This window comes from Paenibacillus jiangxiensis (genome assembly GCF_046098255.1).
GTDB classification, from domain to species: domain Bacteria; phylum Bacillota; class Bacilli; order Paenibacillales; family Paenibacillaceae; genus Paenibacillus; species Paenibacillus jiagnxiensis.
In genome coordinates, this window is record NZ_JBJURI010000003.1 from 230,686 (window position 1) to 288,071 (window position 57,386).

Sequence of the window (57,386 nt, forward strand, 5' to 3'; positions counted from 1 at the left end):
CCGGTTCTTCTCCTGCAGGGTTTTTAATAGAGGTAATATCCGTCAGGGCAATTTCCTCTTTCCCTACAGTCGCATACTGTTTTCCATCCCGTATTACAATGGAATCAACAATTCCGCTTTGTACAGTGCCTTCCGGCTTTTCGCCAGTGATGGGATCCGTCTTGCCTTCACTGATCCAGGTAATTTCCTTGCCGATCATGGCGGAAGATGCACTGAGCGACTCACTCATCGCCGTCAGCTGGGAGGAAATATTCGTCAGCTGTTCCACGGATGTGAATTGCGCCATCTGTGCAATAAACTCCTTATCCTCCATCGGCTGCATCGGGTCCTGGTTTTGCAGCTGGGTAATCAGCAGCTTCAGAAATTCGTCTTTGCCAAGCGAGCTTGTGCCGGTACTGTCGCTTTTTGTTTTGCTTGCAGCCCTATTCACGTTTTGCTCGGCGTAGTTCGGCCAAACATTCGGAGTTGATGCTATGCTGTCCGCTGCCATTCGTTGTTCACCCCCATTTTTATGCCTGTGCGGTAAACGAGCTTTGGCCTATACCGTCCAGACGCTGTTCCTTCGTCCAGGTACGAAGCTCTTCCGCCATTTCCGCCGCTTTCAAGGCATCCTCGTTATCTTCTTTACCGCGTGTTCTGGAACGACGCTCCTGCTGCTGCTGATTGGCTCCGGATCCCTGGCCCTGCTGATATAAATGGGAGGACAAGGACTCATTGTGGGTAACTTCGACCTTGTTTACCTGGATGCCCTGGTTATGTAAGCTGGCACGCAGATGAGACATCTGCTGTTCAAGCAGATCCTTTGCCCCGCCATGCTCTGTCATAAACTGGGCGACAAGCTGACCGTTCGACATGCTCAGTTTGACTTCAAGCTGGCCCAAATGCTCCGGACGCAGCATGATGGTCGCTTCGGACATTCCGTTTTGCTTGATAATATCCAGCTTTTGCACGACGAATTCCGTCATTTCCTTGGCAAAGTGCCTCATATGCACCACAGGTCTCTCATGTAATGCTGGCGCTGTACCGTTATTTTGCAGTGTCAATTGTCCGGCAGTAGTTACGGTGTTTACCGGGAAATTATCGGAAGCCGTATCGGCCGGTCCTGAAACTGCTGCGTCATTCGCCTGCCCGGCTTGGGCATTGCCATTGCCTCCGTCGCCGCTTTGTCCCGTCTGCTGCCCGGCTTGCTGAATCTTCTGTTGGAACAAAGGTACAGAATCGGATGCATCTGCTGCCAGCGATTGTGCTGCTCCATTCTTGGACGTTTGCGTTGGATCAATAACCGACTGCAAGGACTGCAAAAGCTTCGTTACCTGTGCTTTATCCTTATCCGCAGCTGAAGCATCCAATAGCTGAGCCAAGCTGTCCTGCAGGGCAAAACGAATGGTTGCCGGGTTCTCGGCCAGACCAGCCGTGGTGCCGATGTCAGAGCTCCCATCTGAACTACCCTTGGTTCCGTTCAGAAATTGCTGCACCTCGGCCAACCATGCCTGAAGAGCAGATAAGAGCTCCGGATTGCTTTCCAACAGATCATCCAGTTGATCAGGGTCTTGGATCAGGTCAGGCAGAATGTCAAGCAGTTCTTTTCCTGCTCCTTCTTCAAGCCCTCCGCCGTTACCTGCCAGCATCTGAAGGGGCGAAATCGCAAGATCTGGCGCCACAGCTGCATTTTGCTCTGCTCCCATGACCTGCACAAGGGCCTGGTTAAATCCCGGGTTCCCTTGAGCCGAAGAAGCTGATGATGAGCCTGCTGTTGCCCCAGTCTGAGCCGCAGGAGGAGCACTCGAACTAATTGGTATCGTAGACATTTGTTTTCACCCCCTTTCCAGACCTCAATGAACGCGTAAGACATCAATTGCTGGCCAGCAGCTTGTTCAAAATTTTGGCCGTCTGTGCCGAATTGCTCTTCGACATCTCTCCCAGCAGGCTGGAACGGGTAGCGTCATCCACCGTACGCAAAATATTTAACGCTTTTTCCGGACTGATCTTGTAAGTCTCCAATATGAGCTTGGCCCCTTCTGCCGGATTCATGGATGCAAAGGTGCTGCCGAGCGCTTTGTCATCGATGGCCCCTGCAGCTGCCGGCGCGGACTGCTCATCCTTTTGCAGCCGGGCCTGAAGCGCAGCTACCTTCAGATCGCTGGAATTGGTTGCATTCTTCAAGTCCATCGTGATTTCAGCAGCCTTCTGCGGGTCCATTTTGGCGAGAATTTTCGACTGGTTCTCCGGTGCCATATATGTAAGCAGCTGCACGATCTCCGGATTGGTCAGATTCGACAAAATGGGAGCAGCCTTGCTCGGGCTCATCGTCTCATACATCGAGGACAGGTTCTTGATCTGTTTCAAATACGGATCCTGATCCGTACCGGAATTCGCAGCGGCCGCAGCGGCGGCTGCCGCTTCCTGCTCAGCTTTTGTATTCTGAAGCTGTGCCTCAAGCTCCTGAACCTTCTTGTCCTGCTCGGCTTTCGCTGCGGCGGTTTGCTTCAATTCCGCCTCCTGGCGGGACAATTCACTTTTCAGCTTTTCAATTGTGGCCCCGGAGCTTTCGGCTTGAGCTTTCTTGTCCGCAGCCTTTTGCTCTTCAGGCGTCAGATCGGGAGCGGGAACCCAATTCTTTACCAGCGGAATTTTATCGGCTGTCTTTAGCAGACCATTCTTAAAGTCTGTATTAAACAATGTAAGCAGAACGACGACAAGCACAATGGTAAAAACGATCGGAATCAGAAAGAATAACAATCGTTCAACCCCGCTTGGCGATTCCTTTTCGAGCTCCATTTCATTTTGTGGCATTTTCTTCCTCCTCAAGCAGAACCATCATCCCAGAGCGTTCTAGCGGGCTCTCATTGCATAGCGAACGGAAGCCAGCTCATCCAGCTCGTTCTGTTCATGGAGCAGCAGTTCCTTTTGAAACCTTGCCTTTGCCTTCTCCCTTGCCTTAAGCCAAACTTGCTCATCCATCATTTTATCGGTCAAAATGCTCTGTTTGCTTTGCACATTCATCTGTGCATGCTCGACATCTTTGTTTTTTCGTTCAATGCATTGCTCCAGATGCCCGATATAAACCTGTAATTGCTGGATGGAGGAAAGCGGGACACAGGCTTCCGCTGCGCTCTGGATGGCTTGTGATACCCGCTCCTTTTCGGAGATGAGCTGCTGAAGCGTTTGTTCTTCGGATTGCAGCTTGCCTAATGCACTTGACAGCATCCATTCAGCCTGCGACTTTTCATTTGACTTTAAATCAACGACTTTCTGAAATGAATACTGGAACTTCATCTTTCAGGGTCAACTCCTCATAAACTCGGAAATCAATCGTTCCTGCACTTCCTGCAATTCAACTTTTTCATCTGTCCTTTGCCGGGTGAAATCCCACACATCCTTGATCCGGTCGATCGATTCATCAATTTCGGCGTTCGTACCGCGCTGGTAGGCACCGATGTTGATCAAATCCTCCGAATCTTTGTACACGGCCATCAGTCTTTTAACATTTTCGGATGCTTCAATTTGCTCCCTGGGCGCAATATCTTTCATGACCCGGCTGATGCTGGCCAGCACATCGATGGCGGGAAAATGGCCCTTGTTGGCAATGGAGCGGTTCAGTACAATATGACCGTCCAAAATACCGCGCACCGCGTCCGCGATCGGTTCATTCATATCGTCCCCGTCCACCAGCACGGTGTAAAAAGCGGTAATGGAGCCCGCGGGGCCGGTCCCCGCTCTCTCCAGAAGCTTGGGCAGGCTTGCGAATACGGACGGTGTATAGCCCCGCATCGCAGGCGGTTCGCCTACAGCCAACCCGACTTCACGCTGCGCCATTGCATAACGGGTAACGGAGTCCATCATCAGCATCACATTCAGTCCCCGATCCCTGAAATATTCCGCGACCGTAGTGGCGATCAGCGCCGCCTTGATGCGAATCAGCGCAGGCTGATCGGAAGTGGCCACAATGACGACAGACCTTTCCAGACCTTCAGGACCGAGGTCCCGTTCAATGAAATCCAGCACCTCACGCCCCCGTTCGCCGACAAGCGCAATGACATTGACATCAGCAGCTGTATTGCGCGCGATCATACCCATCAGCGTGCTCTTTCCAACCCCGGACCCTGCAAAAATACCTACACGCTGTCCCTTACCCACTGTCAGCAGACCATCAATCGCTCTAACACCGATGCTGATCGGCTCCTGAACTCGCGGCCGGTTCAACGGATTCGGAGGGGTGTTGAATGTTGAATATCTGGCCATGCGCGAAGGAATCAGGGACCCGTCCAAGGGCTGGCCCAGACCGTCCAGAACCTTGCCCAGCAGCTCAGAACCCACCTGAATATTCAAAGGTTTTCCCGTCCCTACGACATCACAGCCGGGACCGATGGAGTGCAGCTCGCCAAGCGGCATCAGCAGCACTTTATTATCCCTGAAGCCGACAACCTCGGCCTGCAGCGGCTGAGCGCTTTTTCCCGGGTAAATGTAGCAGACATCACCGATGCTTGCGTCAGGACCTTCCGACTCCACCATCAGACCTATGACCTGAGTGACTTTCCCATTTACCCTGACTGGGTCCAAACTTCTCAAATGGTCCAGATAACGACTGGAATCAAACCCCTTCATGCCTTTGCTCCTCGTTATCTAATGCTACCCGCAGCAATTCCTTCTTGATTTCTGCAAGCTGTGTATCAATGCGGGCGTCCACGCTTCCGAATGCAGAACGAATGACCACTCCCCTGTCTTTTACCGTTCCATCGGGGATAATTTGCAGCTCGGCCTGCGAATCCACCACCAAGGAGAGCTCCTCGCGCGCGGCGTTCACGAAAGCGAAGTGAGCGGGCGCAACACATAGGGTAATCGTCCCTTGCTCCCGTTTACGAGCCAGATTTTTGCGGATAAGCTCGAGCATGTAATCCGGCTCGATGCTGAGCTGCCTGTCAATGACCTTTTCCGCAATTCCGCAGCTGATCTCCACCAGAAAAGGTTCTGCTTCCAGAATGAGCTGCTCTTTCACCCCATAGGCATGAAGGAGCACCTCTTGTGCTTCTTCCATCATCTTATCCGATCTGGCCTGCCATTCCGCTTCAGCAAGCCGCTGCCCTTCCTCATACCCCTGCTGAAAGCCTTCTGCCTTAACAGCCTCCGTCAGATGTTCATCCTGCTCGCGTTTTTCCTGCCACCAGGCATTGATTTGTTCCTGGGCCTCCTGAAGAAGGCGCTCCGCTTCCTCCGCTGCATCTCTGACCTGCTTTTCGGCAAATTCCTTGGCATCCGAAAGGATCTCTTCTCTCAGCTTTTCGGTTTCCCGGTCGATTTGCGGTTCAAGGTGCTCCACATAGGCTGTTTCTTCCTCCTCATGAGCAGCTTCCGTTGACTGATAAACCTGCGCTAGCTCAAGCTTCTTCAATGTTTCGACAGGGATATACTGGAATGACTTGATCACATTAGACAATGATGTCATCTCCTCCGCCGCGGGCAATTATAATTTCTCCGGCTTCTTCAAGTCTCCGGATTATGGCCACGATACGTGTCTGAGCCTCTTCCACATCACGCAGCCGGACAGGGCCCATAAATTCCATTTCTTCCTTGAAGGTTTCCGCCATTCGTTTCGACATATTGCGGAAAATGGCGTCACGTACTTCTTCGCTTGATACTTTGAGCGCAAGCTGCAGATCGGCATTGTCCACATCGCGCACAATACGCTGAATGGAACGGTTGTCCACATTGACGATATCCTCGAATACGAACATCCGCTTTTTGATTTCTTCGGCAAGTTCGGGATCCTGTATTTCCAGGGAGTCCAGAATGGTTCTCTCGGTCCCGCGGTCCACCCCGTTCAGAATTTGCACGATGGACTCGATGCCGCCAGCATTCGTGTAATCCTGGGTTACTGTAGAAGAAAGCTTTTGTTCCAGCACTCTTTCAACCTGGGCAATAACCTCCGGCGAAGTGCTGTCCATCACCGCCACTCTTCTTGCCACATCCGCCTGTTTCTCCTGCGGGAGAGAAGAGAGGATGGCAGCAGCCTGCTCAAACTGCAGATAAGAGAGCACCAGAGCAATGGTCTGTGGGTTTTCATTCTGGATAAAGTTCAGAATCTGATTCGGATCGGCCTTTCTGGCAAAATCGAACGGTCTGACTTGCAGCGTCGCTGTCAGCCTGTTGATCACTTCAACTGCTTTTTGCGAACCGAGCGCCTTCTCCAGAATCTCGCGGGCATAGTTGATGCCGCCTTGCGAAATATACTCCTGAGCCAAACAAATCTGGTGAAACTCCGTCATAATTGCGTCCTTTTCGGAAGCTGCTACCGTCCTCACATTGGCAATTTCCAAGGTCAACTGTTCTATTTCATCATCTCTTAAGTGTTTGAATATTTGCGCGGATACCTCCGGCCCAAGCGTGATCAGCAGAATCGCCGCTTTCTGCCTTCCGGATAATCCATGTCCGCTTGACTTCGCCAATGCATTCACCTCTTCTATTCGTCAGCCAACCATGTACGCAGCAGGTTGACGAAATCGTCAGGCTTCTTCTTGGCCAGACTTTCAAGCTGTTTGCGTACTTGATCTTCACTTGTCACACTTTCCAGACTGATTGATGGGAATTCCGTCGGCGGAGGCAGGATCAGGTCATCTTCATACTCTTCCTCTGCCTGTTTGCGTCGGTTCCGCACAATCAGAATGATGGCGGTGGCCACCAGTGCAAGCGCAGCAGCTCCGATCCCCCATACCCATGGGTTGGAAAGCGACATCCATGTCGCAGGCTGTTGTGCAGGCGATGCTGTCTGACTAATGACTTTAACTTTGGCCGCCAGCTGCTGCTGTGTGAATTGCGTTCCAGAATTCGCCAATGAGGCGCCGACAATATTCGTAAGAACCGTTTCCATGTCAGCAATTTGAGCCTGCGATAAAGCCGTTTGTCCCGAACCTGTTTCAACTGCAACGTTAATGGTTAAATCTTTTACAGTATAAGGGCTGGAGATAATGTCTCTGGCGATTCTGTTGACTTCATAGTTGATCGTGCTGGACGTTTTCTCGGATTCGCTCGTGCCCGCGGCAGACCCGCCCGGATAACCCGGAACGTCCTGCTGGCCCGTACCGGCAACTCCTCCCGTCTGGCCGCTTGAGCCTGACGTCGTTTCCGAGGTTTGCTGCGTACTGATTTCGATGCCTTTCATCCGGTCCTGATCAACCGGCGTGACCAGCTGCTCCTTTGAAGTGACCTTGTCGAAATTAAGCTGGGAAGCTACCAGCACATGAATCCGGTCAGCACCTACATATTGGGATAAAAATTGTTCAACTTTTGTTCTGACATCACTTTCAAATTTTTTCTGCAATGCCATATTTTCCTGAACACCGTTGGAAATGCCGCCCTGACCGCCTTTCACCGTCGGTATCAGCTCATATTCGTTATTCGTGATGGTGATATTTTCAACCGGCAGATTCGGAACTGCCGTTTTCACCAAATTAAAGTAACCGTCTATCGCTTCCTGAGAAGGCCGGAACCCCGGCTCAAACTGCATGACAATGGAGGCCGACGCTTTGTCTTCCTCTTCCAGACCCGCAAATATATTCTCCTTTGGGAGATTGATAACGGCTTTAGCGCTCTTGACACCTTCCATCTGTTCCAGCAGCTTCTGTACTTCCCCGTTCAATGCGTTGTTGTACTTCACATTGAATTCGTTCTCGGTCATGCCGATAGCATTTGAGGACTGGTCGAAAGCCCCCAGGCCAATCGACCCATTCTGAATAAGCCCCTGTGATCCGACGGCAACTTTGGCTTCCGCCGCAGAAGCGCTCGGAATGGAAATATCCGTCCCGCTGGCACTCAATTGATAAGGGACGCCAGACGATTTCAAATATTCAATAACAGCCGCAGCATCATTGCTGTTCAAGTCCCGGAAAGCGACCTCGTATTCCGTTTTTGTGAACTGCATGGTCAGTACCGCGGCAGCAAGCACGATAAATGCGAATGTCGAAATGAGCAGTATTTTTTGTTTTTTGCTGAAATTGGTCCAATATCCGACAATCCTGTCGCGATACTGGGCTATTCTCTCGTTCACTGTGTCACCCCATCCGAAACTTTGCTAATTCTGTGATTAAAGCTGCGTACGCATAATCTCTTGGTAGGCTTCTATCGCTTTGTTCCGTATTTGGGTAGTGAACTGCAATGACAGCAAAGCCTCTTGAGAAGCAATCATTACCTGGTCAACATCCACCTGGCCTGTCAGGAATTTATTGGACATTTCCTGTGAATTGATTTCCTGCTGGTTCACCTGATTCAGCGCATCCGCCAAGTAGTCGCCAAACTGGCGCAGCGATTTCGCAGGAGTCGCCTCTGTCTTCGAAGTGTTCATGGATGCCGTCTGCTGGACCGATGGGGACTGAATGTTGAACATTGTGTTTTGAATCATTTATTTCTCTCCTCCATTAATAAAGCGATCTTAGCGATCATTTTCCTATCTCTAACGCTTTGCTGATCATGGCCTTTGAAGCGTTCAGCGCCGTGACGTTCGCCTCGTAGGACCTTGACGCGGAGATCATATCCACCATTTCCTTCGCAATATCCACATTCGGCATATATACATAACCGTTAGCATCCGCATCCGGATGCTCGGGGTTGTAGACAGGCTTGAGCGGCGACGTGTCTTCCTGAATCTCTGCAACCTTGACCCCCGATGCTGTTGTACCTCCGTTCATCTGCGCATTCAACATATCGGAAAATCTGGGTCGATTAGGTTCAAGAACCACCATTTTTCTGCGATACGGAACCGCTTGCCCATTGACTACCTGCGCCCGGGTGGTTTCTGCATTCGCAATATTGCTCGAAATGACATCCATCCGCAAACGCTGTGCAGTTAGGGCTGAAGAACTAATACTAAAACTGTTGCTGATTTTCATTTTGTTCTCTCCCTTCCATATCAGAAAATGTCTTCTTATGTACAAAAAAAGCATTTTCAACAAATTGCGATATTTCCGTTTCTCTTAGATGCCATATTTTTCGTTTTTACACACGTCTCTTTAGGACTTAAGTAGATACATTTACCATGTTTTTGTATATTCTAAGTTTCGTAGAACTTGGGACTAATTACAATAAGAAAAAAGCCCTATCTTTTCGAAAAAAGTGGGCTTTTAGAGGATATTTTGTTAAATTTTGTTCTTTTTTAGGGAAAGTGATCGATTTTTTTTATCGCATAACACCTTTACAAGCTCATTTTTCCTACCAGAGAATCGGGTCATTACTCTCGTTTTTGCTGACCAACGCAATTTCGTTATCCCGCAAAATCCGGCTGGTCGGTCCCAAACAAAGCATGAAAACCATTTGCTTTACAGGATATACTGACTTAAGTCCCGGTCCTCCGCAATATTCCCCAGCTTTTCCTTCACATATTCCGGGGTTATAACCATTCGGTCCAGCGTCAATTCCGGCGCTTCAAAGGAAAGGTCTTCAAGCAGCTTCTCCAGAATGGTATGCAGTCTGCGGGCACCGATGTTCTCGGTGTTTTTATTGACAGTTTCCGCAATTTTCGCAATTTCTCTGATCGCAGCTTCAGAGAATTCAATTTCAATATCCTCCGTACGCAGCAAATCCACATACTGCTTCGTCAATGCATTCTGCGGTTCCGTCAGGATGGAGACAAACTCCTCCAGCGTCAGACTGCTCAGTTCAACCCGGATCGGGAAGCGACCTTGCAGCTCAGGAATAAGATCCGAAGGTTTGGCCACATGAAAGGCGCCTGCGGCGATAAACAGAATATAGTCCGTTTTTACCGGGCCATACTTCGTCATGATCGTCGAGCCTTCTACAATCGGAAGAATATCACGCTGTACCCCTTCACGTGACACATCCGGACCGCTTCCTTTGCCTTGGGTTGCGATTTTGTCGATTTCGTCAATAAATATAATTCCTGATTGTTCGGCACGGGTAACAGACTCCTGAATGACATCGTCCATATCGATCAGCTTGGCTGCTTCTTCCTGAATCAGCACCTTGCGCGCCTCCTTAATAGTCAGCTTGCGCTTCTTCATTCTTTTCGGCAGCAGGCTGCCAAACATCTCCTGCATGTTCATGCCCATCTGCTCATTGCCTTGACCGGCGAACATATCAAACATATTGGGAGCGGTATCTTCAACCTCGATTTCAATCACTTCATTCTCCAGATTCCCGGAAAGCAAATCAAACTTCACCTTGCGCCGTTTCTCCAGCACCGTTCCATCCTGCTGCTCCGGCTCCTCATCCTGGGACTGGCCGGCATTACCCCCAAACAGCATTTCGAAAGGATTGCGCTGGCTCTTGCCGCTGCGGCTGCCTGGCACAAGGATTTGCACAATTCGATCATTGGCCAGCTCTTCCGCCCTATCCTTCACCTTTTCGGTACGTTCTGCTCTAACCATGCGTATGGAGGTTTCGATCAGATCCCGCACCATGGATTCCACGTCACGTCCCACATAACCGACCTCTGTAAACTTCGTGGCTTCCACCTTGACAAAAGGGGCTCCGACCAGCCGGGCGAGCCTGCGGGCGATCTCTGTCTTGCCGACGCCTGTCGGCCCGATCATCAGGATATTTTTGGGCACAATCTCATCCCGGATATCCTCAGCCAACTTGCTGCGGCGGTAGCGGTTGCGCAGCGCCACGGCTACCGACTTTTTGGCCTGCTTTTGCCCAACGATATATTTATCCAATTCAGCGACAATCTGTTTCGGTGTTAAAGCTTGATTATTCATATCCATTCCTCCAGCCCCTGAGTACTCAAAGCCAATATCTATATTAAAGCTCTTCCACAATGATATTGCTGTTCGTGTACACACAAATTTCTGAAGCCACCTGAAGCGCTTCCCGCGCCATATCCGCAGCTTCAAGGCCACTTCCATGACGCTTCAAAGCACGGGCGGCGGCCAGCGCAAAATTGCCCCCTGACCCAATAGCTAACACATCGTCGTCAGGCTCTATAATTTCTCCGCCGCCCGAAATAAGCAGCATTCCGCTTTTATCCATAACAATCATAAGAGCTTCAAGTTTGCGCAGAATGCGGTCCTGCCGCCAGTCCTTGGCCAGTTCAACGGCAGCTCTCTGCAAATTCCCGTGGTGCTCCTCCAGCTTGCCCTCGAATTTTTCAAAAAGGGTGATGGCGTCGGCGACCGAACCAGCGAAACCGGCGACCACCTGTCCCCGGTATAATCTTCTTACCTTTTTGGCTGTCTGCTTCATCACTACGTTGTTGCCGAATGTCACTTGACCGTCTCCGGCAATCGCACCCTTGCCGTTATGGCGAACCGCACAAATCGTAGTCGCATGAAATGACATGTCCATATGGCGCCCTCCTTTATGGCTGAGGCCGCTGCACAATTCATGCAGCAGCCCCGTATATTTTAGGATTATAGAATTTATATATTGTCAGCAAAGCTGAACCATTCTATAATCGCAAGAAAAACTTCCCCTAACTGTGGTCTATCTTCTTTTAAACGTATGTCTTTACGCTTCCTGGCCAGCAGGCACGACGTATGCGTCCCGGATATAGCTTCTGATGCTGTTCAGCGCACGCTGGGCCAGAGCTTCGTTTTTGTCTTTCTTGTTGCGGATGCGGGCTTCCAGCTTTGGAAATAGGCCGAAGTTGGCGTTCATCGGCTGGAAGTGCTTGAAATCAGCTGTCGTAATATAACGGGCCATGCTTCCAAGGGTCGTGTCCGCTGGGAAAACAAGCAGCTCTTGTCCCTGTGCCGCCCGGGCGGCATTGATTCCGGCCAGCAGGCCGGAGGCTGCGGACTCCACATAACCCTCAACGCCTGTCATCTGGCCGGCAAAGAACAGCCCGCTGCGTCCCTTAAACTCGTAGGTGGCATCCAACTGCTTGGGGGAATTGATAAAGGTATTGCGGTGCATAACCCCGTAACGCACAAATTCGGCATTCTCAAGGCCCGGAATCATGGAAAACACACGCTTCTGCTCCCCCCATTTGAGATGGGTTTGGAAGCCTACCAGATTGTAAAGTGTTCCTGCCGCATTATCCTGGCGCAGCTGTACAACCGCGTGGGGTAGTGTGCCTGTATGCGGATTGACGAGGCCGACTGGCTTCATCGGCCCGAACAGAGCCGTTTGCTTCCCGCGCTTCATCATCACTTCAATCGGCATGCAGCCCTCAAAATAAATCTCTTTCTCAAACTCTTTCACCTGCGCCACTTCCGCCGTGATCAGCGCATCATAAAAAGCGTTAAACTCCTCTTCATTCATCGGGCAGTTGAGATAAGCCGCCTCTCCCTTATCATAACGGGAGGCAAGGTATACCTTGCTCATATCAATGGAGTCCTTCTCTACAATCGGGGCAGCAGCGTCGTAGAAATAAAAATACTCTTCCCCCATCATTGCTTTGATCTGCTCGGAAAGAGCTGGCGAAGTCAAAGGTCCTGTCGCCACAACGACGATCCCTTCCTGCGGGATTTCCTGGAGCTCCTCGTTCACGACCTCAATCAGCGGGTGATGGTGAAGCGTGCGCGTAACCTCCCCGGAAAAGCCGTCACGGTCCACTGCAAGGGCTCCTCCGGCAGGGACAGCATTGCGGTCAGCCGCTCCCAGAATGAGCGAGTTCAGCATTCTCATCTCTTCCTTCAGCACACCGACCGCATTGGTCAGGCCGTTGGCCCGCAGCGAATTGCTGCAGACCAGTTCGGCGAATTTATCTGTATGATGCGCCGGTGTTTTGACCACCGGACGCATTTCGTATAATCGGACAGGCACGCCCCGGCTTGCGATTTGCCAGGCAGCTTCGCTTCCGGCCAAACCTGCACCTATGACGGTTACCTTTTGTACATCCACCACTTCAATATCCCCCTGCTTTGTTGTCTTCCATTTTCCTGGGCTGATTATATCGTCTCTTCTACAGCATCGTCGTTCTCTTCAACCATTTCCGTGTGATCGCAGGACGTGCATTGCAGCTTCGTTCCCTGTTTGTTCCGTTTCTCCACCATCAGACTGCCGCAATTCGGGCAAGGCTTGACAGAAGGCTTATCCCAGGACACAAAGTCACATTCCGGATAACGGGTGCACCCATAGAAAATGCGCCCCTTCTTGCTGCGCCGTTCAACAACACTGCCTTCCTTGCAGGTCGGGCATGTTACACCGATATCTTTTACGATCGGCTTCGTGTTTCGGCAATCCGGGAACCCTGAGCAAGCAAGAAACTTCCCGAATCTCCCGAGCTTGTATACCATGGGCTTGCCGCATTTATCGCATACCTCATCAGACACTTCGTCCTCGATTTCAATCTCCTTCATTTCTTCCTCGGCTACCTCCAGCCGCTTCTCAAAGGATTCATAGAAATCGTTGAGCACCTTGACCCAGTCCTCTTCCCCTTCCTCCACATGGTCCAGATCCTCCTCCATATTGGCGGTGAATTCCACGTTCAGAATTTCGGGGAAAAACTGCTCCATTTGCTCAATGACCAGTTCTCCGAGCTCGGTAGGCATAAATTTCTTCTCTTCTATAGCCACGTAACCCCGCTTTTGAATGGTTTCAAGCGTCGGGGCATATGTGCTCGGACGTCCGATCCCAAGCTCTTCAAGCGTCTTTACGAGCCGTGCTTCCGTATACCGGGGCGGAGGCTGCGTAAAATGCTGCTTCGGCTCAATCTCTTCCGTCTTCAGCTTATCCCCTTCCGCAAGCGGCGGCAGCAGCTTCTCCTCTTCGGTGTTCCCGTCATCATTGCCTTCGACGTATACCTTCATAAATCCGGGAAACCGCACTTTGGAGCCCGCTGCACGAAATACGGTCGAGCCTGCCTCGATATCTACAGAAAGAGTATCCATAATGGCCGATGACATTTGGCTTGCCATGAATCTTTCCCATATCAGCTTGTATAAGCGCAGTTGGTCCCTGCTTAAATACGGCTTCATCGAGTCTGGGTCACGCAGCGTGGAGGTCGGGCGAATGGCTTCATGGGCGTCCTGCGCATTGGCTGCTTTTTTCGAATATTGGCGAGGGCTCTCAGGAACATAAGACTCTCCGAATTTGCCCGTAATGTATTCTTTGGCCTCATCCTGCGCCGAAGCGGCGATACGTGTCGAGTCGGTACGCATGTAGGTAATGAGACCGACCGTGCCTTCCTTGCCGAGCTCAACGCCTTCATACAGCTGCTGGGCGACGGACATTGTTTTGGAGGCGCGGAAATTCAGTTTGCGTGCCGCCTCCTGCTGCAGCGAGCTGGTTGTAAAGGGCGGCGACGGGTTGCGGAGCCGCTCTTTCTCTTTCACGCTAATGACCGAGAAGGAAGCATTTCCGATGGCTGCCAATACCTCTTTGACATCCGCCTCGCTCGCAAGCTCCTTTTTCTCCCCGTTCAGCCTGTGGAATTTGGCCTCGAAGCTGCTGTCGTTCACAGACAAGCGGGCTGTGATCGTCCAGTACTCCTCCGGTACAAACTCGCTGATTTCATTTTCCCGGTCCAGGATGATCTTGACCGCAACGGACTGCACGCGTCCGGCTGACAGACCCTTCTTCACTTTTTTCCACAGCAGCGGGCTGATTTTATAACCGACGAGACGGTCCAAAATCCGCCGTGCCTGCTGGGCGTTCACCAGGTCCATATTGATTTTGCGAGGTGTTTTAAACGCATCCTTGACCGCCTGCTTTGTTATTTCATTAAATACGACACGGCAGTCTGCCTTGTCATCCAGCTCCAGCGCATGCGCCAAATGCCAGGCAATGGCCTCTCCTTCGCGGTCAGGGTCAGCTGCCAGATAGACTTTTTTCACTTTTTTACTGGCATCCTTTAATTCCTTCAAAATAGAGCCTTTACCGCGTATGGTTATATATTTCGGATTGAAGTCGTTCTCCACTTCAACCCCGATCTGGCTTTTAGGCAAATCCCGGACATGCCCCATTGAAGCTTTGACGATATATTTGCTGCCTAAATACTTGCCGATCGTTTTCGCCTTGGAAGGCGATTCCACAATGACGAGTGAATCCGCCACAAACCATCCTCCTCTCAATTACTGGTCTTGCTTTTTCATTTAGGCGTTATTCAGCAGTGCCTATCCATGTATAGTTAATATCGTTATGGCTGATTAAATTAACTCATATTTCAGACCCGGAAGCTGAGTGACCCTTTTTTTTATGATTAACGATAACAGAACTGAGTGCAAAAGTCCAAAATCCCAGCCGGTCGCCGTCAGCAGCTCATCCACCGTAAAGGTCGCCTGCTCCAGAAGTTCAATAATCCGTTCTTCATCAGAAGAATAGATCTGCCGCAAAAGACCGCCCGGATTCCCTGCATCAGACGCAGATGTCAGATCTGACTCCACAACGGCAGCAGTCCACATGCCATACTCCTCGATGATATCGGAAGCTTCAGTAACCAGCTTAGCTCCTTGCTTGATTAAATTCAAGGTGCCCCGGCTTTTCGGCGATGTAACAGGCCCAGGCACCGCGAAAACATCCCTGCCCGCCTCCAGGGCAGCATCGGCTGTAATCAGCGAACCGCTGCGAATATCAGCTTCCACAACGAGTGTTCCCCGGGTCAGTCCGGCAATGATGCGATTGCGCTGTGGAAACAAGCCGGGATGCGATTTCGTCCCAGGGGGATACTCGGAGACGACGAGCCCCTTGCGGATAATCTCTTTATATAATGATGTATTTTCCAGAGGATATGCAACGTCGATCGCCGTGCCCAGCACAGCAAGTGTGCTGCCGCCGCAGCGAAGCGCGGCTTCATGGCAGATGCTGTCGATCCCTCTCGCCATCCCGCTGACAATCGTATACCCGTTCGCACACAGCTCCTCCGCCAGCATCTCCGCCATTTTCCGGCCGTAGGCAGTAGGCACGCGAGTACCCACCATAGCTACCGATACGGAATCCAGCAATGATCTGTCGCCAAGGAAATACACAACCCATGCCGGATCGGAAGTTTCCTTCATTAATACAGGATAATCATCATCCAGATAAGTAATAACACCAATACCCTCCTGCTGAACCTTCAACCACTGCTGTGTGACCCAATCCTTTGTAAACAGGGCTGAGGATTGCCGTGCCAACTCCGCCGACAGTCCGATCCCCGCCCACTCCGTCTCCCTGAAATCAAACAGATCATACAGCCTGATTCCGCTGGAAAAAATGCGGCTGACCGTTCTGCGGCCCACCCCCTGCAGCATGGTTAGCCCGACTAACACCTGACGTTCATCCATTTTCCGTTTCCTCCCTAAAAGGGAAGGCTGTGCCCTCCCTATTTTGTGACAGAGATCATTTTTTTGCAAGCGTTTCCTCTCCAAAAAAATGAAAACGCCAAAAAAGCAACCTTTTCATTCCCGCATGCGGAAACAAAAAGGTTGCTTACCTTTACTACATTATATACCAGTAAAAACCGGATTGTTCAAGTCTATTAATGTGTCGTGCAGAGGTTGAGAATACCCCGCTCTTCCAATACGCTGACCAGAGTTGAGCCCATTTCGGAAGGAGTTGGAGCGACTTTAATGCCGCATGATTCCAGTTTCTCGATCTTTTCCTTCGCTGTACCCTTGCCGCCGGAAATAATCGCACCCGCGTGGCCCATCCGTTTGCCCGGAGGAGCAGTTACGCCGCCGATAAAGCCGACAACAGGCTTGGTCATATTTTCTTTGATCCATTCTGCCGCTTCTTCTTCCGCCGTTCCGCCGATTTCACCGATCATAATGACAGCATGTGTCTGCGGATCTTCGTTAAAGCGGCGCAAAATGTCAATAAATTCAGACCCTTTTACCGGGTCCCCACCAATGCCTACAGCAGAGGATTGGCCGATACCGCGTGTAGTCAGCTGATGTACAGCCTCATAAGTAAGGGTGCCGCTGCGGGAGACGACGCCCACATGGCCAGGCATGTGAATATACCCGGGCATAATGCCGATTTTGCACTCGCCAGGTGTGATAACCCCAGGACAGTTGGGTCCGATCAGGACGGTCTTCTTGCCTTCCATAAACCGCTTTACCTTGATCATATCCATTACCGGAATTCCCTCGGTGATACAGATCACAAGCTCCATCTCCGCGTCTACCGCTTCCATGATGGAATCCGCCGCGAAAGCCGGCGGTACATAAATAACGCTGGCAGTAGCTCCAGTCTTCGCTTTGGCCTCTTCAACCGTGTTGAAGACAGGCAGCTTTACTGTGCTGCCGTTCTCCAGCGTAATCTCCACTTCCGTGCCGCCTTTGCCCGGCGAGGTGCCGCCGACCATCTGTGTTCCATAATCAAGGGCTCCCTTAGCATGAAACAATGCCGTTTTCCCTGTAATCCCTTGCGTAATGACTTTTGTATTTTTGTCGACCAAAATACTCACGCTGCTCACATCCCCTATCTATTATTCTTTCATCCGGAATGCAAAAATGTATATAGCTTACTTCACGAGCGAAACAATCTTCTGTGCCCCGTCCGCCATCGAATCCGCAGAAACGATATTCAGGCCGGATTCGGACAAAATCTGTTTGCCGAGTTCCACATTGGTGCCTTCCAGACGCACAACCAGCGGCTGGTTCAGGCCAACCTGCTTCGCCGCTTCCACGACACCATTTGCAATGATATCACACTGCATAATGCCCCCGAAGATGTTGACGAAGATGCCTTCCACCTTAGGATCGGACAAAATAATTTTGAACGCTTCCGTAACCTTCTCCGTTGTAGCACCGCCCCCTACATCAAGGAAGTTGGCCGGATCGCCGCCGTAATATTTGATAATGTCCATCGTCGCCATAGCGAGGCCTGCACCGTTGACCATACAGCCGATGTTGCCGTCAAGGGCGATGTAGCTCAGATCGAATTTGGAAGCTTCAATTTCCTTCTCATCTTCCTCGTCCAGATCGCGCAGCGCCTGAATGTCCTTATGGCGGAACAGCGCGTTGGAGTCAAAGTTCAGCTTGGCGTCCAGCGCCATAACGTTGCCGTCGCCGGTTACCACCAGCGGATTGATCTCGGCAATGGAGCAGTCCTTGTCGACAAATGCCGCATACAATCCCATCATAAACTGGGCAGCCTTGTTCACCAGCTCATTCGGAATATTGATGCTGTAAGCCAGCTTCCGGGCCTGGAACGTCTGCAAGCCGATGGCCGGATCGATGACTTCCTTGAAAATTTTCTCCGGAGTGGCTGCCGCCACCTCTTCGATTTCCGTACCGCCTTCCTCGGATGCCATCATGACGACACGTCCGGTAGCCCGGTCAACCACAACACCTACGTAGTATTCCTTACGGATGTCACAGCCTTCTTCAATCAAGAGGCGCTTAACCTCTTTCCCTTCCGGGCCTGTCTGATGAGTAACCAGTACTTTTCCGAGAATTTCGGAAGCATAGGTCTGCACCTCATCAAGGCTTTTCGCCACCTTCACGCCGCCGGCTTTACCGCGTCCGCCGGCATGGATTTGTGCCTTCACTACTGTAACAGCGCTTCCAAGGGATTTGGCGGCCTCTACCGCTTCTTCCACCGTATAGGCGACTTTGCCGTTCGGAACCACTACCCCATACTGTTTTAAAACTTCTTTACCTTGATATTCATGGATATTCATTCTCGAATCCTCCTATCAACATGACTGCAGCAAGGCGGTTTACAAGGAAATCTGATATAAACCCACATCATTGTAACATGTTTTTAAAACGCTTTCCTTAAAAATAGACAGATGAAATGCAAGCATTTTTATATCAGTATCATTCCTAAAAGCGAATATTTGGATAAATATGTAAAACAGATCATAACCCCTTACAGTTTCATTTTATTCAAACTTCCCTGGTATTTTACCTGTTTCATGAAATTTTTTCGTTCGGGACGGAATTTTTCTGATGCTTACATGTTCTCGTTGAAAAAATTCAATATTAACATTAAAGGTATTATTCAATTGATCGGAGGAGTGCTTGTTATGAAAATGGATAGCAAATTCAGCTATGTGCCGTTGTTTCTGCAATGGGTACTCAATGTCCTTTTAACTCTGCTGGCTCTCATCCTCTCCATCTTTCTCGTAAAAGAGACCTTTACCATTTACCAGATTATTTTCAACTCTGACGGAGCCGCGACGATCAAGCTGCTGGAAAGCATACTTAACTTTTTCCTGTATTTCGAATTTATAGCCTTGATCATTAAATATTTTGAAGCCCGCTTTCATTTTCCGCTTCGTTATTTTATCTATATCGGTATTACAGCCATCGTACGGCTCATTATTGTGGACCATAAAAATCCGACGGACACCGTTCTATACTCAGGGGCCATCCTGATCATGGTGGTCACATTATTTATTGCAGATCTCCGCAAAAAAGGCGGGAGCTGACGAGTAACTTACCCAAACACAAAAAAGTCCCGGTTCATCCGGGACTGATCAAATCAGATACCTCTCACAGAGATTACTTGTTGCAGTTGTCCTTATTGTATTGGTGCACTCTGTTCAGCAGATGGTTGAACTGCTCCAGCAGTGATCTGAACTCCTCGGTGTCTTTGCAAATTTTACCACCGATTGAATTAGGGATGCTCAACGCCTCATGTCTTAATTGGCTGCCAGCATCCGTCAAGGTAATCAGCACCTTGCGTTCATCCTGGGCTGACCGTTCACGATGAATAAGACCTGCTGTCTGAAGTCTCTTCAATAGCGGAGTCAAGGTACCCGAATCCAGATACAGCGCCTCCCCCAGCTCCTTCACCGTACACTGTCCTCTTTCCCATAGAACGATAAGCACCAGATATTGCGAATAAGTAACGCCCAACTGCTCGAGATAAGGCTGGTACAGCTTCGTGATCTCACGTGAGCAGGCATATATGGTAAAACAAAGCTGATTCTCTAATTTCAAAACTTGATCTGCAGTGTTGCTTTCCATGTCTGTCATTCACCTACTTTCGTCATTATTTTATCACAAAATTAAAAAAAGAAGCATATAAATTTCAAAAAATATATTTACAACATATTTTTATTGTGTTAATTTAAGTTGTGTAAAATATATTTGAGAGGTAGTTGATTTGAAATGATGACAATCCAACAAAAAATGTATGAAACCACTGTAAAAGCTGTAGGCGGCCGTGAAGGCTACGTAGAATCTTCTTCCCCTGAGCTCCGGCTTGATGTTCGTACTCCAAAAGAAATGGGCGGTGCAGGCGGAAACGGTACCAACCCTGAGCAGCTGTTCGCCGCAGGCTACGGCGCATGCTTCGACAGCGCCCTTAATCTGGTAGCACGCACACAGCGGATCAAGCACGAAGGCACAGAAATTAACACTACCGTCTCTTTTGGCAAAGTTGAAGACGGAGGCTTCGGCATCGCCGTGAAGATGGATGTGCTAGTGAAGGGTGTCGACCATGAAACTGCTTCCAAACTGGTCGAAGAAGCCCACCAGGTGTGCCCTTATTCCCGCGCGACACGTGGTAATATTGTGGTTGAATTTAACGTTCTTTAATCCCGGTTCCACACACAAGCTAAAAAAATTCCTGAATGTGCCGTACTGCCCCCTCACTCCACAATTCAGGCAGCGCGACCTCAGTTCATTTATATATAATGGACAAAGAACCCTCATATCCGTTGGATGGAGGGTTCTTTGTCCATTGGCTATATTTAGTTATTGAATATTTCGCTGTCATTTCCTCAAGCGTCTTGCCATCTGATGAATAGACACTGCCCACCAGACCCTCAATATCCGGGAAGGAATAACCGCCAATCACCTTTCCGTCAGCAAGCATGATATACAATCTTGTTTTGGCATTATATTGTTTTTCCAAGGGATGATTTGCGACAACGAATCCATATACGGAGATTTTTCGGCCAAAATAACGCTCGGGCTTAGCTCCCTGCTTAGACCAAATTTGCTGATAAGGAGTTGTATCCGGTCCATAAAGCATGCTTTTACTGAACCTATACTGATCCAGCAGTCCTAAAAGAGAAATCACTCTATACTCCTGGCCTTCTACGAATTCTTTTGCTGTTTTTTCGTCTCCGGTCACTTCTCTTTGGTTGCAGCCGAGCATAAAGAGAGCCAGTGCAATAAGCACAAAAAAGCCGATGTACCGCCTCATTTCAGTCTCCTTTGTGGACAATTCATTGCGCCAAATATCCCTGTTAACTGCTTTCTGCTATATTAGTCACTGATCAGTCACTACACTAATAAAAAAGCCACTTATCATAATAGTGGCTCTAAAATACAAACTATTTAGCTTTTCGATTCTCCCTTATGTATTTCTTTATATAGCTTGTTGGGGTTAATATTTCTACGTTGTTATAAGTTCTCAACTTGAGCAAGCCATTGCTGAAATCGTTTGTTATTAAGTATGATGCCCTTGCCGCTACCGCCAACTCAATAAACGGCTGATCCCCTTTATCCGATGATATCCTTTCAAGTTTCGGAGGGTTGGATATATAAACAGATCTTTCAATGATGTTATATAATGTTTCAAAAAAGACAGCACATTCAAAGACATTCTGCTGATCTATAGTACGGGCAAAGATTTTATATAGTTCATTCTTTGTAATCTCAGAGAAAGCAAATCTAATCTGCTCGTTTTCCTCCAGGTCAATTATCCGTTCGTCGTCTTTAAAATAATCAGAGAATATTGCATTAACGAAAACATTTGTATCTACAACGACCAAATCCATGCTTTAATCACGACTAGCTCTAATTTTCTTTAATTCATTTCTCACCTCATCAATAGTAATTCCATTTTTCTTCATTGAGTTTTCAGCAATTTGCTTCATTTGTCTCCAACCAGTAACCTTAGCGCTTTTATTAGCTACTGTAGTCATCTTTTTCACTCCTTTTTTCCCAGCCATTTCTATCACTCCCTATCAATTAAGATAAGGAAAATGTATGATAGATTATTCAGGAATATTCTAGAAACTCATAGAGTAACTTTTGAATGTTCGCTCAAAGTCCCCCTAGGAATATTATACCAGATGGGATTATACTGTTTCTATAGTAAATAAACCTCTCGATGATATTTAGACTCTTTGCCGCTTGCGATGCTACGATCATAGTTTGCCCCACTAATCTTCAGGGACCTCTTTCAAAATCACAGAAGGGAATAGGTATAGAGGGGACAAAAATTACATTTTATGTATCAAACACGGTCAACCTTTCGGCAGTCTACGTACTCCGCTAGGCCTACAGGCATAATCTCCAGATCCCCGGCGTATACCACGCCTACATCTTTTTCCCTGTTTGAATACCAAACTGTCCTCGTCTGTTTCCCGTAAATCAAACATCCTTCACAAGTAGTCCCAGCTGGTGTTTATATTTTCACATATAGTTATTCTATTTACACAAAATTCTTGACGCTACGCTCTCAAGCTTAGTAATAGCACTTAAGGAATCCGCCATATTTTATTATAAGCTAGTAAAGCCATATTCTTTGACCTTTCTTCAATGTCACTAACAGTCCATTGATCATAATTCTCATATAACTCTAGAAATTTTTTCACAGTAAACAATCTGGACTTTTTATAGAATTGTAGTTTCTTTTTAAAAGAAACATCACCAATATCAGAATTTAAATCTTTGTCTAAAGGAATTAAATTACCAATATTCCCTACCTTTTCATTCATTTCAGACTCACTCATTATATGTTCTATTGAAAAAATATTAGTCTGCAATTCATCTGTGTCAAGATAGTGTTGCTCAAATTCTTTTAATATATATTGTATTAATTTTTTATCTCCAGTCATTTTCTGAGTAAAATACAGTGCTGTAAATCCTTTCTCAAAAATATCATAAGAAGGTAAAGATTCTTTATAATAAGCAATGATTTCTTTTATTACTTTTCCTACCTCTTGCTTATTAGCAGCACTTCTGATTTGCCTTGCAAATGTAGAATATTTACTTTCAATGTTTGAAGCTCTAGATGACGCAATTGCAGTAAACAGAAAGTGAAATTTCTCCATTGCGGACATAACTTTTTTTAAGTCTTCAAATTTTATCAACTTCTGCATTCTTTTATCTAGCAACGCCATTAATAAAGGCCGTGGTTGTGACACTTCAAAAATTCTTAAAGCGAGAATAGTTTTATAAATAAACTTTTCTTCAGTTAATTTCCAATCATTTTCTTGCGGATTAGATAACTTTACATACATTTTTGCAGCGGAATTTAACTCTTTAAGAAATTTTTTATATGATTCAACATTGTTAGGCACCCTTTTTTTGAAATCGTCATATAAACCAGCTTCTCTAGTAAAAGAAAATTTGGATAGCCAGTAGTGTCTGTAAAATTGGGGCATACTTATTTTATTTTCTTTGCTATATAATATATTTCTTGTATCCTTCCATGTTTCCTTCGCAAAGTCTCCGGCTGCTGTTGTACGTACATTTTTAAAGATAAGATTCTTTATTAAGTCTATAGATTCGAGGTCTTTTCCTTTCGCATTTAGTGTCTCGAAAATCAAATAAGCATCATCTTCATCTTTAACTGTTATATAGATTGTTTTAAATGAGAGGACCTGGTTTCTTAACGTTTTTAGTATTTCAATATAATCTAAATGATCGATTTTAAATTTTCTAGTTATTTCTTTTATTAAGTTTCCCTCTGTAAGTTTATCTTTAAAATAATTATAGGCAAACCAAAGAGCATGTTCTTCATCGGATTTAGGAATAAAACTATCATCTTTATCAATTTGTTGTATACGAAATTGAAAAAAGGGTTTGGGATTTTCATTTTCTAACTTCAAAAATTTTTCAGCATCATCATTTTCAGCTTCAACATATTTATGAGAACTCTTCATCAAGTTGAAGTTTCCAGTTTCTTTAAATATTTCAGCTAACGCAGCAAAGAAAATCGTGATGGTGGTCAATCTTTGCTGACCATCAACAATCAAAAAGCGTGAATCGGCTGCATCATCTCCAACCAATACAATCGATCCAATGAAGTATTCCGATTCATGTAGACTATCCTTCGAACTTTTTAAGTTAGACAGTATATCATTCCATAAAACTGTTAACTCATCTTCTCCCCAGGAATATTCTCTTTGAAATCTTGGGATAATATATCTTCTATTGAGCCCAAGAATATCACGTAAAGATCTAGGATATGCATATAATTCCATAATAACACTCCTCAAAGTAAAGGTATCACTGACTTACTCAGTTATGAAAAATCAAATTAAGGATGTAAGATCAAAGTAAAATTATCACAAAAACGATCGTTCAGATGACAAAAACCTCGGAGCCCCAAAGGATTACTTGATTCATTCTTTATAATGTGTATGTTTTTCATTATCTTCCCAGGTTATATATTCACCGTAAATGGCGCCATACATAAATGGATAATCTCCAAAATAGGCTTCTTCTATATCTCTTAAGAGATCAAATTTATTAATAAGACCATGTAATTCCTGATCATTCATTTTTATAGAATGTATCCCCAACAAAGCAAGATCGTACTGCCCTATTTTACTTTTCAATATTTCAATCAGCATTGAGGTTTCAATATCTTTTCTTGTTATATAAATATTATTTGGAACATACTCGTTGGCTATAAAGTCCAGCGTAGTTTTAAACATAAAAATAAAATGTTTATACTCTGCACCGTACTTATAAAAAATTTCATCTATTTTTTCATCATCACTATCTACTAAAGCCTTCTCAACTTCGTCAAAAAAACCAGTATAATTAAAACCAGATGTTTTCCAAGCTTTAAATTGACCCAATAAGTATTCATATCTTGATTGCAAAAATTGTAATTTGTTAAAATCTTCCTGTTCATTCATCTGTTTTCGCTGGAACGTCATTGTCGTTACAAGGCCAGCTAAAGCAATGCCTGAAAACAAAGAATTTAGCCCACCGAATGTGTCACCAAAAGTACCGCTTGTCCCCCAATCCTTAAAATATATTGGAACTAACCACCCATATAACCCAAATGCAACTACAATTATTAAAATCAAAACAGCAAATAATTTATACGACCATAGCTTATTCAATGTTAAAATTCTATGTTTTTCAGTTGGTTTATACATAATCATTCTCCCTGTTTAAAATCTATCTTTCACAACCAATTCCATTACCATCACGATCAAGTTTTTTAGAAAATCCTGATCACCTCTATAAATTGGATCTGCCCCAGCTGCTCTTATTGAAGCACAGTTTTTATAATAAATATTTGTTGTTGATTCAACTTCCTTGACAGCTTCTTTATGTACATCCTCTGTTGTTGTCTTCTCGCTTGTACTAGAAGATATGTTATCATCTGAACTTTCCGGTACTGGTAAAGCTTAAAGTACTTTTTCGGTTTTCCCGCCATTAATGACAAACAAGAAACGGGCACCATCTGAATAAGGTTCTAACCGATTCCCTATTCATGACCCTGATCCACGGTTGTCCGATGAAGGAACATAAGCTACATCCGCACCGGTCCCACCTCAAAATACCAAAACCTGCTCGCAGTATGTTCTCTAGTGTCATATGTTTCCCCCTCAACTCTGTCCCTGGCTTCTTGCTCCTACCCTTTTAAAATAGCAGAGCTCGTCATTTTTCCACCGTTAATTAACTGAAATTTAATTTCTGGATTTATTAGGCTTAATTTTTTTAAAAAATTTCAAGCACTTAAATGATAGTCTTTTAGTATTAGGATAAATATACCACATGCTTTTATAAAAATTCTATGTAAATATACAAGCCCCGAAACACCTTTACGGGGCCCAAATATCTTTCACAAGTAATCCCAGAAGTTGTCTATATTTTCACATCCAATTTCCGATACTGAATCGCCTCTGCCGTATGCTCCACGCCAATCTGTGCTGCACCGGCCAGGTCGGCAATCGTACGGGAAAGCTTTAAAATACGGTCATAGGAGCGCATGCTGAGCCCGAGTATTTCCACCGTTTGCTGGAGAAGTTTGTGTGCCCCAGGCTCCATTTTGCAAAATTTGCGCAGCAGCGAGCCTGAAAGCTCGCTGTTCCAGGACAACGGCAGTTCGCGGTATCTCTCCGCCTGGATGGCTTGGGCCGCTAGGACCTGCTGTCTCATCTCCGTGGAGCTGATCGAAGCTTGTTCCTGCTGCCACTCCTTGGGACGCGGCACCTCAAGCTGTAGATCAATCCGGTCCAGCATGGGTCCCGAAATCCGCGACCGGTAATGGGTTATTCTTCCCGGACTGCACGTACAGCGCTGCGAGTCTGTCTCGCTCCCGTAATACCCGCAATAACAGGGATTCATTGAACCTGCAAGTAAAAATTGAGCCGGATAGGTAAACACCGCCCTGGAGCGGCTGATCGTCACCTGCTTGTCCTCAAGAGGCTGCCTGAGCACCTCCAGCACCTGGCGGCTGAACTCTGGCAGCTCATCGAGGAAAAGCACTCCGCGATGCGCAAGGCTCACCTCCCCCGGTTTCGGAATTGTGCCGCCTCCAATCAACCCTGCAGCGGAAATCGTATGATGGGGAGCGCGAAAAGGTCTCGTTCGGATCAGGCCGGAAGCGGATTCCTTCAACTTCCCGGCTGCGCTTAATATTTTGGTCACCTCAAGCGCCTCCGCTTCTTCCAGCATAGGCATAATAGTTGGCAGCCGGCGAATCAGCATCGTTTTGCCGGTTCCTGGAGGACCAATCAGCAGAATATTGTGCATGCCCGCTGCCGCAATGACCAGGGCGCGTTTAGCGTGCTGCTGCCCCAGGACATCGGCGTAGTCCTCAATCGTCTCTCCAGGCAGACTGTCCCCGTCACTCGGCACCAATGCCCGCTTTACATCCGGCAGCAGATGCTCGAAGCTTTCAATACGGACCGGAACTCTTTCAGCTTCTGCTCCTTTATGTTCAAGCGGCAAGCAGCCACCAGCTTCAGAAATAATATCCTGCAGATGTCTGACACCATACACCCGTATCCCTTTAATCTGCATGGCTTCCTGCATGTTTTCCCATGACAGCATCACCGAATCGAAGCCCTCCCGTTTGGCCAGATCAACCATGGACAGCACACCGTTTACCGGCCGCACACTGCCGTCCAGGGCCAACTCGCCGATAAATAATGTTCTTTCTGCTTGAGGAAGTATGATCTGACTGCTCACAGCAAGCAATCCGACCGCAATCGCCAAATCGAACGAGGAACCCTCCTTGCGCAAATCAGCGGGGGCCAGGTTAATGGTTACACGTTGGGATGGATACTTGAAACCGCAGTTTTTAATGGCGGCACGCACCCGTTCAACCGCCTCACGGACAGCCGAATCCGGCAGCCCGATGATCGAAGTCTGTGGCAGGCCATTGGACAAATCCGTCTCCACTTCTATCAGCACGCCGTCTATCCCGTACAAACAAGCGCTGTTCAGTTTTCCATACATAAAAAAAGCACCTCTTTCACCTTTGAAATTCCGCATGCCTCATGCAGCGGTTTATCGGTTGAAAAGGGTGCTTCCTCTTTTTCAAAAATTACATTTTATCTATCAAACACGGTCAGTTTTTCGGCTGCGGACGTGCGCTGCTGAGCTTTTGGCACAAATTCCGGATATCCTGCGTACACCAGACCTACAATTTTTTCACCAGGCTGAATGCCAAGCTGCTCACGGAACACCGGAGAATAAAAAAATGGCTTTGTCATCCAGAAGGTGCCGATTCCTTCGCTCCAGGCGGCAAGCATGAAGTTTTGAATCAAGGCGCTGACCGCTGCAAAATCTTCATCCCAAATGGCCTGGCGCGGATCTTCCTTCATGACGACAATCAGCGACACCGGATTATGCAACATGGTTGGGGCAAATTTATTGTCCTCCCCGAGATCCGCCGCTACCGCGTCAGCCAGCTTTTGGCGGCCGTCTCCCGTGAACAGCAGGAAGCGCCATGGCTCGCGCAGCTTGTGATTGGGAGCCCATACGGCGGTGTCCAGCAGCCTCGTAATGGCCTCCACCGGTACCGGATCTGCTTTGAATTTCTTGACTGTTCTGCGTTCCTGAATGACATCTATTATATTTTTAGAAAATACCGCTGATTCATTCATTTCAGTTCCTCCTTTATGTAAGCCTGCAGCATTGTAAGTAAATGAGAACATTTCTCAATTAAATATATCCATTCCTTGTCTTCATGTCAAATCCGGCAAAGCAAAAACAGACCGCTCCCCATCAAGTATATGAGAAGCAGCCCGTGTTCTTCACGCGCCATTGTTATTGAATTTTTCTAAAAGGCAGCCTCGATATGCTCCAAAACCTCGGCTTTTTGGTCCGGCAGCAGCCTGACTGCTATCATGTCAAACCGTACCGGAGTATCCGTCGTACCGCTCATATGCAAATAAATTTCAGCAATATGACGAACCTGGGTTATTTTGCGGGCAGTAACAGACTCGGCAGCCGTTCCGTGAGTAGCCCCCGTTCTGCTCCTCACCTCAATAAAAATGAGCGTTCCGTCCTTCTCGGCAATAATATCCACTTCACCGCTGCGGCAGCGCCAGTTGCGTTCTATAATTCGCCAGCCTTTACCGGTTAAATATTGTGCGGCCGTTTCCTCGCCCAGCGCGCCTTTGCGTCTGCGGTTATCAGACAATTCGGGTCCCCTGCCTCCTTCACTCCGGATACGAACCGCCTCCCGCCAGCTTATCCATACGGTACACATAACTGAGCACTTCGGCAACAAGCAGATACAGCTCCTCCGGAATCTGCTCGTTCAAATCAAGCTTGGAAAGAACCTCCACAAGCGACGGATCCTCCTGCACAGGCACTCCATGCTCCTTCGCTTTTTCCAAAATGGTCTCCGCCATTTTGCCGCGGCCTTTGGCTACTACGACAGGCGCGTCATTTTCACCCGGGCTATATTTAAGAGCAACCGCTTTTTTTTGCGGCAGGGAAGGAGCATCATCCGTCCGTTCTTTCATACTTTGATATCGACTCCTTTATACACCTGCGGGCTGTAATCGCCGACGATATTGGCAGGCATGCCGTTTTCCGCCTGCGACCGGACCGGGATCGGCTCCGTTTTAAGTGTCAACAGTTGGTAACCGATACCATCCAAAGCCTCCGTTATGGAATCGCGTGTGCTGTCCAGCAAAGCTTCCGTCCACTCGCTGTCATTATGCACTTTAACACTAACGATACGGTTCGCAACCTGCACATCGACCATCGTCGGTCCCAGAGCTTTCATATCAAGATCAAACCACAGCCGGCAATTGGACGAGTCCAGCTCTCCACGTTTGCCCCTTCTGGATTGAATCTGAACGGAGGCCGTCTCGCGTCCATCAGGTCCAACAAAAGGGATAAACATATGCACCTGTGCAAAAGGGGCTGTCCGGTCCGTGTTCAGCAGCAGCTGCTGTCCGGTTAGCTGCTGCACGACCTGCTGCGCGGCCTCCTTCAGGGCCGGCGGCACGCTGCTGCTGTCCATTAGCTGCAGCAGCAGCCCCTTGACGGTGGCGGCGTCCGCCTGCGCCACCGCCCCCTGCCCTGCCGACGCTGCCCCCGTCGGCAGCTCCCCGCGCGCCGGCGCCAGCCCGGCCGCCGCGCGTAGCGCCTGCTGCTCGTGCTCCGCACCAAGCAGCTTCAGCACCCGCCCCACCCACGGGTCCTCCCGGTGGGTGGCTGCGGGTGCCGCCGCGGCGTCCGCCTGTGCAGCGGATGCCGCGGCCGGCGGGGCTGCCTGCGCTGGAGCAGCCGCTTCCCGCGGAGCGGCCGGCGCAGGCGCGGGCCCCGCACCCGGTCCATCAGCCTGGACCGGGGAAGCCTGCTGCGCCACAAATCCGCGCAGCTCCTGCAGCAGCGCACGCAGCTTCGGCAGCGCGTCCTGCCGCGGCGCAGCTTCGGTCGCCGCGGCTGCCGCACTGCCTGCCAAGGGAGCATCCCCTGCACGCTTCCGACCGTCGTTTCCCTCCGTCGGGCCAGCCAGCCCGCCCGCTGGGGTGCTGACGCCCCTGTCAGCCGCTGCCAGAGCTCCGCCATTCTGCCCGGAAGCTGCAGAACGGGCTGCTCCCTGCGTTGATCCTGCCTCTGCGTTTTTCACGCTTGCAGCCCCTGGAGCTCCGGCTGCGTCACCTGCCTCCGTTTCAGTAACCTGCTGTGCTGCGGCGCCAAGCGCCACCCCCACAGCCGAGGCCGATCCGGCTTTGCCCGCATCTCCGACGATAGTTCCGGCTGTTCCCGTCCCTGCAGCAGCATTTGCTGTATTCGGCAGCCCGGCGGAGTTTGCTTGCCCCTTCGTTGATAATGTATCGATGGCAGACTGCCTGCCGGCGCTCCCGCCGCTTCCCTGCCGCAAAGCCTGCTCCACAAGCTTTTCCAGAGAAGACAGCAGCTCGTCCAGTGGGGGACCGAAAATGGCCTGATGCAGACCTGCCACCGCTGCCGGAGTGACCGGCAATCCCCGCTGGAAAGCCACCCCGGCCGCCTGCACAATCGCCTCCGGCTTGGCCCCGCTTGGCAGCAAGTAATCTGCCGCTTCCCGCACCAGTGCTGCATTTTCCGCCGTCAGCGGAATGCCGCTGCGCTGCATTAGCTGGATCAGTTCGCGGTTCTGCGGCGTATCCTGCAGCTTTACCGTTTGCAGCACCTCAGCCATGTCAATAGTAGTCAGCGGCTGGCCAGGCAGCTGGGACAGCGGCTTTAATACGGTGGTGCCATCCTCACTTGGCGGCTGCACCTGAAGCAGCACCTTCTGACCCTCCTGCAGCAGAGTCTCCACCTTGGCCCGCACCTGTGTGCCCTGGATTTGCAGCAGAGCCTCTCCACCGTCCTCCGAGACCTTCACCACCGTGCCGCGGACGACCTGTCCGGTTTGCAGCTCCAGCTTTTTCGTCTCTCCTGCCTTGGCATCCCCGAGCAGTCCCCGGATCACTGACCCGATATTCATGCCGCCCATCCTCCTGTCCTTCTTCTATCTATAATATATCGGCGCATGACCGCTTCCCGATGAGCGTGACCAGGCTCAAAGATCAAACAGCGTCGGCTGCTGAACCAACAGATTTCCCAAAAAGCTGCGTCGGTGCATATCTGTCGGCCCGAGGGCCATAATTTGTTCACGGTGCAGCTTAGTGGCATATCCCTTATGTATCGCAATACCGTATTCCGGGTATTTGGCTTCCCATTCTCCACGGCACAGCCGGTCTCTTGTCACCTTGGCAATAATGGATGCCGCGGCGATGGATTGGCTCATCGCATCCCCCTTAATAATCGCCAGCTGTGGCAAAGGAAGATCCACCTTTTCCGCATCGACCAACAAATAGTCCGGCTGCAGTTCCAGGGCCTGTACCGCTTTTTTCATGGCCAATCGTGCGGCCTGCTTGATATTGATCTCGTCAATCATCTTCGCATCGACAGTGCCTATTCCGACCGCAAGAGCATTTTCCATAATCAGGTCATAACAGGCCTCTCTCTTTTTGTCGGTCAGCTTTTTGGAATCTGTGACTCCTTCCAGCACCAGCCCTGTAGGCAAAATGACCGCGGCAGCCACCACATCCCCGAACAAACAGCCCCTGCCTACTTCATCGATCCCCGCGACATATTTATAATTCTGCTGCCAGCAATCCTGTTCATAACGAAGCATCTCCGTCATTGTTTTCAACACCCGCTTCACTCTAATGTTCCCAATCCATTCCCGGACGGTTTCCATATGTAACGAATAACGACATATCCTTAAGCTTATCATACCGGCTGCTTCGTCAAAAAGGGGGGTGTCGGCTTTTTGGATAATCCAGATTTTCCCACAAAAAAAACCTCCCGCATCTCCACCAGAGACACGGAAGGTTCTTCCTTTCCGTTCATAGAAGGGCCTTGGCCCGCTCTTTCAAACTAGAAAAACATCATCGACGCAAGTTCTTGCAATTACAGAATTGTGCATCTCTACTGCAAATTTTCTGTAATCTTCAGTAGGGGGCTTCCAGCGAAAAACGTCCCAGCTTGCCAGCCCGCAGCTCACGCAACAGCACACTGGACGCTTTCTCCAGATCAACCCGTCCGCCGCTGACGATGCAGCCCCGTTTCCGGCCGATCGCTTCCATAACGCCGACAATTTCTTCAGGATTCTCGGTATCCTCGGGTCTTTCCTTCAGCTCAAAGCGTTCCGCCAAAGCATTCCAGTAATAGCTTACCAAGTATTTTACCGCAAAAAAGGCAATGTCTTCAACATTAAGTATTTCCTCTTTGATTGCACCTGTGACCGCAAGCCGGTAACCGACATTCTGATCCTCGAATTTCGGCCACAATATCCCCGGTGTATCCAACAGCTCGATTTCTCCGATTCTGATCCACTGCTGCGCCTTGGTTACGCCGGGCCGGTCGCCGGTCGCCGCCACGCTTCGTCCCGCCATACGGTTGATCAGCGTCGATTTGCCCACGTTCGGGATGCCGACGATCAAAGCTCGAATGGGCCGTGGCTTCATGCCCTTCGCAATCTGACGGTCAATTTTCTCCTTGAGCAGCACCTTAGCCTGAACCGGAATATCCTTAATGCCCGTGCCGGTTTGGGCATCCACCGGTAGCGCCGTTTGCCCCTGCTCTTTAAAATAAGCAATCCACTGCTGCGTTACCGCAGCATCCGCAAGGTCCGCCTTGTTCATAATAATCATCCGCGGTTTGCCCTGCAAAATCTCGTCGATCATGGGATTGCGGCTTGACAGCGGAAGTCTCGCATCGATGAGCTCTATCACCAGATCAATCAGCTTCAGCTTCTCCTGAATCTGGCGTCGGGCTCTGGTCATATGCCCTGGGAACCACTGTATCGTCACCGTATCACCTCACTCTTAAGAAGCATTTATTTTAGAATGCTCTATTCGTCATGCTTAATCCATTTCATATCGCTGACAGGCCAGAAAATCACATCAGCCCGGCCAATGACCTCTTTCAAATTGATAAAGCCCAGCTTGCGGCTATCCGTACTGTTCGAACGGTTGTCCCCCATGACAAATATTTTGCCCTCGGGAACTTTCGTTTCCTGGTTCGTGCCATTCGGGAAATCCATCAGCGAATTGTATTCCTCGCCTTTCGTATGTGCCGCTTGAATAGCGTTTTGAATGTACGGCTCCTCTATTTGCTTGCCGTTTACCTTAACAACATCCCCATCGACAGTAACCGTATCACCCGGAACGGCGATCACGCGTTTAATAAAGTCACGGTTCTCCTCAGGCACATGGAACACAATAACCTCGCCGCGCTCCGGCTGGCGGATTTTGTACAAAATTTCATTCACAATTACCCGCTCGCCGGTATGAAAATTCGGCTGCATGGACGGTCCGTCAACGATAAACGGCTTGAAGAGAAGCCAGCGGATGAGAAATACCAGCACCAAAGCAATGACGATCGCTTTTATCCATTCCCAAATTTCATTTTTTTCTTTCTTTTTTGCTCCGCCGCCCTGATCAGCAGGCTGCTGTGCAGAGCTCTGCTCCAATTCGTGGTCCATCGTTCACTGTCCTCTCTTATGGTCAAGTTTCTACGATCCCTATGTAATTCATGTAGAAACATCCAGTCTCTTCCTCCGGTGAGCACAGATAACCATATTGCGGTTCTCACGCGGAGCAGCTTCAGTGAAACAACAAAAGGGGCTTGCTGAACAAGCCCCTTCCGCCATTCGTGTATTAACGACGAATTTCTTTAATTCTCGCTGCTTTACCGCGCAGTTCACGAAGATAATAAAGCTTCGCACGGCGCACTTTACCACGGCGAGCCACTTCGATTTTATCGATTTTCGGGGAATGAAGCGGGAAAGTTCTTTCCACACCTACACCGTAAGAAACTTTACGAACTGTAAAGGTCTCACTGATTCCACCGCCACGGCGCTTGATTACAACACCTTCGAACAACTGGATACGCTCGCGCGAACCCTCGATAACCTTAACGTGCACTTTCAAAGTGTCACCAGGACGAAAGCTTGGCAGATCGCTGCGCAGTTGCTCTTGAGTAATCGCTTGGACGATATTCATCTAGGACTCCCTCCTTCCGCTACAGGTGTTCATGCCTCTTCCGGAAGCTCGTCTGCTTCCTTCATCATCAACAGAGGACCACCGTATTACACACAACGGAAGAATTATACCATGAATTAGTTCATTTGCGCAACAAAAATTAAGGGACTTGACCATTAAAAATTTATTGAATTATACCTCAATTATAAGAAAAACATCTATCGATGTAAAATTCAAAGAAGCAGCAAGCCTTCCCGGCAGCACAAGCTCAAAAAGACCGCTTCAGCCCCGATAAGTTCGGAGGGAAGCCGTCTTCAGCCTTGCATCTATATCTCTCTGGAAGCCGTTTGATCGCGCAGGGATTGAAGCCATTCCCTTTCCTTGGCGGTCAATTCAGCATGCTCCAGCAGATCGGGGCGCCTTTCCAGCGTGCGCCGCAGCGATTCGAGGCGCCGCCACTCCTCGATATTCGCATGATGGCCGGAGAGCAGAATATCCGGAACCTTCCACCCTCGAAAATCAAGCGGCCTCGTGTAATGCGGGTGCTCAAGCAAACCCGTGCTGAACGAGTCGGCTACCGCGCTAGTTTCATTGCCAAGCACGCCCGGCAGAAGCCGTACGACGCTGTCAATAACGGTCATAGCCGGCAGCTCTCCACCGGTTAGGACATAATCCCCGATGGACAGCTCATCGGTCACCAAATGCTCCCGAATCCGCTCATCATAGCCTTCGTAATGACCGCATATAAAAATCAGATGCTCCTCGCGTGCGAATTCCTCTGCTTTTTTCTGCGTATGGGTCTCCCCCTGCGGGCACATCAAAATAACCCGTGGCGGATTGGCAAATTCTTCTGGCTGTTCATCCATACTCTGACCAGGCTCGCTACCAACCGCTTCCTTGGCTTGTCCCCCTAGCAGGTCCTCCACGGCGGCAAAAATCGGATCAGGTTTAAGCACCATGCCCCCTCCCCCGCCGTAAGGAGTATCATCAACCGTGTTATGCTTGTTATTGGCATAAGGCCGGAAGTTGACCGCTCTGAGCGAGACAATGCCTTTTTCCTGGGCTTTGCCGAGAATGCTGGCGCCGAAGACACCGTCGAACATTTCCGGAAAAAGCGTCAATACATCGATTTTCATGTCAAAGAAGTCCTTCCATAAGGCGAACTGTCACTTTTTTATTCTGCACATCCACGGACAGCACGACATCATCGATGTACGGCAGCAGCAGCTCCTTGCCCTTCGGCATTTTCACGACCCAGACGTCATTTGCGCCCGGACTCAGTATTTCCTTGATCTCGCCAAGCTCCTCCCCGTCTTCCGTAACAACGGCACAGCCGACAATTTCATGATAGTAGTACTCGTCTTCCTCTAGCTCACCCAGCCGCTCTTCGGAAATCTTCAGCATGCTGCCCTTATATTTTTCCACATCGTTAATATTGTCATATTCCTTGAATTTAACGATAACGACGTTCTTTTGAAAGCGCGCTTGCTCCACCGTAACGGGCAGCGGAGCCCCGCCTTTTTCCGGGATGATCAGGAGCTCGCTTCCTTTCGCAAACCGGTCCTCCGGAAAATCGGTGGACAGCAGTATTTTCAGTTCTCCGCGAATGCCGTGTGTGTTGACGATTTTGCCGACATTATACAGTTTGTGCATATTGCTCCTCCTACAATTGGTACGTTTCATGAGAGCCGGATACAATTTATCAGCATGTACGAAAAAGGGCTAGGACATTCATCCTAACCCCCTTTCGTATATTTTTAAGATATGATATCTACGGTTACCCGTTTATCCATCTTAACTGCTGCCGATGTAACCACAGTGCGAAGCGCTTTGGCAATCCGGCCCTGCTTGCCAATCACCTTGCCCACATCATCAGGATGCACACTAAGTTCATATACGACAAGCCGATCCTTCTCCACAGTCTTCACGGTTACATCATCCGGATGATCGACTAAAGCCTTAGCAATAAGAATTACTAATTCTTCCATGGTAGACCCTCCGAATCAGCAGCTTATTTCTGCAATTTAGACTCATGAAACTTCTTCAATACGCCAGCCTTGCTAAGCAGGTTGCGGACGGTATCGGATGCTTGCGCACCATTTTGAAGCCATTTCAGCGCTTTATCTTCATCGATTTTCACCACTGCAGGAACTTCAACAGGGTTGTAATAACCGATTTCTTCGATAAAACGGCCGTCACGAGGGGAACGGGAATCAGATACCACCACGCGATAGAAAGGCGCTTTATGCGCACCCATACGTTTCAGACGAATACGAACTGCCACGAAATTCACCTCCTTCAAGAAATAGACTGAATATTCAAACATGAGGCCGAAGCATTATCTGAAAGGAAAACGCAAACCTTTGCCCATGCCTTTAAGCTGCTTGAGCGCCTTGTTCTTGCCGCCCTTCGGCCCCATCATATCCGAAAACTGCTTCATCATGCGCCGCATCTCGTCAAACTGCTTGATGAGACGGTTCACCTCTGCAATCGAGGTTCCGCTGCCTGTGGAAATCCGCTTGCGGCGGCTGTGATTGATCAACTCGGGATGCTGCTTCTCTTCTTTGGTCATCGAGTGCACGATAGCTTCAATCCGGCCCATCTGCTTGTCATCCACTTTGATGTCCTTCATTTGCTTCATATTGCCCATACCGGGAATCATATCGAGAATCTGGTCAAGTGGCCCCAGCTTTTTCACCTGTTCCATCTGCTCAAGGAAATCCTCGAACGTGAACTCGGCATTGCGCATCTTGCGCTCCATCTCTTTCGCCTTTTCGGCATCGATGTTCGACTGCGCCTTCTCAATGAGGGACAGCATATCGCCCATGCCCAAAATCCGCGAAGCCATCCGTTCCGGATGGAACGGCTCCAGCGCGTCCAGCTTCTCGCCAAGTGAAGCGAATTTGATCGGACAGCCGGTAACCGCCTTAACCGACAGCGCAGCGCCGCCGCGTGTATCCCCGTCCAGCTTGGTCAGGACCACACCGGTCAGCTGAAGCTGGTTGTTGAAATGCTCGGCCACGTTCACCGCGTCCTGACCTGTCATGGCATCCACGACAAGCAGCACTTCATCCGGATTGACGACCGCGTGAATCTGCCGCAGCTCTTCCATCAGCTCTTCGTCCACATGCAGACGGCCAGCCGTGTCGACGATCACATAATCGTTGCCGTTTTCCTTGGCATGCTGCAGGCCCTGCCGTGCGATTTCAACGGGACTCGTCTGATCTCCCAGTGAAAATACAGGGGCTTTAATTTGCTCACCCAGAATTTGCAGCTGCTTGATCGCGGCCGGACGGTAAATGTCACCCGCCACCAGCAGCGGCCGGTGGTTTTGCTTCTGCAGCAGCTTGGCCAGCTTGCCGGTAGTTGTCGTCTTACCCGCACCCTGCAGACCGACCATCATGATGACGGTAGGCGGCTTGTTGGCCTTCGCCAGCTTCGCCTGGCTCCCGCCCATCAGCTCCGTCAATTCCTTGTTGACGATGTCGATGATGACCATGCCGGGGGTGAAGCTGTCCATCACTTCCTTGCCGACAGACTTCTCCTTCACCTTGGCAATAAAATCTTTAACAACCTTAAAGTTAACGTCCGCTTCCAGCAGCGCAAGACGAACCTCGCGCATCGCCTGGGACACATCCTCTTCGGATACCTTACCTTTGCCTCTGAGCTTGCTGAATACGCTCTGCAGCCTTGAGGACAATCCTTCAAACGCCATGCAGTCACACCTCCCTGTACCTATGTTGTGACTCTATTTCTATCCGTCAGGACCGCTGCATACTCTGCAGCCGATCGACAATATCCTTAATCTGTTGAAGCACATCCGGATCCGGACGCTCCTGCCCGTTCATTAAAAACGCAATCTTCCCGGACAACTGCTCCAGTTCGCGGCCGCGCCGTTCATGCTTGTCAAGCAGACCGAGCTTGTCTTCATACATCTCAAGCATCTGCTCAGCCCGTTTAATATGCTCATATACCGCCTGGCGGCTGATTTCAAATTCCGAAGCGATTTCCCCAAGCGAAAAATCGTCATGGAAATAGTATTTTAGAAATGTCTGCTGCTTTTCAGTGAGCAATGGTTCATAAAAATCAAACAGCAGGTTGATGCGGTTGGTCTTCTCGAGCCGGTTCTCCTGACTCATTCATTACAACCCCCAACGTCAAGGAAAAACACTTTACAGTTCTTTTCAACGTTCCTTATCATACCTAAAAGGAATACGTATGTCAAGCATTAAACCTTGTCACATTTTAAGAGGTAGTTCAAAAAGTCATCTTTTGATCACGAAGGGAATCAGGAAGCGGAATCGACATCGAATCTTGAATTCAGCCGGGACTAAGCGGATGCTTCCGAAGCATGTTTCCTACGGAAACATTTCAGGTGCTCACGTACCCCACGTACGCTCCGCTCCTCAGGCCCTAGTTTCATCCAACTCAAGCGTTTTGAAAAAACGCACTTCGGAAGCCTACGCTTCGGTGCTGAAAACCTGACTTTTTGAACACACACTTTACGGAGCTATTTTTCAAATTTTCAGCGGTGTCAGATACAGCAGAACGGCAAAGAAATGCAATATGCTGCCCCCGAGCACGAACACATGCCAAACCGCATGATGGTAGGGAAACGCCTTCCACACATAAAACACGGTGCCCAGCGTATAAAGCAGGCCGCCTGCCACAAGCAGCACTATACCGGCATCCGGAAGAACAGCTGTCAGCGGATTCCAGGCAATAACGATCAGCCAGCCCATGGCGATATAAAAGATCGTCGACATGAACAGAAATTTTTTGGTGAAGAAAGCCTTGAATACTACTCCGAGCACGGCAATTCCCCAAATGACGCCGAACAGAGTCCACCCAAGCGTGCCGCGGATTGCCGTTAACAAGAACGGAGTATAGGTGCCGGCGATAAAGAGATAGATGCACGAATGATCCAGGAATTCAAACAGATCCTTTGCTTTGCCCTCTTTGAGAATGTGCAGAAGCGTAGAATTCGTATACAGGAGAAGCATGGTGATCCCGTACACCGTAAAACTGACGACATGCCATGCCGTTCCTTCCGTGGCGGATACAACGATGAGCAGTACCAATGCGGCAATGCTCAGCAGCACGCCAATTCCATGGGTGATGGCATTGGCCACTTCTTCCCTCCGGCTGTACGTGTAGGTATTAGCCATAACATCCCTCCTGTGTTTACGCAAAATTTCAAAGCCTTGCCGTCTGCTATTCCCAAGCGCAGACTTTGTGTATTAGCCTATGCTCATTATACTATGCTCGCAGCTTAAACACATAATTTGACTGTCGATTAAGGCTGTATACAAAAAAGAACAGGACCCGGCAAGTCCTGCTCCTTTAGCGGCTTGAAGCCGCCCCTGTCATGCTTTGCTTTATTCGGCCCGTTCCGCTTCGCCCTCTTCGGCCGGGGCTTCCTGTATCAAGCCCGCAAAGAGCGCATGCACAAACTGGTCGGAATCGAACGGCTGCAGGTCGTCGATTTTCTCGCCGAGACCCACAAATTTAACCGGCAGGTTCATTTCCTGACGGATGGCAATGACGATACCGCCCTTGGCCGTACCGTCCAGCTTCGTCAATACAAGGCCTGTAACACCGCTCTTTTCCCCGAACAGCTTCGCCTGATTAAGCGCATTCTGGCCTGTCGTCGCGTCCAGCACAAGCAGCACCTCATGCGGAGCGTCCGGAATCTCGCGCTGAATGACGCGGAAAATCTTGTTGAGCTCCTCCATCAGGTTCGTCTTGTTCTGCAGGCGGCCGGCCGTATCACACAGCAGCACATCCACCTGGCGTTGCTTTGCGGCCTGTACCGCATCATACATAACGGCAGCCGGATCGGAACCGGACTGCTGCTTGATCACCTCAACCCCGGCGCGCTGTCCCCAGACTTCCAGCTGCTCGATGGCGCCGGCCCGGAACGTGTCTCCTGCGGCAAGCAGCACCTTCTTGCCCTCCTGCTTAAAGCGGTGGGCCATTTTGCCGATCGTGGTCGTCTTGCCAACCCCGTTAACACCGACAAACAGGATCACAGTGATACCATCCGGATTTGTTTTCAGACCGGAGTTCTCTTCCCCGCGCAGCAGCTCCGACAGCTTCTCCGACAAAACCGGCTGCAGCTCGGCGGCGTTTTCGATTTTGCGCTTCCGCACCTCGTCACGCAGCTCATCAATCAAATTCATGACCGTATTTACGCCGACATCGGCGCCGATCAGAATTTCTTCCAGCTCCTCGTAAAATTCCTCATCGATCTTCTTGCGGCGGATCATCAGATCCGACACCTTTTCCACAAAGCCTTTACGCGTTTTTTCCAGTCCGTCTTTGAACTGCTTTGTCACCGATTCGGTTTTGCTTGCGATGCTCTCTCGCAGCTTTCTAAAAAAACTCAAGTCCGTTCCCTCCTATAATAAGCCTGATGCAAAATAAATTACGGATTTCAGGCAATTTCCGCTTCATCATCCTCCAGCTTGACGGATACCAGCTTGGACACGCCGCCCTCTTCCATCGTTACCCCGTACAGCACGTCCGATTCTTCCATCGTGCCTTTCCGGTGGGTAACCACGATGAACTGCGTCTGCTCGGAGAATTCACGCAAATACTGTGCGAATCTTACCACATTCGCTTCGTCAAGCGCCGCTTCCACTTCATCCAGCACGCAGAAAGGCACCGGCTTGATATGCAGAATGGCAAACAGCAGCGCCATCGCCGTCAGCGCCCGCTCCCCCCCGGAGAGAAGCTGCAGATTTTGCAGCTTCTTGCCCGGAGGCTGGGCGACAATGTCGATCCCGGTCTCCAGCAGCTTGTCCGGCTCCAGCAGCACCAGATCCGCCCGTCCCCCGCCAAACAGCTTGGAGAATACGGCTCCGAAGCGGGAACGAATCGCGTCAAAGGTCGTTTTGAAGCGCTTGGACATCTCGTCATCCATTTCTTTGATGACCTCATACAGAGTCGTCTTGGCCTCCACCAGGTCGGCCTTCTGCTCGTTCAGGAAGGTGAATCTTTCGTTCACCCGCTGATATTCCTCGATGGCGCCAAGATTGACCTCGCCTAGCGCGGAAATGCTCCGTTTGAGCTTCTGCACCTCCGCCTGCGTGCCTTCCACATCTTCAGGCACCGGATAACGCTGCTTCGCCAGCTCGTAGCTCATCTCGTAGTCATCCGCAAGCTTGCGCAAAATATTTTCCAGCTCCACGTCCAGCCGGTTTACACCGATCTCCGTCTGTCTGAGCTGCTCTTCCACTGACTTGAGCTGTACGCGCTGCTCCCTCGTTTCGTTTTCTTCCAGCTCCAGCTTTTTGGAAAGCTGGGTACGGGCGGCCCGTTTGAATTCCAGCTTCGCCGCCGTCTCATCCTTCAGAATGCGGTAGCGGTTCAAATCCTCCGTCTGCTTCACGCTTTCCTCCTGATTGATGCGGAGGTCGGCTTCGACGGAGGTGAGCAGGGAACGGTTCTGCTTCACGTCCCTGTGCAGAGAGTTGTAGTCGCCTTGCAGACGCTTCAACTGCTCTTCCAGCGAGAAGCGCTCCTGCTCGAGCTTGCCTTCCTTAACCCGCAGGTCCGTCAACTGGCTTTGCAGTTCTTCCTTCGCCGACTCGTTCGCTTTGCGGGCGAATTCAGCCGCCTGAATGGCCTGATGCGTCTTCTTCTCTTCCTCTTCGAGCTCCGCCAGCTTGCGCACAGCCTCCACACGTGCCGTCTCCAGCTCCTTGAGTTCCTGGTCGAATCCCTTTTTCTCCTGGCCGGAAGCCGCAACCTGCTCCAGCACATGGCGCAGCTCATGCTCAATCTGCTTCAGCTCCGAGGCGGCCTGCTGCTCCTCGCCGCGCTTGACGTCGCCGCCCTGGCGCAGCTCGTCCAGCCGGAGCTGCGCCGCTTCCAACTGCTTCTTGATATCCAGCACCCCGCGGCGAAGCTTCTCCACCTGCTGTTCGGCATCGGCAATCTCCTGATCCAGCTGGTCCAGCTGCCGCTTGCGCCCAAGCAGGTTCGAGTTTTTCTTGAACTGGCTGCCCCCGGTCATGGAACCACCGGCATTGACAACATCTCCGTCCAGAGTGACCACCCGGTAACGGTACTGGCAGCGGGCCGCAATCCGGTTCGCATCCTCCAGTGTCCGGGCAATGACGACATTGCCGAGCAGGCTGCCGATGATGCCGGCATAACGCTCGTCGTATTGGATCAGATCCGCTCCGATGCCGACAAAGCCTTCCGCTCCTTCGATAATCTGACGCTCCCCGGCCCCGATCTGGCGCGGGCGGATAACGTCCATCGGCAGGAACGTCGCTCTGCCGAGCTGCCGCTGCTTCAGAAAGCCGATAGCCTGTCTGGATACCGCTTCGTTCTCCATGACGATATGCTGAACGGAAGCGCCAAGCGCCGTCTCCATCGCCTGCTCCAGCTTCTCCGGCACGCGGATCAGCTCGGCCACCGCTCCATGCACACCCTGCAGCTGCCCTTTGCGGGAAGCCTTCAGCACTTCCTTAACACCCAGTATAAAGCCGTCAAAGTCCTCCTGCATTTCCTTCATCGTATCCCGGCGGGAGACGAGCGCCTCACGCTTCTGCTCCCATTTGCGCGCGGCGGACAGGCTTTCCTCCTGCAGCTTCTGCAGCGACTGATAGCGTTCGCTTTCCGTGATGTATCCCGTGCGAAGCCCGCTGATTTCCTTGGCGATCTTAGCAGTATCCGCTTCGACTTCCTGCTTGCGCTTCTCCAGTTCCGCTTTGCGGGTCTCCCATTTCCCGGACTCGTCGCTGACCCGGTTCATCCGGCGCTCAATCGACTCCTTCTGCTGATCGGCATACCGGATCTCATTGCGTGCCTGGGCCATCTGGTTCATCAGCTCCAGCAGGCTGCCTTTGAGGCTTTCCTCCTGCTCCTGGCTGATCCCGCCGGTCACGCCTTCCAGCTTCGCCTGCTCGGCAGATAATAGCGACCGCAGCTGTTCCAGCTCGTCGGTAACCCGATCCAGCTTGTCCTCCAGAGCTTCCAGCTCCGTATTGCGTTCGCCGCTGCGGGCTTCATTCGCAGCCAAGGCCTGCTGCAGCTGCTCGCGGTTGGCCTCCAGATTGCGCAGACGCTCTTTCAGCAGCTGGCCGTAGCCTTCGCTTTTTTCCGTCGCCTCGATGTACTGCAGCAGCTCGCTTTGCAGCTGTTCTATTTCCTCCTCCAGCCGGCGCAGCTCATTGCGGTCATTTTCAAGCTTGGCATCATGCCGGGACACGACGGTAGAGAGCTGAAGCTGCTCTTCCTGCAGCTTTTTCAGTTTTTCGCTTGCCGCACTCCAGGAGGAGTGAATGTTTTCAATCTGATGCACATACATCGAAATTTCCTTCGATTTCAACTCGCCGCGCAGCTCTTTATAATGGATCGCCTTCTCGGACTGCTCCTTCAAAGGACCGATCTGATCTTCAAGCTCAGTCAGCAGATCATGGATACGCAGCAGATTCTGCTCAGTATCGTCCAGCTTGCGCACGGCTTCCCGCTTGCGGGATTTATACTTTACAATTCCGGACGCTTCCTCGAAGATGCCTCTCCGGTCTTCGGAGCGGGTGCTCAATATTTCCTCGATGCGCCCCTGACCGATAATGGAGTAAGCCTCCTTGCCGATCCCGGTATCCATGAACAGTTCCGTAATATCTTTCAGCCTGCATGCCTGACGGTTGATAAAATATTCGCTTTCGCCGCTGCGGTGTACCCTGCGGGTTACCGTCACTTCACCGAAATCGAGCGGCAGAGCCTGATCCTCGTTATCCAGCGTTAATGACACTTCTCCGTAATTGACGGCTTTACGTGCGTCACTGCCTGCAAAAATGATATCTTCCATTTTGCCGCCGCGAAGCGATTTGGCACTCTGTTCGCCAAGCACCCAGCGGATGCCGTCGGAAATATTGCTTTTTCCGCTGCCATTCGGCCCGACCACAGCGGTGATGCCGCGGACAAACTCCATCTCCGTCTTATCTGCGAACGACTTAAAGCCCGCCAGTTCAATGCGCTTTAAAAACATGTATGCCTCACCTCTAAATACTGAATATCTTTACCCTGTCAGCCCTTGAACGAAAAAAGAGCAAAAAGCAGTCCGATCCAAGCGTTCGGCCGGGACGAGCCCGCGGGCTGCTCTTTGCTCTTGCTTTGTCCTTGGCGGTTTATGCTGCAGCATCAGGATTCCGAAAGCTTAAGCTTGCTCAAAGCGACGGCTGCCGCCTGCTGCTCTGCCTCTTTCTTGGAACGTCCCGTACCGGTTCCAAGCCGTTCGCTTCCCATATGCACCTCGGCTACAAATTCCCGCTCGTGCGCGGGACCGCGTTCTTCGACAATACGATATTCCAACACGCCCATATTGTGATGCTGAGTAAGTTCCTGGAGCTCTGTTTTATAATCACTGATCTGAAGCTTTCCCTGCACCGCGATCTGCGGGAAAATATGACGCTCCAGAAACGACCGGACGGCCTCCAGACCCTGGTCCAAATACAGCGCCCCTATAAAAGATTCGAACACATCCGCAAGAAGGGCCGGGCGGCTTCTTCCGCCCGTCAGCTCCTCGCCTTTGCCCAACAGCACATACCGGCCGAAATCCAGACCGACCGCAAATTTCACAAGCGACGGTTCGCAAACGATGGCCGCTCGCAGCTTGGTCAGCTCTCCTTCGGGCCTGTTCGGATACTGATTGTAGAGCTGTTCCGAAACGGTCAGCTCCAGGACCGCATCGCCCAGAAACTCCAGACGTTCGTTATCCTGGTGCTGGCTGAAACGGTGTTCGTTCACATAGGAAGCGTGAGTAAAGGCCTGTTTTAACAGCTGCCGGTTGTTGAATTGAATATGAAGTTTCTGCTGTAACTGCTTCAAATCTCCACTCAACGAACTGACCCCTTACGCTTCGTATTTTTTTAAGATTACCGTAGCATTGTGACCGCCGAATCCAAAGGAATTCGACATAACGACATCCAGTTCCGCCTTGCGGGGCTTGTTAGGCACGTAATCAAGATCGCACTCCGGATCCTGGTTCTCCAGATTAATGGTTGGAGGAATAGTCTGGTTCTGCAGCGCAAGGCCGCAGATGACCGCTTCCACACCGCCGGCTGCTCCAAGCAGATGACCCGTCATGGACTTGGTGGAGCTGACGGCCACTTTGTAGGCATACTCGCCCAGCGCTTTCTTGATCGCTTCCGTCTCGGATTTGTCCCCAGCCGGAGTAGATGTGCCATGCGCATTGATATAGTCCACGTCCTCCGTGGAAATGTCCGCATCGCGGATCGCCATTTTCATGCAGCGTGCAGCCCCGTCCGGATCGGGATCCGTCATATGGTGGGCGTCGCCGGAAAGTCCGTAGCCGATCACTTCGGCATAGATGTGAGCACCGCGTTTTTGCGCATGCTCCAGGGATTCGAGAATGAGCACGCCAGCGCCCTCTCCCATAACAAACCCGTCACGCCCTGTATCGAACGGGCGGCTCGCCTTCTCAGGCTCGTCGTTGCGGGTCGACATCGCCCGCATGGAGCAGAAGCCGGCCATTCCCGTCGGACGAATCGTCGCCTCGGCTCCGCCGCAAACCATGACATCGGCATCCCCGCGCTGAATCATTCTGAATGAATCACCGATCGCATGGCTTCCTGTCGCACAAGCCGTAACCGGTGTTGTATTCGGTCCCTTTGCGCCCAGGGTAATGGATAGCTGCCCCGATCCCATGTTGGCGATCATCATCGGGATAAAGAAGGGGCTAACCCGTTTAGGGCCTTTTTCCAGCAGCGTATTGTGCTGATCCTCCCAGGTGCCCAGCCCGCCGATGCCGGAACCGATCGATACACCGACACGCTCAGCTTCGGCGTTGGTTCCGATTTCAATTCCGCTGTCTTTCATAGCCATCGTGCCGGCTGCTACCGCAAACTGAACAAAACGGTCCATTTTGCGTGCATCCTTGCGGTCCATATAGTCCTCCGGATTGAAGTCCTTGATGGAAGCCGCGATTTTCGTAGGGTATTCACTGACATCAAACGAGTCTACGGTGCTGACTCCGGATTTTCCCGCCATCAGGTTGTCCCACAGCGTATTCAAATCTTGTCCGAGTGCGGTGACTACGCCCATTCCTGTTATAACAACACGTTGTTTCAACGATATTCACCTCAAATAGTTTAGCTGCAATGTAAGTGTCACAATCTCTTGGCCTGCATGTATATAGAATCAACTAAAGTCAGTAATTCATCATTACCGTAAAATTCGAGCTTTAGTTCAGTCTGTATGGCTGTGCCATCCATGGCAAAATCCTGAATTAGGAGAAAGTCCCGCCTGAATCAGAACGGGACTTGTGTTGACTTAGGTATGAGATTGTATGTAGTTTACAACTTCACCTACAGTTGTAATTTTCTCTGCATCTTCATCAGAGATTTCCATATCAAACTCATCTTCCAATTCCATGACCAATTCAACTACATCGAGAGAATCAGCGCCCAAATCATCTTTGAAAGATGCTTCGAGGGTAACTTCTGCTTCGTCGGCTCCCAAACGGTCAACGACAATGCGCTTTACACGCTCCAATACGTCGGACATCCGGCTCACCTCCTCTTTGGTATTATACGAAAAACACAATAAAAATGCCATAGAAGAGACATATACCTCTTCTTAACGGACATGCGTCCGGCTACATATACAAGCCGCCGTCCACATGCAGAGTCTGGCCTGTCATGTATGAGGAAGCATCAGACGCCAAGAACAGCACGACTTCGGCTACTTCCTCAGGCCGTCCAAGACGGGCCAGCGGAATATCTCCTTGAAGCTTTTCACGCATCTCATCCGGCAGCACCTGCGTCATTTCCGTATCAATGAAGCCCGGAGCGACGCAATTGACCGTTATCTGTCTGGAGGCCAGCTCCCTTGCCGCGGATTTGGTCAACCCGATCACCCCGGCCTTGGCTGCAACGTAATTGGCCTGCCCCGCATTGCCAAGCACGCCAACCACGGATGAGATATTGATGATACGCCCGGAGCGCTGCTTCATCATCGGCCGCGTGGCAGCTTTGAGACAGTTATACACTCCTTTGAGGTTCGTTTCAATCACCTGATCGAACTCCTCTTCTTTCATGCGCATGATTAAATTATCTCTTGTTATTCCGGCATTATTCACCAGAATATCAATACGGCCCCACGTATCGATCACCTGTTTGACCATCTGATCGGCTTCATCCGCCTTACCTACATTGGCGCGCACCGTAATGGCTTCCACACCCTTGGCACGAATAAGGTCAGCCGTATCGGCTGCCGCCTGCTCGCTGCCGGCGTAATTGACAGCCACACTTGCTCCAGCTTCCGCCAGCGCAAGGGCAATGCTGCGTCCGATCCCGCGGGACGCACCCGTCACCAGCGCCGTTTTGCCGCTTAAAGGCTTGGACATCATTTATCCTCCTTCAAATCTTTCACCGTTCAGGAAAGCGCCTTAACCGCATTCTCTAACGATTCCATATCACTCACGTTAATCAACGTCAACGTTTTATCTATTTTCTTGATCAGGCCAGTCAGCACTTTGCCGGGGCCGAATTCCACAAACGTATCCACTCCCTGGCCGATGAGCCAGGCCACGCTGTCTTCCCACAGCACAGGGGAGTATACCTGCTCAACCAGCAAGGAACGGATTTCGCCGCCATCATGTACCGGAGAAGCTGTAACATTCGCAACCACGGGAACGGAAGCTCTTGCAAAATCCGCCCCTTCGAGCTTGGCTGCCAGCTTGTCCGCCGCTCCCCTCATCAAGGACGAATGGAAAGGCCCGCTGACTTCAAGAGTAATGGCACGCTTGCCGCCCGCTTCCTCCACCCGTTCGGCTACCTGTGCCACGCCTTCCTTCGTTCCGGATACGACAATTTGCCCGGGGCAATTGACATTTGCAAGCTCAACCGTCTGTCCGCCAGCCGTAATATCGCTGCAGAGAGAAGAAAGAAGACTGCGGTCAGCTCCAAGCACAGCCGCCATCCCGCCCTGCCCGCCGGGGACAGCCTCTTCCATGAACAGGCCGCGCGAACGAACCAGCTCGACCGCATCCGCAAAGGAAAGCACATCTGCCGCAACGAGGGCGCTGTATTCCCCAAGGCTGTGTCCTGCAACGAAATCAGGCTTGATGCCGCTGGCTTTAAAAACTTCATATAAGGCCGTACTGGCCGTGAGCAGCGCCGGCTGCGTATTAGAGGTCTGCTTCAGTTCAGTATCAGGACCTTCAAATATAAGGGTGTTCAGCGAAAAGCCCAAACGCTCGTCCGCCTGGCGGAATACCTCCCTGGCCACCTCGGACGCTTCATATACGTCCTTTGCCATACCTACACTTTGGGATCCCTGTCCCGGAAATACGAATGCCGTTTTGCCCATTCGTATTCACCTCGCTTCTGTAATGTTTACTGATCATAACAAAGTAAAATGCCCATTACCAGATAATATCAAAGTATAATGCCCGTTACCAGACAAGTACGGAGGCGCCCCAGGTCAAGCCGCCACCGAAACCGACCATCAGCACCCGGTCGCCCTCTTTCATGCGTCCTTCCTCTGCCGCCTCGACGAGTGCAAGCGGAATGGACGCTGCCGAAGTGTTTGCGTATTTATCCACGTTGATCACTACTTTTTCCTCAGGCAGATCAAGGCGCTGCATGGCGGATTGAATAATGCGAATGTTGGCCTGATGCGGCACGAACACATCAATTTCTCCCTTGTCCAGCCCGGCTTTTTCCAGCACCACGTCTGTCGCCGTACCCATGACACGAACGGCAAATTTAAATACCTCGCGTCCGTTCATGTAAATGTAATGAAGCTTGTTCTCAAGTGTCTGTGCTGATGCCGGCAGTCTTGAACCGCCCGCCTCCATCTTCAGCAGCGGGCCGCCTGCACCTTCGGCGCCAAGGTCAAAGGATTTGAACCCTCTGCCTTCCGGCACTTCGCCCAGCACAACCGCTCCTGCCCCGTCTCCGAACAACACGCATGTGTTGCGGTCCGTGTAATCCGTAATCCGTGACAGGCAATCCGCTCCGATCACCAGCGCGTTTTTATACATACCAGCCTGGATAAAGCTCGTGGCGGTCGCCAGCCCATATACAAAGCCCGAGCAAGCCGCAGACAGATCAAACGCCGCCGCTCCCTTAGCTCCCAGCTTATCCTGAAGAATACATGCCGTTGAAGGGAAAGTCATATCAGGCGTAATCGTAGCTATGATAATAAGATCCAGTTCTTCAGCACTCATGCCTGCGGATGCAAGGGCCTTCACAGCCGCCTCATATGCAAGATCGGAGGTCGCCTGCTCCGGAGCCGCGATATGGCGCTCGCGGATGCCGGTACGACTGACAATCCATTCGTCGCTTGTTTCCACCATTTTTTCCAAATCGCTGTTGGTCAATATTTTCTCTGGCACATATTTGCCGGTACCGATAATACCGACCGGTTTCAAGTTATTCATTTCGTCACTCACTTCCCGCTGATTTCCTTCGATATGCTTTCGACAAGACGGTTTTGCAGCGCGATCCGCGCCTGTCTGACCGCGTTTTTGACGGCGTTGGCGTCCGCCGAGCCGTGGCTTTTGACAACAAGACCGCTCAGTCCGAGAAGCGGTGCTCCGCCATGCTCGGTATAATCAAGCTTGTTCTTCAGCCCCCGCAGCTCAGGCATCAGCATGGCAGCTGCCAGCTTCGTCTTCAGCGACTTGGTGAATTGCTCCTTGAGCAGCGAGAAAATAGCCCCTGCCGTCCCTTCCATCGCCTTAAGCAGAATATTGCCTGCAAAACCGTCACAGACGAGCACATCGCAGTTGCCTGTCAATACATCCCTCGCCTCCACGTTGCCTACAAAGCGAATCGGAAGCTGCTCCAGCAGTGGATAGGCCAGCTTAGTCAGCTCATTGCCTTTGCCGCCCTCTGTACCTACATTGAGCAGCCCGACGCGCGGCTCGGCCATATTATGCACCTTCTGCCGATAGAGGCTTCCCATCTGGGCATATTGCGCGAGATGCTCGGGCTTCGCGTCCATATTGGCTCCCAGATCGAGGGCCAGCACACCAAGGTCGTCGAGCGTCGGAATCATCGGCGCCAGCGCGGGACGCTCAATCCCTTCCATCCGTCCCACAACAAGCAGACCAGTCGTCATGAGCGCTCCCGTATTGCCGGCGGAGATCATGGCATGCGCCTCCTGCTCCTTCACCATGCGGCCAGCCACGACCATGGAGGAGTCCTTCTTGCGGCGAACGGCCCGAACGGGTTCATCCTCCGCATCTATCACCTCGGAAGCATGCCGAATCGTCAGATTCGTCGGCACCTGCTTCCCCTCCAGCAGCGGTTCGATTCTGCTCCGGTCACCGACAAGCACGATCTCCGTATCCTTCCATTCAGCCGCAGCGGCCAGGCCGCCCTCAACTGTAACCTCCGGCGCGTTGTCTCCTCCCATCGCATCAATGGCGATCCGCATGCTGGTTTCCTCCTTCGCTGTATCCTTCCCCGGTGGAACGGTATATGACAAAGTTCCCCTGGAAGACCATCTCTTCTCCCACATAAGTAAACACTTCTACCTTCGCCTTGCCCTTCTGCTCCGGCTGGGAGCGGACATAGGCCTTGGCTATACATTTCTCTCCCAAATGAACGGGCCGCACAAACCGGATATCTGCCGAGGCGGTCAGCGCAATCTCGTCATTGATGACAGCGACGGCCAGTGAGTTGGCCTGGGCAAATACATAGTGCCCCCGTGCGATGCCTGTCCGTGAAAACACATGCTCGTCACGGATTTCAAATATCGATATGCCGCTCTTATCCAACTGCAGATCAACGATATCCCCGATGACCTCATGCAGAGGCAGTGACCGGACCTGATCGTACGAGCGCTCGGCCATCAGCTTCATTCGTTCACGAAGCTCGGGAATTCCTAGCTCCATCCGGTCCAGCCGGATCGTCTGAATGCTGACCTTGAGCTGGCGCGTCAATTCCTGATCCGTAACGAACGGATTGTCTTCAATTAATTGCGACAGTCTCTGCTGTCTTAGTCTCTTCGGCAGCCGCTCGATAGCCAAGCACCTCCTTCCTCCCACACAATTGCAAAGCTTTTCAGATTAAAGAATGTATAAGTTTTCAGCGGAGCTGCAGCTTTCTTTAATCGCAAGAGAAACTACCGCTAAACGCGGTCTGTCTTCTATGAAAGTACGTCGATAGACGTTTTTCTAATAGGAATATATGTATAAGCGGACACACCCGCCCGCCTTTTCTTAGAACCAGGTACTAAGCCAGTATATAGCATCACCCGTCAAAAAGAAAGCCGGGCCGCAAAAAAAATAGCGCCTCACCATGGTGAAGCACTACTTTTCAACATCAAGACGACATGCTGTTAATCATAGCACGCTGCTTCGAATGTTATTGAGAGATAATCTCTCTAGATTTGTATGTTCCGCAAACTTTGCACACGTGGTGAGCAAGCTTCAATTCTCCGCATTGTTCACATTTCACCATACCTGGCACAGCCAGCTTAAAGTGAGTACGACGTTTGTCGCGGCGCGTTTTGGACGTTCTGCGTTGTGGTACTGCCATCATTCCCACCTCCTTATCGAGATCAACCCCGAAGGGCATATGTGTTATCTCATTCAAGACCGGGCAGGACGACTCATGGCCAATCCTACCGTAGCCGGTGAATAACTCATCGGTTATTTCAATATTTTATTTCTTAAAAAAATCTTTGAGGCCCGCGAGACGCGGATCTATCCGCTCATTGTTACAGCTGCAAGAGCCTTCGTTCCAGTTCTGGCCGCAGGTCGGGCACAACCCTTTGCAATCAGGCCGGCACAGCGGTGCAAACGGAAGATGCAGCAGGAATGATTCCTCACAATAGGGAACGGTGTCGAACGACTCCCCTTCGATCATAATGGACTCCATATCCTCGTCCTCGGCATCCGGCTGTTCCTGCCCCTGCTCGAAGCGTTCCGAAAAAGGAATGTTCATATGCTCGTGAACCGGAGTCAGACAGCGGGAGCACAGCGTGTCCAGCTCGGCTGCCAGCGTTCCGCTCACATCAATCCTTCCTTCTCCCTCGCTCACGGCTGCAAGGTCTGCAGTCAGCGGTGAAACTGAAGTGATATCCTTGCGGTGTGTTATCAGCGGCTCGACATTCAAGCTCTCCCGGATCAAAACCGGACCGTCATTCATAGCAACCTTGCGAAAGTGCAAATGCATAATGTATCACTCCAAACAAACAAAAATTATTATACCGATTGAACGAGATGTTTGTCAACACCTTTTCCTTTACACCTTCGAGAGTATTGTGCCTATCGGGGCGCGGGCAAAAGCGCCGATGTTCGTGTACAATGTTATACAACTATTATACCCCGATTGACAAGGGAGTTGGCTTGATACCATGAAAACGCTGGGAATCATCGTGGAATATAATCCTCTCCACAACGGTCATGTCCACCACTGGACCGCGTCCAGGGCCGCGTCCTCCGCGGAGCGGACCGTTGCGGTCATGAGCGGTCCGTTTCTGCAGCGCGGCGAGCCGGCCATTGCGGACAAATGGTCGCGCGCCGAGATGGCCCTGGCCATGGGCGTTGACCTGGTGCTCGAGCTGCCGGCCGCCTACGCCGTGCAAGCGGCGGAATGGTTCGCCTACGGCGCGGTCGCGCTGCTGCACGCGACCGGCATCGTGGACGCGCTCTGCTTCGGCAGCGAGAGCGGCAACATCGCGCCGCTGCGCAGGCTCGCGCGCGTCCTGGCGGCGGAGCCGGCCGAGCTCAAGGCCGGCATCGCCGCGCGGCTGGCGGGCGGCGCCAGCTACCCCGCGGCTTACGCGGGGGCGGCGGCTGCGCTCGCCGGCGGAGAGGCGGACGGCGCGGAGCTGTCCGCCCTCATGCAGCAGCCCAACAATACACTTGGGCTGCATTATTTGATCGCGCTGCAGCGGCTGCACAGCGCGATCGAGCCCTTCACGATAGCCCGCACCGGCGCGGGCTATCACGACACGCTGGCGGCGGGCAGCATCGCCAGCGCCACCGCGGTCCGCCGCCTGCTGATGGCGGGCGGACCGGATGCCGCGGCGCCCTATGTGCCGGGCGCCGTACTGGACATTCTGCGGCGTGAATGGGCCTCCGGCCGCGCGCCGCAGACATGGGAAGCGTTCAGCCGCCCGCTGCTGAACGCCCTGATCACGCGCAGCCCAGACGAGCTGGCCGGGCTGCACGAGGTGACCGAGGGGCTGGAGCATAGGCTGAAGAAGCTACTTCCAGCGCTGCCTCAGCCCTCAGTCACATCCCTGCTGTCAGTGCTAAAGACGAAGCGCTATACGCATGTGAAGCTGCAGCGGATGCTGGCGCATATCCTCCTGAACCATGCTAAGTCCGAGCTGGCTCCGGCCCGGCTTGCGGAGGGCCCCGCTTATATCCGCGTGCTCGGCTTTAACCGAACGGGCCAAGCCATGCTGGCCGAAATGAAGCAGGCTGCATCCCTTCCCGTCCTGACCCGACCTGCAGGGTTTGAGCATCCCTATTTGCAGATGGACATAAATGCAGCGGCCGTATACACCGCGGGCATGCCTGCGGCGGACGTGCGCAGCCTGTACGAGGACTATTACAGGCCCCCTGTCATTTGGCCTTGACCGGCAGTTGCTCCAGATAGCTCAAGGCATCCTCAAGTGTGCGGACAGGCACAAGTTTCATGCCTGTCCCGATTTGCTTCGCCTTCGCTTCTGCCGCCTCCGCATTGTCCTCAGGCACGAAGAAAATGTCCGCATGCTGCCTGTCCGCCGCCACGATTTTGTGAACAACGCCGCCGATCGGACCTACCTTACCGTCCTCACCAATCGTGCCTGTGCCTGCGATGCGGTAGCCTTTGGACAAATCTCCCGGCGTAAGCTGATTAAAGATTTCCAATGTGAACATCAGGCCTGCCGACGGCCCCCCGACGTCAGTCGAGGAAAAGGTGATTTCATGCCCCGTTTCCTCTGGCACGATTTTTTGGAGCGTGGCTATGCCTACCCCAAAGCCTGTACGCTCTTCCCCGGACGCCGTGTCCTTGACCGTCGTAAGCTTCACCTTTCCGCTCACCATGTCTCCCCTGCGGTCCAGCTTAACGTCTGCACTGTCCCCCGGCTTTTTGCCTTCCAGGATGTGCTGAAGATCATCACTGTCCGCCACGGCTTCGCCGTTAACCTCCTCAATTTTATCTCCGGGATGAAAAAACGGGTCTGCCCCTGCAGCCGTCTCCAGCACATAAATGTACTGCGGAACGATTTTGTAGGCTACACCTGCCTTCTTATATGCCGCTTCAATGGCAGAGGATTGCGAATTGTCCATATAATATACCTGCTTGGCCGCATACTCGTCTTCACTGCTTCCCTGCAGGCGGCTTTCCTTGGTCTGCACTTCCGCGTTGCTGTCGACCTTCGCCAGCCCCAGCATCAGCAGATTGGCGTAACTGCCTGATACAGTCGTCATCATAAAGGTTCCGCTTTCTGCAGGATCGCCATTTCTGACCGATACCATGGGCTTGACCGCTTCGGCGCTGCCCGGACGGTAGATCATATACGGGGTCGGCATATAAATCAGCACATAGGCCAATACCGCGATCACGGCGGTATACAGCAGAGTGAACCATAATCGCCGGTTTCCCGCCCTCTTCATATATACTTCCCCCTTCGATATCACTTCAGTAAATCCGGCAGCAGAACAGCCAATGCTGACAAGCACGGTCTGTCCCTGCCCTTTGCCGCATATCCTTATTACTGGCTTGTTCTTTTAGAATAAATAGAATCCCGGAAGGAGGAGCAATATGCAGACAATACAGGAAAAACAGCCCGGCCGGCTGTGGACGACCTGGCTGCTTGGAGCCTGCTCGCTGCTGCTGGTGGCCGCAGTCGTGGCCGCCCCCGAGCAGGTGTATGAGGCTTCAGGACAAGGGCTGAAGCTGTGGTGGAGCATCGTCTTCCCCGCCCTGCTCCCTTTCCTGATGCTGTCCGAAATGCTGATCGCCTCCGGCTTTGTACATGGGCTGGGTGTACTGCTGGCCCCTTTGATGCGCGCCTGCTTTCGACTTCCGGGCCGCAGCGGGTGGGTGCTTGCGCTCGGTATGACCGCCGGCGGGCAGGCGGCAGCGGAAGCGGCCAGGCAGCTGGGCGGCCGGGACGGGCTCGGAGAACGGCAGATCCGCCTGCTGACCGGAATCGCCGGCTTCTGCAATCCGATGACAATTGTGCTTGTCATCGGAGCCGGCTTCCTGCACAGCCCTTCCACAGGTTATATGCTGCTGCTTGTCCATTGGATTACCGGCATGCTCGCGGGTATGATTTCCGTCCGTCTTTTCGGGACAAAAGCAAAAGCAGCACAACAGGGCACGCAGGCCGCAGTTTCCTCCAGAGGCTCTGTCCTCCGCCCTTCCATGCTGCGCGCTTTATACGCCGAAATGGCCGCCGCCCGCCAAAGGGACGGACGCAGCTTCGGCAGATTACTGGGCGAAACGGTGTCGAACGCCGTTCAAACCCTGATGCTTATCGGCGGTTTTATTATATTTTTCGCCGTTATAACCCGGCTCCTGAATATCTATTTGACACCGCAGGCTCCCATGCTGTTGTGGCCCGCGCTGTTGGAGCAGCATCTTGGCGCCCATTCAGCCGTCCGTTTTTTTGGCGATCCCCGCATGCAGGCCGCGGCGATCGGGGCCATCCTCAGCTGGGGAGGGGTGAGCGGACTTATGCAGATCATTGCCATAACAAAGCCCGCTGACAGAGGCTTCTCCTTTGCCATTACACGCTTTCTGCATGCAGGGATGTCGTTTCTGGTGATGCTGCTTTTGTGGAGGCCCTGGCAGCAGTTCACCTCGTTTGCCGTCCCTGCCTATTTGGAGCTGCTCCCCGTTCGGGAAGGGACTGTTGACCATTCCATCGACCGGCTGCTCACGCTTGCTGCAGCGCCGTTTGCCCTGCTGCTCGCAATCCTGGGAGTGCTGGTGGCGGCTTCACTTTTGATCAGTTGGCGGACCCGTCGTTCTTCTCGCTGATTTTGCGTCTGAGCGCTTCTTCCACTTCGGGCGACACCAGGTCGATGACGTTGCCATTGAAATGCGCAATCTCCTTCACCATGCTTGAACTTAAATAGGAATATTTCGGATTCGTCATCATGAAAATCGTCTCGGCCTCCGGGTTCAGCTTATGATTGGTGGAAGCCAACTGCAGCTCGTATTCAAAATCCGTTACGGACCGGATGCCTCTGACAATGACCTGGGCCCCCTTTTGCCTTACATAATTGGCTGTCAAATCACGAAAGGAATCGACTTCAACGTTAGGCATATCCTCCGTCGCCTGCCGCAGAAGGACGATCCGCTCTTCCACGCTGAACAGCGGATTTTTGCTTATATTGTTCAGCACCGCCACAATCAGCTGGTCGAACTGCTTGGACGCCCGCTGAATAATGTCCATATGCCCCATCGTCACCGGATCGAACGTCCCTGGATAGACGGCGATCCTTTTTTTGTTTGCTGGCTCACTCATGCTGCTCCTCCTCGTCTGCCGCCTCTCTATGTGGTTCATCTGCGGCCTCTGTTTGTTCATTTGTCTGCTCCCGTGCCCGCTCATACCTGAAGATGGACACAGCGGTTTCACCGTATACGGCTTTCCGGAGCTGGTTGAAGGCCCCAAACCGCTCCGGGTAGCTGTAGCCGGATTCGTATTCAAGAACAATAACGGCCCCGTCCCGCAGCAGGCCGAGCTCGTCCATTTTTTCCATCAGCTCATCCCCGTTTTTCATACGGTAAGGAGGGTCCAGAAAAACGGCATCAAAAACAGCCCCGCGCTTGGCCAAGGCCTTGAGGGCACGCCCGGCCTCATTGCGGAACACTTCAGCCTGACTGTCCAGGCCGGTTTTGCGGAGGTTCTCCCTAATCACCTCAATGGCTTTCAGCTCCATATCGATAAAAACCGCTTTCTCCATGCCGCGGCTCAGCGCTTCAATGCCGAGTCCTCCGCTGCCCGCAAACAGATCAAGTGCGGTTCCTCCGTCAAAGTATGGACCAATCATGCTAAACAGCGCTTCCTTTACCTTATCGGTTGTCGGTCTCGTTCCCGTTCCGGGAACTGCCTTAAGCGGTCTGCCTTTAGCACTGCCCGATACGACTCTCACGCTATGTTCACCCATTCTCTATGTAGTCTTGACCGTCTGTCGCAGACAGACCGATATGACGTTATCGTAACATATAGCACATCTATATGGAAAATAGCTCATATCTGCCTGACCAAAAGATTTTTCATAAAAACCCCGCACTGCATGTATATTCCTCCCGCAATCGGGTCACAATTGAGTTATCGGCATTTAACCAATGCCGTAGACAACCGCGGAGAAGGCTTACGTTTCCCCATAAGCTCTTCGTCCGGTTTCTCCTCTCCCATCAATGGGCGTCTCGTATGAGACGCCTAATTTTTTTGTTAGAGCTGACCTTATATCGGTTTTTGCCTGAGCCGCTATTTATTCAAGTGAAAAGGAACTGTTGTAACAATGACATCTTTATAGTTGATCAGGTAGGCCCGAATCAGCAGACTTGTCTGGTTATGAAGGATGTTTTCCCACCAGTTTTTTGTAATGAACTGCGGGATAACGACAGTAATGTGGTCCTCCTTCCCCTTTTTCCACTGCACTGTATCGATAAATTTGCGCAAAGGCCCGATAATGCTT

At 51.1% G+C, this 57,386-nt stretch carries 59 protein-coding genes and 1 pseudogene (2 of these 60 only partly in view); 4 read left to right on the forward strand and 56 right to left on the reverse strand.

All coding sequences use genetic code 11. The features are described 5' to 3' along the window. From ACI1P2_RS04690 to sucC, 17 genes are all read right to left on the reverse strand, one after another. Positions 1–490: the 5' portion of a flagellar hook capping FlgD N-terminal domain-containing protein gene (locus tag ACI1P2_RS04690; protein WP_355317304.1), read on the reverse strand. It extends 62 nt beyond the left edge of the window; 490 of the gene's 552 nt are visible here — the first part of the coding sequence; its start codon is at positions 488–490; the stop codon falls past the left edge of the window. A 19-nt stretch (positions 491–509) separates the two neighbouring features. Continuing rightward, complete coding sequence (locus ACI1P2_RS04695; protein WP_355317306.1) at positions 510–1,808, reverse strand: flagellar hook-length control protein FliK; 1,299 nt, start codon at positions 1,806–1,808, stop codon at positions 510–512. Between the two features lie 43 nt (positions 1,809–1,851). After that, entirely contained in the window at positions 1,852–2,793 is a 942-nt protein-coding gene (locus ACI1P2_RS04700; protein ID WP_355317308.1) for a MotE family protein, read from the reverse strand. Positions 2,794–2,832: 39 nt separating this feature from the next. Then, positions 2,833–3,276, reverse strand: a complete 444-nt coding sequence (gene fliJ, locus ACI1P2_RS04705; protein ID WP_355317310.1) for a flagellar export protein FliJ — start codon at positions 3,274–3,276, stop codon at positions 2,833–2,835. A gap of 9 nt (positions 3,277–3,285) precedes the next feature. Beyond that, the gene (fliI, locus tag ACI1P2_RS04710) at positions 3,286–4,605 is read right to left on the reverse strand and encodes a flagellar protein export ATPase FliI (RefSeq protein ID WP_355317311.1); all 1,320 of its coding nucleotides are present in this window, start codon (positions 4,603–4,605) and stop codon (positions 3,286–3,288) included. Then, positions 4,592–5,434, reverse strand: coding sequence for a FliH/SctL family protein (locus ACI1P2_RS04715; RefSeq protein ID WP_355317313.1), 843 nt, complete (start codon positions 5,432–5,434; stop codon positions 4,592–4,594). The genes fliI and ACI1P2_RS04715 overlap by 14 nt, the downstream gene beginning before the upstream one ends. After that, positions 5,427–6,443: a flagellar motor switch protein FliG gene (fliG, locus tag ACI1P2_RS04720; RefSeq protein WP_355317314.1), complete on the reverse strand. Its 1,017-nt coding sequence runs from the start codon at positions 6,441–6,443 to the stop codon at positions 5,427–5,429. The genes ACI1P2_RS04715 and fliG overlap by 8 nt, the downstream gene beginning before the upstream one ends. A 14-nt stretch (positions 6,444–6,457) precedes the next feature. Then, entirely contained in the window at positions 6,458–8,041 is a 1,584-nt protein-coding gene (gene fliF, locus ACI1P2_RS04725; RefSeq protein WP_355317316.1) for a flagellar basal-body MS-ring/collar protein FliF, read from the reverse strand. A 36-nt stretch (positions 8,042–8,077) separates the two neighbouring features. Beyond that, complete coding sequence (fliE, locus tag ACI1P2_RS04730) at positions 8,078–8,392, reverse strand: flagellar hook-basal body complex protein FliE (RefSeq protein ID WP_355317318.1); 315 nt, start codon at positions 8,390–8,392, stop codon at positions 8,078–8,080. Between the two features lie 37 nt (positions 8,393–8,429). Then, positions 8,430–8,879, reverse strand: coding sequence for a flagellar basal body rod protein FlgC (gene flgC, locus ACI1P2_RS04735; RefSeq protein ID WP_355317320.1), 450 nt, complete (start codon positions 8,877–8,879; stop codon positions 8,430–8,432). Between the two features lie 426 nt (positions 8,880–9,305). Then, positions 9,306–10,706, reverse strand: a complete 1,401-nt coding sequence (gene hslU / locus ACI1P2_RS04740; protein WP_355317322.1) for an ATP-dependent protease ATPase subunit HslU — start codon at positions 10,704–10,706, stop codon at positions 9,306–9,308. 43 nt (positions 10,707–10,749) lie between these two features. Further along, positions 10,750–11,292, reverse strand: coding sequence for an ATP-dependent protease subunit HslV (hslV, locus tag ACI1P2_RS04745; RefSeq protein WP_355317324.1), 543 nt, complete (start codon positions 11,290–11,292; stop codon positions 10,750–10,752). 162 nt (positions 11,293–11,454) lie between these two features. Continuing rightward, the gene (trmFO, locus tag ACI1P2_RS04750) at positions 11,455–12,840 is read right to left on the reverse strand and encodes an FADH(2)-oxidizing methylenetetrahydrofolate--tRNA-(uracil(54)-C(5))-methyltransferase TrmFO (protein WP_408976133.1); all 1,386 of its coding nucleotides are present in this window, start codon (positions 12,838–12,840) and stop codon (positions 11,455–11,457) included. Continuing rightward, complete coding sequence (topA, locus tag ACI1P2_RS04755) at positions 12,840–14,945, reverse strand: type I DNA topoisomerase (RefSeq protein ID WP_355317328.1); 2,106 nt, start codon at positions 14,943–14,945, stop codon at positions 12,840–12,842. The genes trmFO and topA overlap by 1 nt, the downstream gene beginning before the upstream one ends. A 93-nt stretch (positions 14,946–15,038) precedes the next feature. Then, positions 15,039–16,154, reverse strand: coding sequence for a DNA-processing protein DprA (dprA, locus tag ACI1P2_RS04760; RefSeq protein WP_355317330.1), 1,116 nt, complete (start codon positions 16,152–16,154; stop codon positions 15,039–15,041). Between the two features lie 194 nt (positions 16,155–16,348). Then, complete coding sequence (sucD, locus tag ACI1P2_RS04765) at positions 16,349–17,278, reverse strand: succinate--CoA ligase subunit alpha (RefSeq protein ID WP_355317332.1); 930 nt, start codon at positions 17,276–17,278, stop codon at positions 16,349–16,351. Positions 17,279–17,335: 57 nt separating this feature from the next. Further along, the gene (gene sucC / locus ACI1P2_RS04770; RefSeq protein WP_355317334.1) at positions 17,336–18,496 is read right to left on the reverse strand and encodes an ADP-forming succinate--CoA ligase subunit beta; all 1,161 of its coding nucleotides are present in this window, start codon (positions 18,494–18,496) and stop codon (positions 17,336–17,338) included. A 348-nt stretch (positions 18,497–18,844) separates the two neighbouring features. Between sucC and psiE the strand changes: the two genes are divergently transcribed. Continuing rightward, a complete protein-coding gene (gene psiE / locus ACI1P2_RS04775) occupies positions 18,845–19,249 on the forward strand; it encodes a phosphate-starvation-inducible protein PsiE (protein WP_355317336.1) in 405 nt (134 codons plus the stop codon). A 73-nt stretch (positions 19,250–19,322) separates the two neighbouring features. On the opposite strand, the gene ACI1P2_RS04780 is transcribed toward psiE, so the two are convergent. Beyond that, positions 19,323–19,790 carry a MarR family winged helix-turn-helix transcriptional regulator gene (locus ACI1P2_RS04780; RefSeq protein WP_355317338.1) on the reverse strand — a complete coding sequence of 156 codons (468 nt, stop codon included), beginning with the start codon at positions 19,788–19,790 and terminating at the stop codon, positions 19,323–19,325. Between the two features lie 144 nt (positions 19,791–19,934). Here ACI1P2_RS04780 and ACI1P2_RS04785 point away from each other — a divergent pair, with 144 nt between their 5' ends. Then, complete coding sequence (locus ACI1P2_RS04785) at positions 19,935–20,363, forward strand: organic hydroperoxide resistance protein (protein WP_355317339.1); 429 nt, start codon at positions 19,935–19,937, stop codon at positions 20,361–20,363. An 85-nt stretch (positions 20,364–20,448) separates the two neighbouring features. Here ACI1P2_RS04785 and ACI1P2_RS04790 read toward each other — a convergent pair whose 3' ends face one another. The 34 genes and pseudogenes from ACI1P2_RS04790 to ACI1P2_RS04955 all read right to left on the reverse strand — a co-directional run bounded on the left by ACI1P2_RS04790 (position 20,449) and on the right by ACI1P2_RS04955 (position 51,909). Beyond that, positions 20,449–20,952 carry a hypothetical protein gene (locus tag ACI1P2_RS04790; RefSeq protein WP_355317341.1) on the reverse strand — a complete coding sequence of 168 codons (504 nt, stop codon included), beginning with the start codon at positions 20,950–20,952 and terminating at the stop codon, positions 20,449–20,451. Between the two features lie 154 nt (positions 20,953–21,106). Continuing rightward, positions 21,107–21,553 carry a putative toxin-antitoxin system toxin component, PIN family gene (locus ACI1P2_RS04795; RefSeq protein WP_355317343.1) on the reverse strand — a complete coding sequence of 149 codons (447 nt, stop codon included), beginning with the start codon at positions 21,551–21,553 and terminating at the stop codon, positions 21,107–21,109. 3 nt (positions 21,554–21,556) lie between these two features. Next, positions 21,557–21,727: a hypothetical protein gene (locus ACI1P2_RS04800; protein ID WP_355317345.1), complete on the reverse strand. Its 171-nt coding sequence runs from the start codon at positions 21,725–21,727 to the stop codon at positions 21,557–21,559. Positions 21,728–22,258: 531 nt separating this feature from the next. After that, on the reverse strand, positions 22,259–23,989 hold the full coding sequence (locus ACI1P2_RS04805) for a DUF262 domain-containing protein (protein ID WP_355317347.1): 1,731 nt from the start codon (positions 23,987–23,989) through the stop codon (positions 22,259–22,261). Positions 23,990–24,130: 141 nt separating this feature from the next. Then, the gene (locus ACI1P2_RS04810; protein WP_355317349.1) at positions 24,131–24,898 is read right to left on the reverse strand and encodes a putative phage abortive infection protein; all 768 of its coding nucleotides are present in this window, start codon (positions 24,896–24,898) and stop codon (positions 24,131–24,133) included. 22 nt (positions 24,899–24,920) lie between these two features. Beyond that, a pseudogene (locus ACI1P2_RS04815) lies at positions 24,921–24,974 on the reverse strand (excalibur calcium-binding domain-containing protein); the annotation flags it as partial. Between the two features lie 639 nt (positions 24,975–25,613). After that, on the reverse strand, positions 25,614–27,212 hold the full coding sequence (locus ACI1P2_RS04820) for a YifB family Mg chelatase-like AAA ATPase (protein WP_355317351.1): 1,599 nt from the start codon (positions 27,210–27,212) through the stop codon (positions 25,614–25,616). 95 nt (positions 27,213–27,307) lie between these two features. Beyond that, positions 27,308–27,862, reverse strand: a complete 555-nt coding sequence (locus tag ACI1P2_RS04825) for a nitroreductase family protein (RefSeq protein ID WP_355317353.1) — start codon at positions 27,860–27,862, stop codon at positions 27,308–27,310. 176 nt (positions 27,863–28,038) lie between these two features. Further along, positions 28,039–28,401 carry a YraN family protein gene (locus ACI1P2_RS04830; RefSeq protein ID WP_355317355.1) on the reverse strand — a complete coding sequence of 121 codons (363 nt, stop codon included), beginning with the start codon at positions 28,399–28,401 and terminating at the stop codon, positions 28,039–28,041. Between the two features lie 19 nt (positions 28,402–28,420). Further along, the gene (locus ACI1P2_RS04835; RefSeq protein WP_355317357.1) at positions 28,421–28,729 is read right to left on the reverse strand and encodes an EscU/YscU/HrcU family type III secretion system export apparatus switch protein; all 309 of its coding nucleotides are present in this window, start codon (positions 28,727–28,729) and stop codon (positions 28,421–28,423) included. Beyond that, positions 28,726–30,693 (reverse strand): DNA ligase, encoded by a 1,968-nt coding sequence (locus ACI1P2_RS04840; RefSeq protein ID WP_355317359.1) that lies wholly within the window; start codon positions 30,691–30,693, stop codon positions 28,726–28,728. Before ACI1P2_RS04840 ends, ACI1P2_RS04835 begins: the two co-directional genes overlap by 4 nt. A gap of 75 nt (positions 30,694–30,768) precedes the next feature. Continuing rightward, positions 30,769–31,395 (reverse strand): ribonuclease HII, encoded by a 627-nt coding sequence (locus ACI1P2_RS04845; protein ID WP_355317467.1) that lies wholly within the window; start codon positions 31,393–31,395, stop codon positions 30,769–30,771. Between the two features lie 310 nt (positions 31,396–31,705). After that, positions 31,706–32,566, reverse strand: coding sequence for a ribosome biogenesis GTPase YlqF (ylqF, locus tag ACI1P2_RS04850; RefSeq protein WP_355317361.1), 861 nt, complete (start codon positions 32,564–32,566; stop codon positions 31,706–31,708). A 41-nt stretch (positions 32,567–32,607) separates the two neighbouring features. Further along, complete coding sequence (gene lepB, locus ACI1P2_RS04855) at positions 32,608–33,240, reverse strand: signal peptidase I (protein WP_355317363.1); 633 nt, start codon at positions 33,238–33,240, stop codon at positions 32,608–32,610. A gap of 175 nt (positions 33,241–33,415) precedes the next feature. Next, entirely contained in the window at positions 33,416–33,760 is a 345-nt protein-coding gene (gene rplS, locus ACI1P2_RS04860) for a 50S ribosomal protein L19 (RefSeq protein WP_355317365.1), read from the reverse strand. Positions 33,761–34,065: 305 nt separating this feature from the next. Continuing rightward, entirely contained in the window at positions 34,066–34,875 is an 810-nt protein-coding gene (gene trmD / locus ACI1P2_RS04865; RefSeq protein ID WP_355317367.1) for a tRNA (guanosine(37)-N1)-methyltransferase TrmD, read from the reverse strand. Between the two features lies 1 nt (position 34,876). Next, entirely contained in the window at positions 34,877–35,392 is a 516-nt protein-coding gene (rimM, locus tag ACI1P2_RS04870; protein ID WP_355317369.1) for a ribosome maturation factor RimM, read from the reverse strand. A 104-nt stretch (positions 35,393–35,496) separates the two neighbouring features. Then, a complete protein-coding gene (locus tag ACI1P2_RS04875; protein ID WP_355317371.1) occupies positions 35,497–35,727 on the reverse strand; it encodes a KH domain-containing protein in 231 nt (76 codons plus the stop codon). 23 nt (positions 35,728–35,750) lie between these two features. Continuing rightward, positions 35,751–36,023 carry a 30S ribosomal protein S16 gene (gene rpsP, locus ACI1P2_RS04880; RefSeq protein ID WP_355317373.1) on the reverse strand — a complete coding sequence of 91 codons (273 nt, stop codon included), beginning with the start codon at positions 36,021–36,023 and terminating at the stop codon, positions 35,751–35,753. A 54-nt stretch (positions 36,024–36,077) separates the two neighbouring features. Next, positions 36,078–37,454, reverse strand: coding sequence for a signal recognition particle protein (gene ffh / locus ACI1P2_RS04885; RefSeq protein ID WP_355317375.1), 1,377 nt, complete (start codon positions 37,452–37,454; stop codon positions 36,078–36,080). A gap of 46 nt (positions 37,455–37,500) precedes the next feature. Beyond that, positions 37,501–37,878, reverse strand: a complete 378-nt coding sequence (locus ACI1P2_RS04890; RefSeq protein ID WP_355317377.1) for a putative DNA-binding protein — start codon at positions 37,876–37,878, stop codon at positions 37,501–37,503. Between the two features lie 378 nt (positions 37,879–38,256). After that, on the reverse strand, positions 38,257–38,907 hold the full coding sequence (gene trhA / locus ACI1P2_RS04895; protein ID WP_355317379.1) for a PAQR family membrane homeostasis protein TrhA: 651 nt from the start codon (positions 38,905–38,907) through the stop codon (positions 38,257–38,259). A gap of 210 nt (positions 38,908–39,117) precedes the next feature. Then, on the reverse strand, positions 39,118–40,128 hold the full coding sequence (gene ftsY, locus ACI1P2_RS04900; protein ID WP_355317381.1) for a signal recognition particle-docking protein FtsY: 1,011 nt from the start codon (positions 40,126–40,128) through the stop codon (positions 39,118–39,120). Between the two features lie 47 nt (positions 40,129–40,175). Beyond that, positions 40,176–43,745: a chromosome segregation protein SMC gene (gene smc, locus ACI1P2_RS04905; protein WP_355317383.1), complete on the reverse strand. Its 3,570-nt coding sequence runs from the start codon at positions 43,743–43,745 to the stop codon at positions 40,176–40,178. Positions 43,746–43,897: 152 nt separating this feature from the next. Further along, positions 43,898–44,596, reverse strand: a complete 699-nt coding sequence (gene rnc / locus ACI1P2_RS04910; RefSeq protein WP_355317385.1) for a ribonuclease III — start codon at positions 44,594–44,596, stop codon at positions 43,898–43,900. Positions 44,597–44,608: 12 nt separating this feature from the next. Then, positions 44,609–45,847, reverse strand: a complete 1,239-nt coding sequence (fabF, locus tag ACI1P2_RS04915; protein WP_355317387.1) for a beta-ketoacyl-ACP synthase II — start codon at positions 45,845–45,847, stop codon at positions 44,609–44,611. A gap of 201 nt (positions 45,848–46,048) precedes the next feature. Further along, positions 46,049–46,282 carry an acyl carrier protein gene (gene acpP / locus ACI1P2_RS04920; RefSeq protein WP_025334828.1) on the reverse strand — a complete coding sequence of 78 codons (234 nt, stop codon included), beginning with the start codon at positions 46,280–46,282 and terminating at the stop codon, positions 46,049–46,051. Between the two features lie 91 nt (positions 46,283–46,373). Further along, on the reverse strand, positions 46,374–47,123 hold the full coding sequence (fabG, locus tag ACI1P2_RS04925) for a 3-oxoacyl-[acyl-carrier-protein] reductase (protein WP_355317390.1): 750 nt from the start codon (positions 47,121–47,123) through the stop codon (positions 46,374–46,376). A 29-nt stretch (positions 47,124–47,152) separates the two neighbouring features. After that, positions 47,153–48,088 (reverse strand): ACP S-malonyltransferase, encoded by a 936-nt coding sequence (gene fabD, locus ACI1P2_RS04930; protein ID WP_355317392.1) that lies wholly within the window; start codon positions 48,086–48,088, stop codon positions 47,153–47,155. 85 nt (positions 48,089–48,173) lie between these two features. Then, positions 48,174–49,163: a beta-ketoacyl-ACP synthase III gene (locus ACI1P2_RS04935; RefSeq protein ID WP_355317394.1), complete on the reverse strand. Its 990-nt coding sequence runs from the start codon at positions 49,161–49,163 to the stop codon at positions 48,174–48,176. 8 nt (positions 49,164–49,171) lie between these two features. Beyond that, the gene (gene plsX / locus ACI1P2_RS04940) at positions 49,172–50,164 is read right to left on the reverse strand and encodes a phosphate acyltransferase PlsX (protein ID WP_355317396.1); all 993 of its coding nucleotides are present in this window, start codon (positions 50,162–50,164) and stop codon (positions 49,172–49,174) included. After that, on the reverse strand, positions 50,148–50,744 hold the full coding sequence (fapR, locus tag ACI1P2_RS04945) for a transcription factor FapR (RefSeq protein WP_355317469.1): 597 nt from the start codon (positions 50,742–50,744) through the stop codon (positions 50,148–50,150). Before fapR ends, plsX begins: the two co-directional genes overlap by 17 nt. Positions 50,745–51,096: 352 nt before the next feature. Beyond that, entirely contained in the window at positions 51,097–51,270 is a 174-nt protein-coding gene (gene rpmF, locus ACI1P2_RS04950) for a 50S ribosomal protein L32 (RefSeq protein ID WP_036645943.1), read from the reverse strand. Between the two features lie 126 nt (positions 51,271–51,396). After that, positions 51,397–51,909, reverse strand: coding sequence for a YceD family protein (locus ACI1P2_RS04955; protein ID WP_355317399.1), 513 nt, complete (start codon positions 51,907–51,909; stop codon positions 51,397–51,399). Between the two features lie 181 nt (positions 51,910–52,090). Here ACI1P2_RS04955 and ACI1P2_RS04960 point away from each other — a divergent pair, with 181 nt between their 5' ends. After that, the gene (locus ACI1P2_RS04960) at positions 52,091–53,323 is read left to right on the forward strand and encodes a nucleotidyltransferase (RefSeq protein WP_355317401.1); all 1,233 of its coding nucleotides are present in this window, start codon (positions 52,091–52,093) and stop codon (positions 53,321–53,323) included. On the opposite strand, the gene ACI1P2_RS04965 is transcribed toward ACI1P2_RS04960, so the two are convergent. Beyond that, positions 53,310–54,347 (reverse strand): SepM family pheromone-processing serine protease, encoded by a 1,038-nt coding sequence (locus ACI1P2_RS04965; protein WP_355317403.1) that lies wholly within the window; start codon positions 54,345–54,347, stop codon positions 53,310–53,312. The genes ACI1P2_RS04960 and ACI1P2_RS04965 overlap by 14 nt on opposite strands. A gap of 148 nt (positions 54,348–54,495) precedes the next feature. Between ACI1P2_RS04965 and ACI1P2_RS04970 the strand changes: the two genes are divergently transcribed. Further along, the gene (locus ACI1P2_RS04970) at positions 54,496–55,719 is read left to right on the forward strand and encodes a nucleoside recognition domain-containing protein (protein ID WP_355317405.1); all 1,224 of its coding nucleotides are present in this window, start codon (positions 54,496–54,498) and stop codon (positions 55,717–55,719) included. Here the strand turns inward: ACI1P2_RS04970 and coaD are convergent. The 3 genes from coaD to ACI1P2_RS04985 all read right to left on the reverse strand — a co-directional run. Continuing rightward, positions 55,688–56,209, reverse strand: coding sequence for a pantetheine-phosphate adenylyltransferase (gene coaD / locus ACI1P2_RS04975; RefSeq protein WP_355317407.1), 522 nt, complete (start codon positions 56,207–56,209; stop codon positions 55,688–55,690). The genes ACI1P2_RS04970 and coaD overlap by 32 nt on opposite strands. Beyond that, positions 56,202–56,837 (reverse strand): 16S rRNA (guanine(966)-N(2))-methyltransferase RsmD, encoded by a 636-nt coding sequence (gene rsmD / locus ACI1P2_RS04980; RefSeq protein ID WP_355317471.1) that lies wholly within the window; start codon positions 56,835–56,837, stop codon positions 56,202–56,204. Before rsmD ends, coaD begins: the two co-directional genes overlap by 8 nt. Positions 56,838–57,175: 338 nt before the next feature. Next, positions 57,176–57,386 carry the 3' portion of an APC family permease gene (locus ACI1P2_RS04985; RefSeq protein ID WP_355317473.1) on the reverse strand. It continues 1,604 nt past the right edge of the window, so only the last 211 of its 1,815 coding nucleotides appear in the window; its start codon lies off the right edge, out of view; it ends in the stop codon at positions 57,176–57,178.

Excerpts from the sequence above, each read along its gene's own strand:
- ACI1P2_RS04695 (WP_355317306.1), bottom strand. The coding sequence starts at position 1,808 with ATGTCTACGATACCAATTAGTTCGAGTGCTCCTCCTGCGGCTCAGACT.
- ACI1P2_RS04700 (WP_355317308.1), bottom strand. The coding sequence starts at position 2,793 with ATGCCACAAAATGAAATGGAGCTCGAAAAGGAATCGCCAAGCGGGGTT.
- fliJ (WP_355317310.1), bottom strand. The coding sequence starts at position 3,276 with ATGAAGTTCCAGTATTCATTTCAGAAAGTCGTTGATTTAAAGTCAAAT.
- fliI (WP_355317311.1), bottom strand. The coding sequence starts at position 4,605 with ATGAAGGGGTTTGATTCCAGTCGTTATCTGGACCATTTGAGAAGTTTG.
- fliE (WP_355317318.1), bottom strand. The coding sequence starts at position 8,392 with ATGATTCAAAACACAATGTTCAACATTCAGTCCCCATCGGTCCAGCAG.
- flgC (WP_355317320.1), bottom strand. The coding sequence starts at position 8,879 with ATGAAAATCAGCAACAGTTTTAGTATTAGTTCTTCAGCCCTAACTGCA.
- hslU (WP_355317322.1), bottom strand. The coding sequence starts at position 10,706 with ATGAATAATCAAGCTTTAACACCGAAACAGATTGTCGCTGAATTGGAT.
- hslV (WP_355317324.1), bottom strand. The coding sequence starts at position 11,292 with ATGGACATGTCATTTCATGCGACTACGATTTGTGCGGTTCGCCATAAC.
- dprA (WP_355317330.1), bottom strand. The coding sequence starts at position 16,154 with ATGGATGAACGTCAGGTGTTAGTCGGGCTAACCATGCTGCAGGGGGTG.
- sucC (WP_355317334.1), bottom strand. The coding sequence starts at position 18,496 with ATGAATATCCATGAATATCAAGGTAAAGAAGTTTTAAAACAGTATGGG.
- psiE (WP_355317336.1), top strand. The coding sequence starts at position 18,845 with ATGAAAATGGATAGCAAATTCAGCTATGTGCCGTTGTTTCTGCAATGG.
- ACI1P2_RS04780 (WP_355317338.1), bottom strand. The coding sequence starts at position 19,790 with ATGGAAAGCAACACTGCAGATCAAGTTTTGAAATTAGAGAATCAGCTT.
- ACI1P2_RS04785 (WP_355317339.1), top strand. The coding sequence starts at position 19,935 with ATGATGACAATCCAACAAAAAATGTATGAAACCACTGTAAAAGCTGTA.
- ACI1P2_RS04795 (WP_355317343.1), bottom strand. The coding sequence starts at position 21,553 with ATGGATTTGGTCGTTGTAGATACAAATGTTTTCGTTAATGCAATATTC.
- ACI1P2_RS04800 (WP_355317345.1), bottom strand. The coding sequence starts at position 21,727 with ATGGCTGGGAAAAAAGGAGTGAAAAAGATGACTACAGTAGCTAATAAA.
- ACI1P2_RS04805 (WP_355317347.1), bottom strand. The coding sequence starts at position 23,989 with ATGGAATTATATGCATATCCTAGATCTTTACGTGATATTCTTGGGCTC.
- ACI1P2_RS04810 (WP_355317349.1), bottom strand. The coding sequence starts at position 24,898 with ATGTATAAACCAACTGAAAAACATAGAATTTTAACATTGAATAAGCTA.
- ACI1P2_RS04820 (WP_355317351.1), bottom strand. The coding sequence starts at position 27,212 with ATGTATGGAAAACTGAACAGCGCTTGTTTGTACGGGATAGACGGCGTG.
- ACI1P2_RS04825 (WP_355317353.1), bottom strand. The coding sequence starts at position 27,862 with ATGAATGAATCAGCGGTATTTTCTAAAAATATAATAGATGTCATTCAG.
- ACI1P2_RS04835 (WP_355317357.1), bottom strand. The coding sequence starts at position 28,729 with ATGAAAGAACGGACGGATGATGCTCCTTCCCTGCCGCAAAAAAAAGCG.
- ACI1P2_RS04840 (WP_355317359.1), bottom strand. The coding sequence starts at position 30,693 with ATGAATATCGGGTCAGTGATCCGGGGACTGCTCGGGGATGCCAAGGCA.
- ACI1P2_RS04845 (WP_355317467.1), bottom strand. The coding sequence starts at position 31,395 with ATGACGGAGATGCTTCGTTATGAACAGGATTGCTGGCAGCAGAATTAT.
- lepB (WP_355317363.1), bottom strand. The coding sequence starts at position 33,240 with ATGGACCACGAATTGGAGCAGAGCTCTGCACAGCAGCCTGCTGATCAG.
- rplS (WP_355317365.1), bottom strand. The coding sequence starts at position 33,760 with ATGAATATCGTCCAAGCGATTACTCAAGAGCAACTGCGCAGCGATCTG.
- trmD (WP_355317367.1), bottom strand. The coding sequence starts at position 34,875 with ATGAAAATCGATGTATTGACGCTTTTTCCGGAAATGTTCGACGGTGTC.
- rimM (WP_355317369.1), bottom strand. The coding sequence starts at position 35,392 with ATGCACAAACTGTATAATGTCGGCAAAATCGTCAACACACACGGCATT.
- ACI1P2_RS04875 (WP_355317371.1), bottom strand. The coding sequence starts at position 35,727 with ATGGAAGAATTAGTAATTCTTATTGCTAAGGCTTTAGTCGATCATCCG.
- ffh (WP_355317375.1), bottom strand. The coding sequence starts at position 37,454 with ATGGCGTTTGAAGGATTGTCCTCAAGGCTGCAGAGCGTATTCAGCAAG.
- ACI1P2_RS04890 (WP_355317377.1), bottom strand. The coding sequence starts at position 37,878 with ATGAGTCAGGAGAACCGGCTCGAGAAGACCAACCGCATCAACCTGCTG.
- trhA (WP_355317379.1), bottom strand. The coding sequence starts at position 38,907 with ATGGCTAATACCTACACGTACAGCCGGAGGGAAGAAGTGGCCAATGCC.
- smc (WP_355317383.1), bottom strand. The coding sequence starts at position 43,745 with ATGTTTTTAAAGCGCATTGAACTGGCGGGCTTTAAGTCGTTCGCAGAT.
- acpP (WP_025334828.1), bottom strand. The coding sequence starts at position 46,282 with ATGTCCGACGTATTGGAGCGTGTAAAGCGCATTGTCGTTGACCGTTTG.
- fabG (WP_355317390.1), bottom strand. The coding sequence starts at position 47,123 with ATGTCCAAGCCTTTAAGCGGCAAAACGGCGCTGGTGACGGGTGCGTCC.
- fabD (WP_355317392.1), bottom strand. The coding sequence starts at position 48,088 with ATGGGCAAAACGGCATTCGTATTTCCGGGACAGGGATCCCAAAGTGTA.
- ACI1P2_RS04935 (WP_355317394.1), bottom strand. The coding sequence starts at position 49,163 with ATGAATAACTTGAAACCGGTCGGTATTATCGGTACCGGCAAATATGTG.
- plsX (WP_355317396.1), bottom strand. The coding sequence starts at position 50,164 with ATGCGGATCGCCATTGATGCGATGGGAGGAGACAACGCGCCGGAGGTT.
- rpmF (WP_036645943.1), bottom strand. The coding sequence starts at position 51,270 with ATGGCAGTACCACAACGCAGAACGTCCAAAACGCGCCGCGACAAACGT.
- ACI1P2_RS04955 (WP_355317399.1), bottom strand. The coding sequence starts at position 51,909 with ATGCATTTGCACTTTCGCAAGGTTGCTATGAATGACGGTCCGGTTTTG.
- ACI1P2_RS04960 (WP_355317401.1), top strand. The coding sequence starts at position 52,091 with ATGAAAACGCTGGGAATCATCGTGGAATATAATCCTCTCCACAACGGT.
- ACI1P2_RS04965 (WP_355317403.1), bottom strand. The coding sequence starts at position 54,347 with ATGAAGAGGGCGGGAAACCGGCGATTATGGTTCACTCTGCTGTATACC.
- ACI1P2_RS04970 (WP_355317405.1), top strand. The coding sequence starts at position 54,496 with ATGCAGACAATACAGGAAAAACAGCCCGGCCGGCTGTGGACGACCTGG.
- coaD (WP_355317407.1), bottom strand. The coding sequence starts at position 56,209 with ATGAGTGAGCCAGCAAACAAAAAAAGGATCGCCGTCTATCCAGGGACG.